This window comes from Anabaena sp. AL09, assembly GCF_001672255.1.
In the GTDB taxonomy this organism is placed as follows: Bacteria; Cyanobacteriota; Cyanobacteriia; order Cyanobacteriales; family Nostocaceae; genus Dolichospermum; species Dolichospermum lemmermannii.
The window spans coordinates 15,130-58,896 of record NZ_LJOQ01000058.1 but is presented as its reverse complement, the minus strand read 5'-3'; the positions used below and the strand labels follow the sequence as shown (position 1 = coordinate 58,896).

At 38.5% G+C, this 43,767-nt stretch carries 38 protein-coding genes and 1 pseudogene; 20 read left to right on the top strand and 19 right to left on the bottom strand.

Going from position 1 to position 43,767, the window contains the following annotated elements:
- Positions 1-133: 133 nt before the first annotated feature.
- Positions 134-1,036 (bottom strand): alpha/beta hydrolase, encoded by a 903-nt coding sequence (locus AN490_RS11800; protein ID WP_271822824.1) that lies wholly within the window; start codon positions 1,034-1,036, stop codon positions 134-136.
- A 366-nt stretch (positions 1,037-1,402) separates the two neighbouring features.
- Between AN490_RS11800 and AN490_RS11795 the strand changes: the two genes are divergently transcribed.
- The 3 genes and pseudogenes from AN490_RS11795 to AN490_RS11785 all read left to right on the top strand — a co-directional run bounded on the left by AN490_RS11795 (position 1,403) and on the right by AN490_RS11785 (position 3,994).
- Positions 1,403-2,899 (top strand): HlyD family efflux transporter periplasmic adaptor subunit, encoded by a 1,497-nt coding sequence (locus tag AN490_RS11795; RefSeq protein WP_300003401.1) that lies wholly within the window; start codon positions 1,403-1,405, stop codon positions 2,897-2,899.
- 103 nt (positions 2,900-3,002) lie between these two features.
- A pseudogene (locus AN490_RS11790) lies at positions 3,003-3,398 on the top strand (alpha/beta hydrolase); the annotation flags it as partial.
- 125 nt (positions 3,399-3,523) lie between these two features.
- Entirely contained in the window at positions 3,524-3,994 is a 471-nt protein-coding gene (locus AN490_RS11785) for an alpha/beta hydrolase (RefSeq protein WP_366925035.1), read from the top strand.
- An 82-nt stretch (positions 3,995-4,076) separates the two neighbouring features.
- Here AN490_RS11785 and AN490_RS11780 read toward each other — a convergent pair whose 3' ends face one another.
- Positions 4,077-5,450, bottom strand: a complete 1,374-nt coding sequence (locus AN490_RS11780; protein WP_300003447.1) for a carotenoid oxygenase family protein — start codon at positions 5,448-5,450, stop codon at positions 4,077-4,079.
- A 424-nt stretch (positions 5,451-5,874) separates the two neighbouring features.
- Here AN490_RS11780 and era point away from each other — a divergent pair, with 424 nt between their 5' ends.
- Positions 5,875-6,849, top strand: a complete 975-nt coding sequence (era, locus tag AN490_RS11775) for a GTPase Era (protein WP_300003399.1) — start codon at positions 5,875-5,877, stop codon at positions 6,847-6,849.
- Positions 6,850-6,865: 16 nt separating this feature from the next.
- Positions 6,866-7,399, top strand: coding sequence for a dihydrofolate reductase (locus AN490_RS11770; RefSeq protein WP_300003397.1), 534 nt, complete (start codon positions 6,866-6,868; stop codon positions 7,397-7,399).
- A 1-nt stretch (position 7,400) separates the two neighbouring features.
- Here AN490_RS11770 and AN490_RS11765 read toward each other — a convergent pair whose 3' ends face one another.
- The gene (locus AN490_RS11765; protein WP_300003395.1) at positions 7,401-8,201 is read right to left on the bottom strand and encodes a tetratricopeptide repeat protein; all 801 of its coding nucleotides are present in this window, start codon (positions 8,199-8,201) and stop codon (positions 7,401-7,403) included.
- Between the two features lie 160 nt (positions 8,202-8,361).
- Here AN490_RS11765 and AN490_RS11760 point away from each other — a divergent pair, with 160 nt between their 5' ends.
- Positions 8,362-8,661 (top strand): 30S ribosomal protein PSRP-3, encoded by a 300-nt coding sequence (locus AN490_RS11760; protein ID WP_015079494.1) that lies wholly within the window; start codon positions 8,362-8,364, stop codon positions 8,659-8,661.
- 52 nt (positions 8,662-8,713) lie between these two features.
- Here AN490_RS11760 and AN490_RS11755 read toward each other — a convergent pair whose 3' ends face one another.
- Together AN490_RS11755 and AN490_RS11745 are read right to left on the bottom strand one after the other, a co-directional pair.
- Positions 8,714-10,456 (bottom strand): WD40 repeat domain-containing serine/threonine-protein kinase, encoded by a 1,743-nt coding sequence (locus AN490_RS11755; RefSeq protein ID WP_300003391.1) that lies wholly within the window; start codon positions 10,454-10,456, stop codon positions 8,714-8,716.
- A gap of 480 nt (positions 10,457-10,936) precedes the next feature.
- Positions 10,937-13,588 carry a DUF3536 domain-containing protein gene (locus AN490_RS11745; protein WP_300003387.1) on the bottom strand — a complete coding sequence of 884 codons (2,652 nt, stop codon included), beginning with the start codon at positions 13,586-13,588 and terminating at the stop codon, positions 10,937-10,939.
- A 349-nt stretch (positions 13,589-13,937) separates the two neighbouring features.
- On the opposite strand from AN490_RS11745, the gene cax reads away from it, so the two are divergent.
- Together cax and AN490_RS11735 are read left to right on the top strand one after the other, a co-directional pair.
- A complete protein-coding gene (gene cax / locus AN490_RS11740; RefSeq protein WP_015079498.1) occupies positions 13,938-15,035 on the top strand; it encodes a calcium/proton exchanger in 1,098 nt (365 codons plus the stop codon).
- Positions 15,036-15,372: 337 nt separating this feature from the next.
- Positions 15,373-15,933: a peptidoglycan-binding domain-containing protein gene (locus AN490_RS11735; RefSeq protein WP_300003385.1), complete on the top strand. Its 561-nt coding sequence runs from the start codon at positions 15,373-15,375 to the stop codon at positions 15,931-15,933.
- Positions 15,934-16,089: 156 nt separating this feature from the next.
- On the opposite strand, the gene map is transcribed toward AN490_RS11735, so the two are convergent.
- The 5 genes from map to AN490_RS11710 all read right to left on the bottom strand — a co-directional run bounded on the left by map (position 16,090) and on the right by AN490_RS11710 (position 21,778).
- Positions 16,090-16,917, bottom strand: coding sequence for a type I methionyl aminopeptidase (gene map / locus AN490_RS11730; protein WP_168654110.1), 828 nt, complete (start codon positions 16,915-16,917; stop codon positions 16,090-16,092).
- Between the two features lie 174 nt (positions 16,918-17,091).
- Positions 17,092-17,541: a cupredoxin domain-containing protein gene (locus AN490_RS11725; protein ID WP_148761654.1), complete on the bottom strand. Its 450-nt coding sequence runs from the start codon at positions 17,539-17,541 to the stop codon at positions 17,092-17,094.
- A gap of 53 nt (positions 17,542-17,594) precedes the next feature.
- Positions 17,595-20,450: a pitrilysin family protein gene (locus AN490_RS11720; RefSeq protein WP_300003382.1), complete on the bottom strand. Its 2,856-nt coding sequence runs from the start codon at positions 20,448-20,450 to the stop codon at positions 17,595-17,597.
- 151 nt (positions 20,451-20,601) lie between these two features.
- On the bottom strand, positions 20,602-21,024 hold the full coding sequence (locus AN490_RS11715) for a VOC family protein (protein ID WP_300003443.1): 423 nt from the start codon (positions 21,022-21,024) through the stop codon (positions 20,602-20,604).
- Positions 21,025-21,262: 238 nt separating this feature from the next.
- Positions 21,263-21,778 (bottom strand): TIGR02652 family protein, encoded by a 516-nt coding sequence (locus tag AN490_RS11710; protein ID WP_168507414.1) that lies wholly within the window; start codon positions 21,776-21,778, stop codon positions 21,263-21,265.
- Positions 21,779-22,017: 239 nt separating this feature from the next.
- Between AN490_RS11710 and AN490_RS11705 the strand changes: the two genes are divergently transcribed.
- The 3 genes from AN490_RS11705 to AN490_RS11695 all read left to right on the top strand — a co-directional run bounded on the left by AN490_RS11705 (position 22,018) and on the right by AN490_RS11695 (position 24,184).
- A complete protein-coding gene (locus tag AN490_RS11705; protein ID WP_300003379.1) occupies positions 22,018-22,521 on the top strand; it encodes a gamma carbonic anhydrase family protein in 504 nt (167 codons plus the stop codon).
- A gap of 197 nt (positions 22,522-22,718) precedes the next feature.
- Positions 22,719-22,844: a photosystem II protein Y gene (locus AN490_RS11700; RefSeq protein WP_300003377.1), complete on the top strand. Its 126-nt coding sequence runs from the start codon at positions 22,719-22,721 to the stop codon at positions 22,842-22,844.
- Positions 22,845-22,930: 86 nt separating this feature from the next.
- Positions 22,931-24,184, top strand: coding sequence for a folylpolyglutamate synthase/dihydrofolate synthase family protein (locus AN490_RS11695; protein ID WP_300003375.1), 1,254 nt, complete (start codon positions 22,931-22,933; stop codon positions 24,182-24,184).
- A gap of 191 nt (positions 24,185-24,375) precedes the next feature.
- Here AN490_RS11695 and AN490_RS11690 read toward each other — a convergent pair whose 3' ends face one another.
- Positions 24,376-25,674 (bottom strand): sugar ABC transporter substrate-binding protein, encoded by a 1,299-nt coding sequence (locus AN490_RS11690; protein WP_300003373.1) that lies wholly within the window; start codon positions 25,672-25,674, stop codon positions 24,376-24,378.
- A 76-nt stretch (positions 25,675-25,750) separates the two neighbouring features.
- Complete coding sequence (locus AN490_RS11685; RefSeq protein ID WP_300003371.1) at positions 25,751-25,873, bottom strand: hypothetical protein; 123 nt, start codon at positions 25,871-25,873, stop codon at positions 25,751-25,753.
- Between the two features lie 41 nt (positions 25,874-25,914).
- Between AN490_RS11685 and AN490_RS11680 the strand changes: the two genes are divergently transcribed.
- From AN490_RS11680 to AN490_RS11665, 4 genes are all read left to right on the top strand, one after another.
- Positions 25,915-27,033 carry a type IV pilus assembly protein PilM gene (locus AN490_RS11680; protein ID WP_300003369.1) on the top strand — a complete coding sequence of 373 codons (1,119 nt, stop codon included), beginning with the start codon at positions 25,915-25,917 and terminating at the stop codon, positions 27,031-27,033.
- Positions 27,026-27,835, top strand: coding sequence for a PilN domain-containing protein (locus AN490_RS11675; RefSeq protein ID WP_300003367.1), 810 nt, complete (start codon positions 27,026-27,028; stop codon positions 27,833-27,835). Before AN490_RS11680 ends, AN490_RS11675 begins: the two co-directional genes overlap by 8 nt.
- Entirely contained in the window at positions 27,832-28,623 is a 792-nt protein-coding gene (locus AN490_RS11670) for a pilus assembly protein PilO (protein ID WP_300003365.1), read from the top strand. Before AN490_RS11675 ends, AN490_RS11670 begins: the two co-directional genes overlap by 4 nt.
- 141 nt (positions 28,624-28,764) lie before the next feature.
- Positions 28,765-31,104: a type IV pilus secretin family protein gene (locus AN490_RS11665; protein ID WP_300003363.1), complete on the top strand. Its 2,340-nt coding sequence runs from the start codon at positions 28,765-28,767 to the stop codon at positions 31,102-31,104.
- Between the two features lie 128 nt (positions 31,105-31,232).
- On the opposite strand, the gene pyrR is transcribed toward AN490_RS11665, so the two are convergent.
- The 3 genes from pyrR to AN490_RS11650 all read right to left on the bottom strand — a co-directional run bounded on the left by pyrR (position 31,233) and on the right by AN490_RS11650 (position 33,423).
- Positions 31,233-31,769 (bottom strand): bifunctional pyr operon transcriptional regulator/uracil phosphoribosyltransferase PyrR, encoded by a 537-nt coding sequence (pyrR, locus tag AN490_RS11660; protein ID WP_148761674.1) that lies wholly within the window; start codon positions 31,767-31,769, stop codon positions 31,233-31,235.
- Between the two features lie 196 nt (positions 31,770-31,965).
- The gene (gene cbiB / locus AN490_RS11655; protein ID WP_300003361.1) at positions 31,966-32,916 is read right to left on the bottom strand and encodes an adenosylcobinamide-phosphate synthase CbiB; all 951 of its coding nucleotides are present in this window, start codon (positions 32,914-32,916) and stop codon (positions 31,966-31,968) included.
- 63 nt (positions 32,917-32,979) lie between these two features.
- On the bottom strand, positions 32,980-33,423 hold the full coding sequence (locus tag AN490_RS11650) for an Rrf2 family transcriptional regulator (RefSeq protein WP_015079517.1): 444 nt from the start codon (positions 33,421-33,423) through the stop codon (positions 32,980-32,982).
- A 309-nt stretch (positions 33,424-33,732) separates the two neighbouring features.
- Between AN490_RS11650 and AN490_RS11645 the strand changes: the two genes are divergently transcribed.
- Positions 33,733-34,143, top strand: a complete 411-nt coding sequence (locus AN490_RS11645; RefSeq protein WP_300003359.1) for an AbrB family transcriptional regulator — start codon at positions 33,733-33,735, stop codon at positions 34,141-34,143.
- An 18-nt stretch (positions 34,144-34,161) separates the two neighbouring features.
- Here AN490_RS11645 and AN490_RS11640 read toward each other — a convergent pair whose 3' ends face one another.
- Together AN490_RS11640 and AN490_RS11635 are read right to left on the bottom strand one after the other, a co-directional pair.
- Positions 34,162-34,389: a hypothetical protein gene (locus tag AN490_RS11640; protein ID WP_300003357.1), complete on the bottom strand. Its 228-nt coding sequence runs from the start codon at positions 34,387-34,389 to the stop codon at positions 34,162-34,164.
- Between the two features lies 1 nt (position 34,390).
- Positions 34,391-36,307, bottom strand: a complete 1,917-nt coding sequence (locus AN490_RS11635; RefSeq protein ID WP_300003355.1) for a chloride channel protein — start codon at positions 36,305-36,307, stop codon at positions 34,391-34,393.
- Between the two features lie 415 nt (positions 36,308-36,722).
- Here AN490_RS11635 and AN490_RS11630 point away from each other — a divergent pair, with 415 nt between their 5' ends.
- Positions 36,723-37,100 carry a hypothetical protein gene (locus AN490_RS11630; protein WP_015079522.1) on the top strand — a complete coding sequence of 126 codons (378 nt, stop codon included), beginning with the start codon at positions 36,723-36,725 and terminating at the stop codon, positions 37,098-37,100.
- Between the two features lie 150 nt (positions 37,101-37,250).
- On the opposite strand, the gene AN490_RS11625 is transcribed toward AN490_RS11630, so the two are convergent.
- Positions 37,251-38,864, bottom strand: coding sequence for a glycosyltransferase family 39 protein (locus AN490_RS11625; RefSeq protein ID WP_300003353.1), 1,614 nt, complete (start codon positions 38,862-38,864; stop codon positions 37,251-37,253).
- Positions 38,865-39,122: 258 nt separating this feature from the next.
- On the opposite strand from AN490_RS11625, the gene AN490_RS11620 reads away from it, so the two are divergent.
- The 3 genes from AN490_RS11620 (at position 39,123) to AN490_RS11610 (ending at position 42,568) form a co-directional block, all read left to right on the top strand.
- Positions 39,123-40,649 carry a hypothetical protein gene (locus tag AN490_RS11620; protein WP_300003351.1) on the top strand — a complete coding sequence of 509 codons (1,527 nt, stop codon included), beginning with the start codon at positions 39,123-39,125 and terminating at the stop codon, positions 40,647-40,649.
- A 331-nt stretch (positions 40,650-40,980) separates the two neighbouring features.
- The gene (locus AN490_RS11615) at positions 40,981-42,354 is read left to right on the top strand and encodes an MFS transporter (protein WP_300003349.1); all 1,374 of its coding nucleotides are present in this window, start codon (positions 40,981-40,983) and stop codon (positions 42,352-42,354) included.
- A 91-nt stretch (positions 42,355-42,445) separates the two neighbouring features.
- Complete coding sequence (locus AN490_RS11610) at positions 42,446-42,568, top strand: hypothetical protein (RefSeq protein ID WP_300003347.1); 123 nt, start codon at positions 42,446-42,448, stop codon at positions 42,566-42,568.
- Between the two features lie 42 nt (positions 42,569-42,610).
- On the opposite strand, the gene accD is transcribed toward AN490_RS11610, so the two are convergent.
- On the bottom strand, positions 42,611-43,564 hold the full coding sequence (gene accD / locus AN490_RS11605; protein ID WP_168653108.1) for an acetyl-CoA carboxylase, carboxyltransferase subunit beta: 954 nt from the start codon (positions 43,562-43,564) through the stop codon (positions 42,611-42,613).
- Positions 43,565-43,767: the final 203 nt, after the last annotated feature.

The window sequence follows — 43,767 nt, the reverse complement described above, 5'->3', positions numbered from 1 at the left end:
ACGGTCGCAGCGAGATTAGATTAGGCTAAACCTTTAATCTAATTCTGTCAGTAGAATCTCAGTGGCTTGGCTCCCTGAGAGTGTCAAAGAGACGTTATTTGGAACATCTCTATTTTAAATTATTTACCGCCTATTATTGATTATTCATTGATTTTAATGGTACTACCACAGCAGGTAAATGTTTATCCATCCAATTAACTAAATCAGTGATTACCTCAACATAATTAATATCGTAGTGTAAATCATGATAGCCTCCAGGGTACTCAATTCTTAACTTGTCTGGATAGGTAACATTTTGATAAAAAGTTGCACTTCCTGCTGGTAAAGCGATTCTATCAGCACCACCATGTAAAATTAACAGAGGTATTTGCCATTTTTCAGCGTGAGTATGAATCCAATCTACTGTAGTAAAAAACTCTGTAGATAACCTAGCAGTAGCAAGAGTATGGCGTAATTTATCTTGAGTATAGGAATTTAAAATTTTCTGATCTCGTGAACCTGCGCTAAAATCCAAACCAATATTCAAGGAAAAACGCGGCCACACCTGGGAGAGTAACTTACCTAAAACTACACGACTCAGCGGTACTCCTACTTGACCAATGCTGGGTGCAAAAGCAATCACACCTGACAACTCAGATTTATTTTGTACATAATGAAGAGTATAATCTAATGCAATCACTCCCCCCATACTATGTCCCAATAGAAAAATTGGGCATCCTGGTTGTTGTTGTTGAATCAAATTGAGGAAACTTTGCAAGTCATTACGAAATTCTGCCCAGGTATTAATATAACCTCTTTGACCAGATGAACGTCCGTGACCACGTAAATCAAAACCATAGATAGCATATTCTTTCGGTAACAAATGCTCAACTATGGTCTTGTAAAGTCCGCTGTGTCCTCCGAGTCCATGGACAATGGCTAAGATTCCTTTGACTTCACCTCCAGGATGCCAGCTTTGGTAATACAAATCAAGTCCACCCACACCTGGAAATTTGCCTTCTTGACGAGATGCAATTGTGTCGCTGTGATCAATCATAAAGTTAATTTTTACTTCCTTCGCCAGTAAGCTACTAGCTCATTAACGTATATTGTAGATAAAATTGCTTCTAACTGTAGGAATAAATACAGATAATTTATCTAAAAATTATTATGTATAGAATAGATCCCCGACTTCTTGAAGAAGTCGGGGATCTGGATAAAGTAGTGACTTACATGACAATATTTGATATTGAAATAGATTAATATTAAACATTTAGTAATTAGTTATTGCTCATATTAATTCTTAATGCAGCTTCACAAAATTACCAGATTAAGCCTTTTTTCCTTGAGAAATTAGTTTTATTAGGCTTACATGAAATTGGGATCACTCAATAAAAAAAACAACTAACAAAACTGACAAATTATGAAATTTTCCCTAGCTGCAAATGCTGTGCAAGCGCGTCAAACGAAAGAGAGATTTGCTAAACCAGAAGAACAATTATCCTATGAATTGGGTAAAGCTGTACAGGAGTTACCACCGCTTTATACAAGATTGTTAGCGGGAACAATTAGTTTTATTATATTGGGGACAATTTCCTGGGCGCATTTTTCAGAAATTGATGAAGTAGCGACAGCAACAGGAGAATTAATTGCTTCTACTCAAGTTAGACCAGTGACAGCTTTGGGTAATGGTTCTATTTTAGCAGTGAAAGTGAAAGAAGGCGATCGCGTGACTAAAGATCAAATTCTCATTCAACGTGATCCCAATTTTCAACAAACTGATGTTAACCGTCTAGCTAAATCTAGTAAATTAATTGAGGATGATTTACAAAGATTACAAGCTGAACGTTCTGGAGGAAAAACTGCGGGAACAATTCTCCAAGATGAACTTTTAAACTCCCGGTTATTAGACTATAAAGCCAAACAAGCAGCAGCAGCAGCAGAAGCCAAACGTCAACAATCAATATTTAATCAAGCCAAAGTTCGGTTGAGTCGCTTACAAGAAAATTTGGCAAATGCTAAAGTCAGTTTTACCAATGTTCAAAAAAACTTAGAGAATGTCAAAAGTCTCCGTTCTATGTTAGATAATAATTTATCTATTGCTCAACAACGAGAAGAAAATCTTCGTACCTTGGTTGAACCAGGGGCTTTAACGAGAGTTGATTATTTAGATGCTAAAGAAAGATTAAATCGTGCTAATGCAGATATTATCAGAAATGCCGATGAAATTACTAAAAATCAAAATAATTTAACAGAAGCGAAAGATAAAATTGCTTCTTTAGAAAAAGACGCGGCTGCTCAATTTCAAGAAATTAATCAAGCAGAACAGGCTTATCAAACAGCGCGTAATCAAAATATCCGGTTAACCTCAGAACGTCAAAGTGAAATTCTCACCCAAATCAACAAACGCAAAGAAGAATTAACTACTGTTGCTGGTCAATTAGAACAAGCTAGACAACAAAAAGACGGAGAAACTATCAAAGCCCCTGTTGCCGGCACAATTTACAAAATTAAAGCTACCAAAGGTCCAGTCCAATCTGGAGAAGAACTACTATCAATTTTACCAGAAGGAGAAGAAATGCTCCTAGAAGTAAAAGTTCTTAACCGTGATATTGGTTTTATTAACCAGGGAATGAAAGCAAAAGTCAAAATCGCCACTTTTCCCTTTCAAGAATTTGGTGTAGTTGAAGGTGAGGTATTACAAATCAGTCCCAATGCCATAATTGATAAAGAATTAGGTTTGGTTTTTCCGACAAGGATTAAGTTAAGTAAACATTCTTTAAATGTGCGCGGACAACAGGTAGAATTTAATCCAGGTATGGCTGCTAACGCCGAAATTGTCACCCGGCAAAAATCGGTTTTAACATTCATTATTGAACCAATTACTCGACGGTTTAGCGAGGCATTTTCCGTGAGATAATGGACACAAATCATCTAAGGATGATTAAAGACAGGAGTTTTTGTTTAAATGCAGTTTTCCTGTCTTCCTTCTTTTGTATCTGAGCGCGAAATAGAAATAAGATATGGATAAACAGCAATTTAAAAAACTACTTATTGGTGATTTAACCTGGAAGCGAATGTTAAAATCTCTAATTTTTATTTACGCATTTTTTGCTGTCTATGTTTATTTTCGTGCTGACAGCATGATTTTTGTGCCTCAACCATCTAGTTATCAAGATAATCAAGATATTCTCAAAATAAAAACTGGAGATAATAAAAATATTTCCGCAATTTATTTACGAAATCCTCAAGCTAAATACACTATTCTTTATGCTCATGGTAATGCTGAAGATTTGGGATATATTAAATCACGGTTAGAAAAAATCCGAGATTTGGGTTTTAGTGTCTTTGCTTATGATTATCGGGGTTATGGAACAAGTGAAGGAACTCCTACAGAAAAAGCTGCTTATCAAGACATTAAGGCTCTACCGCTCCCTTTATGATATTTTCGGTAAAATATCCCTGAAACCCCTACACCGATTGGAATCGCTTATTAATTTAGATTAAACCCATGTACACCAATGGTTTTGGATATATTAAAAGGATGTTTGATCATAAGGGGAACGGTAGAACCGACATTAATACTGCTTACAATTATTTAACTCAAACTTTAAAAGTTCCTCCCCAAAAAATTATAGTATTTGGGCGTTCCATTGGTGGTGGTTCAGCCGTAGATTTAGCATCAAAAAAACCTGTAGGTGGGTTAATAGTTGAAAGTAGCTTTACTTCTATTTTTCGGGTAGTTGTTCCTGTGCCACTTTTACCTTTTGACAAATTTACTAATCTCGACAAAATCAAAAAAGTCAAATGTCCAGTTTTGATAATTCATGGTAAAACTGACGAAATTATTCCTTTTAGTCATGGAGAAAAATTATTTACTGCTGTATCATCTCCCAAACTTTCTTTTTGGGTAGAAAAAGCCAGTCATAATGATTTATCTTTTGTTGCGGGAGAAAAGTATTGGGAAATATTAAAAAAGTTTGCTGATTTAGTTGAGAAAAATCCTACCAAGTAGGTTGGGTTCAGCGACAGCGCAACCCAACAAAAGAATTGATAATGACAATGTTGGGTAACATACGTCAACCCAACCTACTCAATTAGGAAATCCAAATACCGTGGAATCCATAGGGTACACGTTGAGGAATCATTACCCGCGCTATAGGTTCGCTGGTGATATCTTGCGCGTTGATAACTACGAGTTCTGATGTTTGGGAATTTTCATCATAAATAAATGTTACCAACCATCCTTCATCTTCAGCAGTAGCATTAGGACATGGTGCAAATACTGCTTCTCCCCCATAACGATTTTTGCCAAATTCATGGGTTTGGGATTTACCATTTTCAAAATCGTATTTGATTAGACCATCAAATAAGGGATTTGGATTATTTGCCATTTTTCCCACATAGCCATATTGGGTTTTTCTTCCTAACAGTTTTTCATTGACACGGGGAAATTCTCCCGGTACATCATCTAGTTGTTCTTCTGTAACTACACCTGTGCTAAGGTTAAAACGCCAAAGGTGTAAAAAAGGAATGTCTCCTTTGGGATCACTGTGTGTATCCTGGGAAATCAGGACATTAGTGGAATTCATGCGACAAGCGATAAGAATCACTTCGTCTCCCGCTTCATAAGCGTTGAGGGTGTGGAAGACGTAGCAGGGAGGACATTCAAACCAGCGAATATTGCTGTTGTCACCATGACGAGGCATTATACCAAACCGACTGGGGCGATCGCTCTCAAACATCATCATCGGTTCTCCCCGCATCATTCGTTCCGCACTAAATGTCAGGGGTAAATCCATGAAAATGGTATAATTTTCCGTAATGGCGAAATCGTGCATCATTACCGCTGTGGGTATTTCTATGGGTACTGTTCGTAATAACTCACCTTGGGCGGAAACTACGCCATATTGTAGATAAGGTGGTCTAAAACCGTAACCAAAAAACATCATTTCCCCCGTAACTGGATCTACCTTGGGATGGGCGGTAAAGGCGGAAACTAGTTTATCATTATAGGTATGTTCCCCAATAGTCGCTAAGTCAGCAGTGTTGATGTGATGAGGCGCACCTCCTTCCCATAATGCTAAAAGCTGTTGATTGTGCCATAGGAGGGCTGTATTAGCGGTATTTTTCCCCGGTCCGTGAGGGTTATCCATTTGCGGTGGTTCTAAAAGTCCACTCCACACAGCTTTACCCGCTTCATGTTCAATATTCCAGCCCCTAGTTCTCACATAGCGATTGTGATAAGTGGCTTTACCGTCGTTGATTTGTACACCATGTAACATTCCATCGCCATCAAACCAGTGATATTGACCAATGGGATTCCATTGCGGATTGGGTCCGTTACGGACAAACATCCCTGATAATTCTGGAGGGATTTCTCCGATAACTTCCAAGTTGTCAGTGCTGACTTCTGTGTTTATCGGGGCAAAATTGCCTGCTAAATAAGGATTTACTGCGGTTGAGGCTATGGTCATAGTCAGTGAGCTAGATCAAGATACTGTACTTAATATAATTATGGTTTGCGATTTGTGCTAGCAATACCTTGTCCAAATTAGAAAAAGCCTTGATCTGTAGGTTGGGTTGAAGCATGAAACCCAACAAATGCGTTGGGTTGCGCTGTCGCTTAACCCAACCTACAAGAAATGGACAAGGTATTGTGCTAGGGAAGACAATTTTTATCATTTCCATAAATATGCGATAATTAATGTAAGTAGGTTAGCATTGAAAAGGCAAGAGGCAAGAGTGAAGAGGGTTTGGGCGATTTTACTTTTCGTTACATATTACTCTTCGAGAAGCCGCTCCGCGTCTACGGTTTTTTTTCGTTCACCTACTTATCTCTAAAAGAAAATTTCCATCAAAGTCAAAATAATCTATTAATCATAACTGTAAACAATGCAAGTAGAATCACAAGTCTCTAATATTGATAATAATATTTTTACTGATTTCGGTGGGGTAATGATTCCTCAAGCACCGGATGGGTTTAAATCAGGTTTTATTGGCATTATCGGCCGGACTAATGTGGGTAAATCCACTTTAATGAATGAATTAGTCGGACAAAAAATAGCCATTACTTCCCCAGTATCCCAAACTACTCGCAATCGGTTAAAGGGGATTGTAACTACAGAAACAGCCCAGTTAATTTTTGTAGATACACCGGGTATTCACAAACCCCATCATCAATTGGGAGAAGTGCTGGTAAAAAATGCGAAAATTGCCATTGAATCGGTAGATGTGATATTATTTGTAGTTGATGGCACTGTTGCTTGTGGTCCAGGCGATCGCTATGTGGCAGAACTACTAATTAATAGTCAAACACCTGTAATTCTGGGGATTAATAAAATTGATGAACAACCAGAAGATTATCAAAAAATAGATGATAGTTATATTCAATTAGCTAATAGCTATCAATGGCAAAGTGTGAAATTTTCTGCTAAAACCGGCGCAGAATTATTACAACTCCAAGATCTATTAATTAGTCATCTCCAACCAGGACCATTTTATTATCCACCCGATTTAGTTACAGACCAACCAGAACGGTTTATCATGGGTGAATTAATTCGAGAACAAATATTATTATTAACCCGTCAAGAAGTTCCCCACTCCGTAGCCATAGGCATTGATTTAGTCGAAGAAAGCCCAAAAATTACCCGTGTTCTCGCCACCATCCATGTTGAGAGAGATTCTCAAAAAGGCATTCTTATTGGTAAAGGTGGAACAATGCTCAAATCTATTGGTAGTGAAGCTAGACAACAAATTCAAAAGCTAATTGCCGGGAAAGTTTATCTAGAATTATTTGTCAAAGTTCAACCTAAATGGCGACATTCACGAGTGCGGTTAGCAGAACTGGGTTATCGGGTAGAAGAATAATAAATAGGGGTAAATTATGCCTTTGATTAGTCTCATTGCTGCCATTTCTGAAAATCGAATTTTATCAGACTCGACAAAAGAACATATTCATGCGGGTATTCCTTGGAATATTCCCAGTGATGAACTTTATTATCGGGAAACTATCCGACGACATCCTGTCATTATCGGGCGCAAAAGTTATGCCACTTTTAATAAACCAATTCGTAATTGTACAACTATCATTCTTACCAGAGACACCAATTTTCAAGCATTCGGTTGTATAGTTTTGCATTCATTAGCAGAAGCAATTGCATGGGCGAAAATGAGTGAAACAGAAGAGATATTTATCTCTGGTGGTGGACAGATTTATACTGAAGCAATCAAATTGGCCGATAAACTTTATTTAACTATTGTTGAAGGTAATTTTGTGGGAGACATATACTTTCCTGAATTTGCCGATTTTGGAAAAGTCACCAAAGAGAAGAAAATGCAGGAAAATGGCTTTCAGTTTAATTTTGTAGAAATTGAAAAGTGCGTTAATCAGGTAACGTCACCTTCAATAATTGGCTAATTTATTGTAATTTCAAAAATCTATCTAAAGCTGCTATCATACTCGGTGGCCAGCGGCGGATATTTGTTACCCAATTAATATCTTTATAACGGGTATCTAGTCCATAGGCTGCTACCCAATTACTTTCCGCTTCTCCTTGATTTCCTGTCACCCAATAAGCGGCTGTTAAAGCGGCACGCATATCAGCAAATCGAGGATATTTACGGACTATATTCCGCATTTCGCGGATAGCTTTTTCCCTTTGACTGGTTTCATATAAAGCCAGGGCATAATTAGCTCTAGCAAAGGCAAAATTGGGGGTAATTTCTGTGGCTTTTTGGAAATCTAAAATCGCTTCTTGCCATTTCCCTAAACCTGTTTTAGCATTACCACGATTATTATAGGCCATCGCATCTTCGGGATCTAATTCTAATACACGATTATAATCAGCGATCGCTTCATCCCATCTTCCCAAACCTTCTAATGCTGTTCCCCGATTCAAATAAGGGTCTGTCACATTGGGAGCAAGTTTTATAGCTTGGTTATAGTCTGTTAATGCGGCTTGTAACTTATTTTGACTGACACGAGAATTACCGCGATTACTCCATGCGCCCGCATTGGTAGGAAATTTTTCAATAATTTCTGTCCAATAAGCCTCCGCTTTCACAAAATCACCCTGATTTGTGGCTGCAAAAGCCTTAGTCGCTAATTCATCCCCTGCTTGCAACTCCTCGGCGGTAATGGGTTGAGATTCTGCCATAACTGGTGTATTCCAGCCAAAAACCAGCAACAGACTCAGGAAAATACTAATTAGTTTAATCATCTAACTCTGACGTGATAGGCAACAAAATTAATCATATAGCAACAGCTAACAAAGAAGATTCCCAAATTTCTTCATTCATTGGTCAATTAGTCAAAGATTGAGTTAAAATAAGAGGTCGCAAACTAAGTAAGTAAAACCCGGATATTCCCCGGAGGTGTAATTGACCAAGTTCATTTTAAAAATTCTCTGGTTAGACGAAAACGTCGCCCTAGCAGTTGATCAGGTTGTTGGTAAAGGATCTAGCCCCTTAACCAAATACTTTTTTTGGCCCAGAAATGATGCCTGGGAAGAGCTAAAAAAAGAGTTAGAATCCAAACACTGGATTACAGATGTTGATCGGGTGGAGTTACTCAACAAAGCCACAGAAGTGATTAACTACTGGCAAGAAGAAGGCAGAAAACGCCCAATGGCAGAAGCACAGTTGAAATTTCCAGAGGTTGCCTTCACAGGTAGCGCCTGATGATTTTAAGTTGGTAATTGGTAGTTGGTAATTGGTGATTGGTCATGGGTAATTAAGTAAAATTATCACCTATCACCAGTCCCCTTTGCCACAATTTGATTGTCTTGTCCTTACTACCACTGGCAATCAATTTTGCATCATGACTCATAGCAACGCTAGATACTGAGTCTGTATGACCTACAAGACTAGCAATTTCTTTTTTTGTGCTGATTTGCCAAATTTTTACCGTTTTATCCCAACTGCCACTAATCAGCGTTTCTCCGTCAGCACTAAAAGCTACAGCCACCACTGACCAAGAATGACCTGAAAGTGTGCTAATTAATTCACCAGTGCCAACATCCCATAATTTAATTGTATTATCACCGCTACCCGTTGCCAAAATTTGACCATTGGGACTAAAAGCAACTGTTAAAACTGCCCAAGTATGACCGGAAAGAGTTGTTAATAAGTTAAATTTTCCGTCTTCTAATTGCCAGATGCGAACTGTGCGATCATAACTAGCACTTGCTAAAAGTCGTCCTTGGGGACTAAAAGCTACAGCATTTATTTGTAATTTATGCCCAGTTAAAGTATTCAGTCCTAAACCTGTATTCACATCCCAAATTTTAATAGTTTTATCCCAACTTCCACTAGCTAAAATTTGCCCTTGGGGATGAAATGTGAGGGATTTAACAGCGTGTGAGTGTCCAGTCAGAAGATGAATTTTTGCTAATGTCTGCACATCCCACAAATTGATAGTTTGATCATCACTAGCTGTGGCTAAAATTGTATCATTGTGATTAAAAATAACTGATGTTATAGCTTGAGTATGTCCGGTCAAGTTAGCTATTAATTTTTGATTAGTTAAATCCCATAATTTAATACTTTTATTATCTTCCCCACTGGCTAATATTTTACCATCATGACTTAATGCCACAGTATTAATAGAACTATTGATTTGATTTTCAAGAGGATAGGAAAGTTGCCATAAAGGATGATTAACTGGGGATAATAAAGGCAAATAATGATCTTTAATTCCCAAAATATAAATAAGTTGATCTGCTGATTGCCAGCGTTCTTGTAAATTATATTTTATAAGTTTATCAAGGGTTTGTCCTAGATGTTCGCTAATTTGATTGGTGAGATAATCTCGCCATATCCAGCTATTATTAGTAATATCAAATAATTCAAAAGGTGGTATTTGAGTTAGTAGATAAATACAAGTTATACCTAAACTATAAAGATCACTGACAAAAACAGCTTTACCTTGTATTTGTTCTGGGGAAATATATTCTGGACTACCAACTAAATCATCTTTAGATTCATTGATATTGACAAATTTCATTGCAGCAAAATCAACGAAAACTAGATTATCTAATAAATCTTGACTTTGATTTACAGTCCGCAAAATAATATTTTTTGGTTGAATATTCCGGTGAATAATTTGATGATCATGAATAAACTTGAGAACTGGTAATAAACTTTTTAAAACTTGCCAAATCTGAGTTTCATTAAAAGCACCTTGCTTTGCTAATAAACTAGCTAAATTATCACCTTCAATAAATTCTTGAATTAAATAGTAATATTCATTTTCTTTAAAATGTGTGATTAGGGAAGGAATTTGCGGATGTTTACCTAATTCCGTTAATTTCTCTACCTGACATTGAAAATTTTCCAGTGTTTGATCTGGAGATAAAAATTGGTGAATAACACAAGGAATTGGCGGAAATTGACTTTCATCTACAGCGAGAAAGGTTTGACAAAATTCCCTTTTACTAATCTGCTTGATTAAATGATAATCTTCTTTAATTAACACAATTTATTTTCTAGATTCCTTTTCCTGTTTCTGGATGATAAAAATAATTCCCATTGTAATACTCCTTAGGTTAAGGAAATGTAGGTTGGGTTGAGTGATAGCAAAACCCAACCTACGACATAACTATTTTTTAACCTTAACCCAATCAAAACCATATTTTGATTTTTAAGCTATAATAGACATTGGGTTTACCACTTCTATGCCTAAAAAAATCAATTTTCAGTCCCGCAAATTTCCTAAAGCTGTAACTTTTTCTTTGTATCTCTTCGGTGTTATGGCTGTTCTGATAGTGTCTTTTCCCTGGCTTTATGAAATCAAAACAAAAGCCGGAATTAATATCTCAAAAAAGTACAATACTGGACTTTTTTTAGAAAAACATACTCATGGACTCTTTAAATGTCAGTGGCTGTATCCCTACTATTGTAAACCTTCCCAAGATTAAACTGTTAGATCATGGTGGGCATTGCCCACTGTATAAATTTAAGCCAATTTATCCAAATAAGGACTGACATCAACCGCTAATTTCTGTCCTAATTTCAGTAATTGACGACATTGAATAGTTTCGGCTTCATTATCAATACTGGTAATTCGTGGCAATATTTGACTGTGTAAACAACTCCAGTAAAGTTCTTGGGAATGGTTTAAATTAATGCCAAGATGTAATTTATGACCAACATCAATCAATCGTTCTAACCGTTGAATATCTGCATCTATTTTACTATTGACATCATACAATAATTGCCATAATAACCGAACTATCAATTGTTCTAAAATTTGACTACCATCGGGAATGTTTAATTGACAACGGAGATGTTTGGCTTCAGTAGCGATCGCTTCTAATTCTACAATATGATTCCAGCTTAATTGTAGTTCGCTGATATCTTGTTCTAGAGATTTCAAAGCTGTCAAACAACGATAACCCAAAGCAATTTCCGCTGCTACCTGCAATTCCCGTGGTACTTCCAACTCATCTCGATGAAAGGCCATAATTACACCGTAATTATCTCTATAGGCTTGAGTATATAATTGGTCTAATCGTGCCAGTGTTTCCTGACTCAACAACCGCATAATCCGGTGACGTTCTTCCGCAAATAAAGTTTGCAAACTAAAGGCTTCATCACCAAATAGTTGAGTCATCACCAAAATAACATGAGCGATACTAGCCTGTTGCAAGGCTGCAAACAGCTTTTCTCTGATTTGACTATAGTTACGTCGTCCTTCAAACTTTTGAATACAGCAATGAAAATCCCAACCACCCAAATGCAAAACCGCAAATACTAAATTTTCATTTTCCCAAGTAATATTTGACACTAGCTGCAAATGCCCCACCGCCATAGTTAATGGTCCCAGGCTCTGCTTATGATAATCTAGCTCATGGGCATCATAGCAGTAAACACGCTGATGATGATTATGGGGGTGTTTATCTGTCTCTTGTCCAGGGGCAGTATTTTGGTGATGATTAAATAGGGAAGTAATGGCGTAATGGGCAGCAACTTGTTTAAAGCCAATTTGGGCAGTTAGCACCAACTGACGATATATCTCAGCCCCATGTTTAAACTCTTCCACATTGCTAGGGGCTAAACCTAAACGTTTAAGAAACTCCTTTTCTAATTGTATACCTGCCACATCTCCGGCTAATTCTAAAGCACGGGAGGCATAACGCAAAATTTGTGTTCCCTCTGGACGGGAAATTTCCTCAAAAAACCAGCCGCAACTGGTAAACATCAGTAAAGAGTGACGCTGCATTTCTAACAAGCGTAAAGCTTCTACCTGTTCAGCTGCTTGGAGTTTGCGAGTTTGATGGCGGGATAAAAATCGGTTAATATTAGCGGGAGTGCGATCGCCCATGACATGAACATATTCGTCCCGCGCTTGCCAAGGATCACGAAATAATGCACTGCCATATTCTTCATAAACATCAATTAACTGATCCCGCAGCCAATTTAAAGCATTTCTTAACGGCCGTCGCCATTTTTGATGCCACACGCCCCCTTCACCACCACAACCACAATCATCTTGCCATCTATCCACACCATGGGCGCAACTCCAAGCCGTCACAGACTTGATTTTTACTTCCCAAGAGGGAGGATTTAAACTCAAATAATGGGCAAAATTGGTGACAGTCCAACCATGACGGGGAAACTCACCAATAAAGGCATAAGCTAAAGTCTTCTCTGTGCCTTTTTTGTGATGTCCAAAGGTTTCCCCATCTGTAGCTACAGAAATTAATTGGGACTGACGATGGTCCCCGCGAATAGCTGCCCCAATGCGTCCCGCAAAATGATGGGAATTGTAGACAACATCACTAAAACCCATATCCCGCGAAATCGGACCATCATAGAAAAAGATATCAATATAGGCAGTTGATTTTTTATCAGACTCATCGCTACCTAAATAACAACGGTAAGGACGAGTAGGATCAATCTGATTACCACCCACCTCATGCCATTGACTATCAGAATCATCATCTGTGGGGAAAGGACGACAACGCTGGGCTTGAGAAGGGGCTAAAATAATAAACTTAATCCCTTCTGCTACCAATGCTTCTAAGGTGGCATAATCTACGGCTGTTTCTGCCAACCACATTCCTTCAGGATCACGGCCAAAGCGAGAACGGAAATCTTCCTTACCCCAGCGAATTTGTGTATGTTTATCCCGTTCCTTGGCTAGAGGCAGGATAATGTGATTATAGACTTGAGCGATCGCATTCCCATGACCATTTAGGCGATCGCAGCTTTTAGCATCAGCCTCCAAAATCCGCTGATAAACGGACCCATCGTAGCGTTCTAACCACGACATCAGCGTTGGCCCAATATTAAAGCTCATGTATTCATAATTATTCACAATCTTCACAATTTCGCCTCGGTCATTTAAGACTCTAGCAAAGGCATTAGGACGATAGCACTCCCAATGAATGCGCTCATTCCAGTCATGAAAAGGACTAGCACTGGGTTGACGTTCAATCGCATCAAGATAAGGATTTTCTCTAGGAGGTTGATAAAAATGACCATGAACCGTGACATAAACACCCTGAGCAGTTTTCAGGGGATCATGTTCAGGACTGGATTTAGCCTCTTGATCTAATGGTAATATTGAGCCAGAACTACTGGGTATTTCCGCTGCCAAAGTCATATATTTTTATCCAAATAAATGTGTAATTTTGCAGAATATTCTTACTATATCTACCTTTCTACAATTGTTCTCTCACAAAATCAGTTATAAATAACACCTGTGAAACAAAACTAAATTTTAATAGTAGTCAGAAATCAGGAATCAGGAGTCAGAAAGAAGAACAAGGAGGAACAAGGAAGAAAAATAATCTCCAACCCCAATTACCAATTACCAATTACCAATTACCAATTACCAATTACCAATTACCAATTACCAATTACCAATTACCATCCTTAACAGATATGATAGGTGTTCAAATGCACATAATGTTTTAGTCCCTGTGCAGATATCCCCTCAACTAAAGGTAAAAATGTCAATCAAGAACATTATTTTCAGCGTGCTGCTGTTGTTTATACCCATATCTCTAACAGCCCACTTTTTAGGATGGGGAGACTTGATAGTTTTCATCACCGCTGCATTAGCTATACTCCCCCTAGCAGCTTGGATGGGTACAGCTACGGAAGAAATAGCTGTAGTTGTTGGACCAGGAATAGGCGGATTTTTAAACGCGACTTTTGGCAATGCCACAGAATTGATTATTGCCTTAGTTGCCCTGAATGCGGGCTTAATTGATGTCGTCAAAGCCAGTATAACTGGATCAATTATCAGTAATTTACTCTTAGTCATGGGTTTATCCATGTTATTAGGCGGAATTCGTTACAAAGAACAAACATTTGAATCAGTCATAGCTCGTGTAAATGCTTCTTCTATGAATTTGGCGGTAATTGCCATTTTGTTACCAACAGCAATGAACTATACCTCCATAGGGATTAGTGAAAAAACCGTACAGAATCTTTCCCTAGCTGTAGCTGTCGTCTTAATTCTAGTTTACGGCTTAACACTGCTATTTTCCATGAAGACTCATGCTTATTTGTATGATGTTGGTGTGGCAGATATCGAAGAGGAAGCAGAAGCAGTTGTCCATAAAAAACCAAATGTTTGGTTATGGAGTGGTGTCCTTTTAGTTTGCACCCTGTTAGTTGCCTTTGAGTCAGAACTACTAGTTGGTTCATTGGAAGTCGCTACATCTCAACTAGGTTTAAGCGCCCTATTTACCGGGGTAATTTTAGTTCCTATTATCGGTAATGCTGCTGAACACGCTACCGCAGTTACCGTAGCCATGAAGAACAAAATGGATTTGGCTATGTCTGTCGCTGTGGGTTCAAGTATGCAAATTGCCCTATTTGTGGCCCCGGTTTTAGTAATTGCCGGTTGGGTAATTGGCCAACCCATGGATTTAGATTTTAACCCCTTTGAATTAGTCGCTGTTGCTGTATCAGTTTTAATTGCTAATAGCATTAGTTCTGATGGTAAATCTAATTGGTTAGAAGGGACATTACTCCTAGCTGCTTATACTGTCTTGGGTTTTGCCTTCTACTTCCATCCAGTTGCCAACAGTATCGGTTAAAATATCTTACCTGATCAAAAGTCTAAAATTCCCGATCTCATTAAATTGGGAATTTTTCTCTTCTACCAAGTCCTAAATATTTTTTCAAAAATAACTCCCTTAAGATAGATGAATAAAATCAATAATTCTTATAGTGTCAAATCAGATCATTCTTTTGATATCAAGCTATAAATTTATGATACATCAATTTCCCTAAATATTTTTTACTATTTGATCATAGTAATTACATATATAGGACTAATATTTGATTTTTCAAAAAACTCAGTGCCAGTTTATATCCGTTCTTCTCTGCTTTTGCCATTTCCCATTTTATAAATAAATACAATTATACAAGACAATGAATGAAATCGGACTGCTGATGATGGGTGTATTTAATCAGAAATCACTAACTATACCCCATTTTCCATTAAACCAAACCTTGTTTTACCTAGAAAATGGTGTACAGCTAACAAATCATCAATCAAATAAGTTAGTTTCTTCTGCTCAAATTACACCACCAGAATTTATCCACATAAATGAAACTTCCCCAACTAATCTCTCAATTCTCTCATTCCGACGACACCAAATATTTAAGCAAATCACACAAAAACAGATATCCAGCAGTTCTTTTGAATTAGCTGATGCTGGGAATATCCCTATGACCAATAAAAAAGGTGTTCAATTATCAACAGTATATCACACAACCCAGAATAAACCTATGCCCGTAATTGGTTTTGGTAATTCAGGCATATCTGTGAAAGTTTTACAAAAATTGTTAATGTCTAATGGTTATGGACTACCTATTGATGGAGTTTTTGGACCAGTTACCGAAACTGCTGTCAAAGCCTTTCAAAATCGTCGAAGTCTATCAACAGATGGTGTGGTTGGTCAAAAAACTTGGTGGGAACTAACAATTTAATTTGTCATTTGTCATTTGTCATTTGTCATTTGTCGTTTTTCATTTTTCATTTTTCATTTTTCATTTTTCATTTTTCATTTTTCATTTTTCATTTTTCATTTTTCATTTTTCATTTTTCATTTTTCATATAAATCATCTAAATCAAAAGAATCATAGTTAAAGATGATTTCTATCAGTCAAAATTTCATAACCACTATCTGTCACTAATACAGTATGCTCAAACTGAGCAGATAAAGCATTATCAACTGTTACCGCAGTCCATCTATCAGCTAAAATTCTGGTATTTTTAGAACCAGCATTTAAAATTGGTTCAATTGCTAAAGTCATTCCTGAACGCAATTTCACATTCGGTATTTCACGAGTTCGATAGTTAAAAACCGCTGGTTCTTCGTGTAAATTTCTACCCACACCATGACCAGTAAATTGTTCCACCACTGTAAAACCATTGGCTTTTACATGATCTTCAATTGCACCGGCGATTTCCTCCAAATGTACACCAGCTTTTACTTGTTCAATCCCTTTATATAGAGATTCCTCGGCTATTTTAATCAGTCTTGCGGCTTCACTCGTCACACTACCCACAGCGATAGTAATGCAGGAATCACCATGAAAACCTTGATAATAAGCACCTGTATCAACTTTTAATACATCTCCTGTGTGAATTACCTTTTTATGGCTAGGAATTCCATGGACAACTTCATGATTAATACTAGAGCAGATGGAAGCGGGAAACCCATGATATCCTTTAAAGCTAGGAGTTGCATCCATTTCGCGGATGCGTTTTTCCGCATAAGCATCTAAATCGGCCGTGGTCATTCCTGGCTGAACTAGGTCAGAAATTTCCTTGAGAACAGTTGCCACAATCTTCGCTGATTGTCGCATAATTTCGATTTCACGGGTTGATTTAATTTCAATCCCTCCGCGTTGTCGTTTTTCGGGTTTTGGCTGGGCTGGTTGAGAAAGTAAGTTAGCGAAAATATTCATCATGAAGTTTAGGAATTAGGGGCGCTTTTACCGGTTAGCTGTGAAGTTGTTGAGATTTATTGGCAAAAAATATCTATATTTAAGTTAACTTATTTTGTGCTTCTAGAGAAACACAGATATTCATCCTGTAAATCTACAAATCCTGTAAATCCTGATTCTGACAGTGAAAAATGATCACCTAATTACAATCTCTCCCCTCATTCCAGCTTCTGCGTGTCCAGCTATAGTACATCCTAAAGCATATTTACCTGGTTTCATGGGGACAAATACCCATTCTGCTTCTGCACCAGGTTTAAGTTCTAATTCGTGAATATTCCCTTTAATTTCTACATTGCCGGCTTCGACTTTTTGAGTCCAAATTGCATCAGCAAAGTCTTTAGCGGTAAAATAATGTTTTTGTGAGCTAGGATTATTTAACTTGAGATTGTAGCGTTTACCAGAGGTAAATTCTAAATGATTTGGCTCAAATTTTAATTCATTAGCAACATTACCCAAGCTAACTGTAATCTCTATTGGTGGTTGTTTGAGGAGATTACTAGATAGATTCTCTGCTGTTGCTGGAGACGTACCCATTATTACTAGACTCATTAGCAGAGAGAATAAACAAATCAAAAAGTTACTCATGGCTCAATGGATAATTGTCAATCACACCTGTTCCCATTATCCATGAACCACATTCATTTAATCTTTTTATGTGCCAGAATTTGTGGCCCTGCGGTGACAATAACAATTTTATCAGGGTGAAGTAATTCACGAGCGGTTTGATTGACTTGATTGAGATTGACTTGTTCTATTTTGCTGATAAATGAGCGCAATTCTATCTGATTCAAGCCGTAAACTTCATTCATCACCATTCTCTGGCTTAACTGTTCGGGATTGGCCAAAGAAATATTATAATTGCTGATTAAATTGCGTTTAGCTGTTTCTACTTCCTGTGCTGTCACACCTTGTTGATGAACTTGCTTCAGGAGGTTGCGGGTACTGGAAATTGCTTTGCGTGCGTCTTCTGGACTGGTTTGCATTTCAATGAGAAATGTACCAACATTCTTACCTGTGATGAAATTGCTATAAATTCCGTAGGTTAGGCCTTGGCGATCGCGCACTTCTGCCCCTAGTCTACTCGATAATGTATCACCGCCGAGAATTTGATTCAAGATCATCGCCGCATAAAATCGTTTATCTTGACGGTTAATGCCGGTGTAACCCATGTAAGTTATCGCTTGGGGTTTACCAGGGACAACAGGATTAACATTAATTACATTTTTTGGCATCCCCACATTGGGATATTTTACCGTTGGTGGTTTGCCGTTTACTTGCCAATTTCCTAATTTTGCTTGAATGAGCGATCGCACTTTGGTAACATCAAAATCGCCAACAATTGCTAAAACTGTGGTATCAGGACGATAATGTTGGGCTTTAAAAGCCATTACATCTTGACGTTGAATTTGTTCAATACTTTTCGCAGTTGGGAAGGTATGTAATGGGTGTTTTTTCGGATAAATAGACTGCACAAAGATACGATTTGCAACCTTATCAGGATCATCTAAATCTGAATCTAGGGAAGTTAAAGCTTGTTGGCGTGAAAGTGCAAACTCTTTTTCTGGGAATGTACTATCTCTAATTACATCCGTCAATGTCCCCAGCAAAACTGGTAAATCCACCGCTAAACTACTACCTTTAATCCGTACACCTTCACGAGAAGCTTCAAAGTCCAAATTTGCGCCTTTTGCATCTAATCCTTGGGTAATAGTTCGCATATCTTTGGTTTTCGTGCCATTCATCAGATTTGCTGCCACTAAAGACGCTAATCCTCCTTGATTATCTGCCTCAAATTCTGTTCCCGCTTTGATATATCCGCTCAAAGTCACTGTTGGTGTAGTTTTGTCTGGTAACAGTAACACGCGTAACCCATTAGCAATCTGTAACTGTTGGGGGATTTGTCTTTCTTGGGTTTTGGGTAATATATCTAGAGGTGGTAAATACTTCTTGACTTCCGCTGGAACTACAGCCACATCAACAGCAAAATTCTCTTCTGTTTGCGTTGAGTAAGATGAACTTTGGTTGTTGAGCGAAGTCGAAACACGGGTAGTTTCTGCTTGCTGAGTAGGTTCAAAAAATCCGACTTTTCGGGCTGCTGGTTGTAGATATTTATTGATGACATTCATCACATCAGCAACTTGGACTTTCCGAATATTTACTAAGTGGTCTTCTGTATATTGATAATTATCCGTCGTGATTTGATCATTACCCAATTGCATGGCTTGATTGGTAATATCACGGTTATTTAAAATAACTGAAGCTGTTAATTGAGTTTTTGCTCTTTCTATCTGTTCTTCTGTCACAGCGACTTTGGCAAGTTTTCCTAACGCCTTTATTACCGCTGCATCAATTTTATTTAAGTCCTGATTTCCTGAACCTGTCACTAATATTTCATACCAACCACCTCCACGTAAACTAGCAACATTTCCCGAAACATTATTAGCTAAACCCGATTCTACTAATTCCTGATACAAGTAAGCATTTTTACCCGCAGTCAAGATATAATCCATAACTTCCAAAGCGGGAATATCTGGTTGATTGATTTGGGGAAGTGGGTAAATTAGTTGGAGTAATGGATTTCCCCCCGGTTCTTGTAATTTAATTGCAGGTGTAGGAGTAGCGGCAGGTAATGGAGTTATGAGATGATGGGGTGAATATTGGCGTTTGGGGATTTTCCCAAACACAGTTTGCACAGTTTTCAAAGTTGGTGCGGTGTCAAAATCTCCCGCAATTACCAAAACAGCATTGTCAGGACTATAGAATTTTTGATAATATTCTCGCACTTGCTCAACTGTGAATTTCTCCACATCAGCCTTAGTTCCCCCAATAGGTAATCTATAGGGATGATCTGGAAAAACAGACACCATCACAGCGCGATTTAAACGATATTCGGGGCTATTTTCATAACCTTGTAATTCAGAAATAACTACTCGCTTCTCACTAGCTAACTGTTGAGGATCAATCAGCGAGTTGTTCATTCTATCTGCTTCTAGCGTCAACAGAGCCGTCAGTTTATCCCGTTCCGCAGTATTGTAATATGCGGTTTGGTCATAACTGGTAAAAGCATTAGAATCACTGCCCAAAGCACTAAATAACCGCCCAAATTGGATAGGACGATTGCTAGTACCTTTAAACATGATATGTTCTAATTGATGGGCAATACCATTTACCCCAGATGCTTCCTGACCTGATCCAAATTTGTACCATACCTGCACTGTCACCACAGGAGCATTATGAACCTCCTTAGTGATCACAGTTAAACCATTATCAAGGACTGTTTTCTGAACATTTGCTGTAATAGCGAGATTTGGTGTTTCTTTAGCGACTAGTGTTTTCTGAGATTTTTCTGGGTTGGAGTTGTGGGAAGAGGTGGAAAAATCCGCCCTTTCTCCGCTAAAAGCAGCATCTTGATTTAACACAAAAGCGGCTATGATCCAGATACTCAAGATGACCAAAGAAAAGCGATGTCGTTGTGCGATAGAGAAAAAAGACATATCTTTGGCGAATAGATATATGTAATTTAAGTTACATATATTAGGTGACTAAAAAATTGGGCAAATGTTTCTGTACCTCATGGAAACTAGAAATGTACCTGAAAAGGAAAAATATTGTATCACCCCAAGGGCATAAATACTAATTTACAGCCTATTTATGCAAAAACCGTATAAATTCCAGAGGTAACCCGTCAAAATCAGCGATAAATGCGACTTCTAAGATGTTATCGCCAATTTGCTGCTGTGTAGGTTCTAAAAGAATTTTCAGAGGTGGTAAATTTTCTATTGTCGCTAACCGTGTTTTTAAACTTTCCAACCAAGTTGGTAAATCTGGTGTGATCTGAGTCACATCAAAAGCAAGATGATAATAGCCGACATAATGTTCATCATTAAAAGCATCTGGGGCTGGTTTGGGTTGAGGAATTTGGATGAGTTCAATTCTCCCACCCAAACCTTCCATCCAGCAAGCTAGAGTATAACCGGTGGTGAAGCGATCGCTCACCGTAAACCCTAGCTGCTCATAAAAAGCGATCGCTAGATGGATATTTGCCGTTCTAATGGAAGCATGGTGCATAATTTTGTCAGTTGTCAGTTGTCGGTTGTCAGTTGTCAGTTGTCGGTTGTCGGTTGCTAGTTCTTTATTACCACGAACCACAAACCACGAACCACAAACCACGAACCACTGACTAATGACCACGAACCACTGTACGGGCGAAGCATTTGGAGAACTATTTTTGGCAATGACCGATAATTTATCTTCCAAATGCTTCGCCCCTACTGACCACTGACCACTGACCACTGACCACTGACTATTACTCAAACAACCGGAAATATGGGTAACGCACTGGTACACCAGGTTCTTTATCCAAATCAAAGTTAATCACTTCCCAGCAAGGTTCTGTGGCTGAATCAGGGCTAAACTCTACAGGTAAACCATATAACCGCGCCCCCGTAGCAACTTCCCCTTGTCCAGAACGCCAAGGTGTACTCCGTTCCAAATAGCCACTCATTAACTCCTGATAACGGTTAGCGACAATTATCCTCGTAGCCCGATAACCTTGAGTATAAAGCTTGTCTAAAGCTTCGTGAATTTCAAACCGAATCCCATCAGGATGAGTATGTTGACGATACCATTCACCATCCCATCTGCGCCAATGACGACCAGACTGTAAATGGACTAACTCCCCAGTTTTGGGTTCAGCTTCAAATGCGCCATGACGGGGACATAGATAAGTATCCGTCAATGTTAAAGCCGAAATAGTTTGGCGACAGTGAGGACACTGTATTTCCGGGCCAAATATCGGGTACTGAAAGCCTGGATTTATCATGAAGTGCGTATAAACATAGTATTGTTTTTTTGCCAGCACCAGTAGGTTTAAGATTACACTCCTGCTCCACTACTTTAGATAACTTGCTCACTGCTACATAAAAATGAAGATAGTGCCTGAGAACAAGTTTCACAACCGTCTGACGATAGAAGTCTAACGCTGTGATATTCTGGTTTGGCAACCAGCCCTAAAGGTTGGAGTTTCTCCAGTGTTCCTGGGTACCATATCCATATTCTATCGTGTCTATCTCTTGTGACTGGAAATCTGCTGAATTTTCTCAAGCTGCTTTTGTGGCAGCCAACGCTGTAATCATTGGTTCTGTAAGCATAGCAGCCAGAGCCAGCGTTTGGTATGGATCTGTGGTTAGAGGTGATGTAGAAAGAATTGAAATTGGCGAATGTACAAATATCCAAGACGGCGCAATTCTCCATGGTGATCCAGGCGTACCCACAATCTTAGAAGATCATGTCACTGTCGGCCATCGCGCTGTGGTACATTCTGCCTACATTGAAAGTGGTAGTTTAATTGGTATTGGTGCTATTATCCTAAATGGTGTAAGAGTCGGTACAGGCAGCATTATCGGCGCAGGTGCAGTAGTCACCAAAAATGTCCCTCCCGGTTCTCTAGTCATGGGTGTTCCCGGTAAAGTAGTCCGTCAACTCTCAGCCACCGAAATCACCGAACTCATAGAACACGCTGAAAAATACTACCAATTAGCCCTGCTTCATGCTGCTAATGGGTAATTGGTAATGGGTAATTGGTAATTGGTAATTTTACCTCTCTTCCCTGTTCCCTGTTCCCTGTTCCCTGTTCCCTGTTCCCTGACTTTTAATCAAACTTTACATATAAGCTTGAAAAAATTCCCCACTTCAGATCACAATAAAAGTTGAGAACTGTTGACAAAACTTAAGATTTTTTAATTTACAGAGGGCTTCTAGATATGGACATTGATAATCGTGTATTAATTGTTTTAGCACCAATAGCGATCGCTGCTGGTTGGGCTGTTTTCAATATTGGTGCTGCTGCCCTTAGACAAATACAAAACTTTTTGAGCAGAGAAGCATAATTTTAGGTAATGGGTAATGGGTGATTGGTAATGGGGGAATAGAGAACAGGGAAGTTATTTATCCAAATTACCAATCACTAATCACCATGAACGTAGATTCTTTACTCCGACCTTTTCAGCATTTTGGTGTGAATTTGGGATTGTCTCGAATTGTCGATTTATTGGCAAAGTTGGGAAATCCCCATCACCAATTACCAATTATTCATGTCGCTGGGACTAACGGAAAAGGTTCTGTTTGTGCTTACCTGTCTGCGGTACTTACTGAGGCTGGTTATACAACCGGACGCTACACCTCTCCCCACTTGATTGATTGGACAGAAAGAATCTGTGTTAACGAACAACCAATTGATAGTAATGAACTGTGTGAATTAATACTACAAGTTCAAGCGGCTATTAACCCAGAGGAAGAATCACCTACCCAATTTGAAGTAATTACCGCTGCGGCTTGGTTATATTTTGCCCAGAAACAAGTTGATATTGCCATCATTGAAGTAGGATTAGGAGGGCGTTTAGATGCCACCAATGTCTGTAATAATCCTTTGATAACAGTTATTACTTCTATTAGTCGAGAACATTGGCAACAACTTGGACCCACTTTAGCCCATATTGCCAAAGAAAAAGCGGGAATTATCAAACCAGGATGTCCTGTGGTTATGGGTTCATTACCAGCCGATGCCGAGAAAGTCGTGCAATCGCGTATTCTAGAATTACAATGCCCAATTTTTACCCCGTCACCATCTCGACAAATTAATCAAAATTGGGCAGAATATCAAAAAATAGAAAGTTCTGAATTTATAAAATATCCATTACCATTACAGGGACAAATTCAATTACATAATTCAGCTTTAGCTTTAGCTGCTTTGGAAATATTGCAAAAACAAAATTGGCAAATTTCTGAACAAGCTATTATTCAAGGAATGGCTAAAACCAAGTGGACAGGGAGAATGCAATGGATAACTTGGAAAAGTCATAAACTCCTTATTGACGGCGCACACAACCCAGCTTCAGCCACAGTTTTGCGTGATTATGTAGATAGCCTTAACACCAAAAATATAACTTGGGTAATGGGAATGTTAACCACTAAAGATCATGGTGAGATTTTTCATGAACTTCTTAAACCAGGAGATAAATTATATTTAGTTCCCGTACCAGATAGTAATTCAGCAGATTTAGAAGAATTAGCTAAGTTAGCAACATCAATTTGTCCAGATTTGAATTTTTGTCACACCTATTCAGATGTGTTGTCAGCCTTAGACGCTGCTTTTATTGCTACAGATAATCAAGTTGTATTATGTGGTTCTTTGTATTTAATTGGTTATTTTTTGGCAAATGGAATTTAAAAAAAAGAAAGTAAGCGATGTTTTTGTCAGAATCAGGATGTCCAGGATTTGAGGATGTACCAGATTGTAATTTATGAATTTTTTGATTGATATTTTCTATCATTAAAAAATCCCTATTTCCAATAGTCTCATCAACAATAACATCCTGTAAATCCTTTAATCCTGGTTATCCTGATTCTGACAATTACCAATTACCGATTATCCCACTGCTGGGCAGCATCTTCCACAGCTTTATCTACAGTTTTTTGTCCTAACATTGCCGCTTGTAAATTTTCGTAAATTGATTTTTGCAAAACTTTAAAATCTTTGAGTTTGGGGGTTAATACCTCAGCCTGTTTTAATTGTGTCGCACTAATTACCCGCCCCTTTTCCGCTGTCGTAGCATTAGCGGGAACTTCCTTAAAGTAAGTATCCGACAAAGCCTTAATTGTCGAAGGTAGGACGTTAGCAGCTTTAGCAAAGGCTAATTGGTTTTCGTCATTCGTAACAAATAAAGCAAATTTAACAGCCTCATCAGGATATTTACTATCACGAGGAATTACGATATTCATGACAGCAACATTTTTCTTACCTGTATCACCCGTAATTTGCGGGGCAATTGCGGAAGCTTGGGCAACCTTGGGGGCATTATTAGCAATGGTTTTCAGAAACTCAGGCCCAGAAGCTAAAAAAGCCGTTTCTCCAGATTGGTATAAATCTATGGCATGACGATGCCCTTGGGTTAAAGATTCTTTTGGTAACAAACCTTTTTTATACAAATCTACCCAATATTGAAAAGCAGCTTTTCCTTTATCCGTATTAAAACCAGCTTTACCTTCAGCATTAACTAGGGTGACACCCATTTGTACCAAGGATTCCAACACCTCACCAGAGTCTTGGGGAACAAAGGTAGCGAAGAAAGCATACTTACCAGTTTTATCTTTAATTTGTTGCGCTGCTTGCCCTAATTCTGCATAAGTGGCAGAAGGTTTCGTAATACCCGCTTGTTTTAGTAAATCGGTGTTATAAATAGTTAGTCGCGTGGTGAGATACCAAGGAATGCCAAAACTCTTACCATTGAGGCTACTTGCTTGCCAAATATTTGGCAAATAGGTGGAACGGACTTGACTGGGAATTTTGGCATCCAAATCTAACCAAGCATTTTTACCCGCAAGTTGGGAAGCAAAGTCGGGATTAAGGTTAACAACATCTGGTGGGGTTTTTGCGGAGACTGCTGTTAAAATCTTATTCTCCATTGCCGACCAAGGCACATCTACCCATTTAACTTTTATACTTGGGTTTTGTGATTCAAAAGTCGTAATTAGACTTTGAAAGTAGTTGGTAAATTGCGGTTGGAGTTGCATTGTCCAAAACTCAATCGTGACAACTCCAGTTTTAGCAGGTTTGGGATTATTGCCAACATTACCTATGCCGCAGCTAACCAGCCAACTAGTAAATAAGCCTAGTAATGCCCAACAAACCAGTTGTTTAAATTTTTGCAATCGAATCATCGTAGTAGGTGATAGTATTTTTAGAATTAATCTGGGTAAGAAAAAGGATAGTGAATTGTGGAGACTATAGGATATATCAATTTTGGTAATGGGTAATAGGTAATGGATAATAGGACAACTGTACGGGCGAAGCATTTGGAGAACTATTTTTGGCAATGACCGATAATTTATCTTCCAAATGCTTCGCCCCTACTAACAACTAACCTTAATATTCTTCTTTGTAATCTAGCGGGTAAAACTATGGTTAAAGCCTTCACTAGTTTCTTTGGTAAATCCAGTAAAGGTATTGGTATTGAACTAGCGCCGGAACGGGTAAACGTAGTCCAACTACGTAAAAACCGTCAAAACTTAAAAATCGAATCTTTGACAACAGTACCAGTACCAGAAGGTATATTTATTGATGGTCAAATTGCTGATTCTGTGGGAATGTCCGAAATTATTCAGCAAGCGATCGCTGAAAGCAAAACTAAAGCTACCCGTGTTGCTACTTGTATCCCAGGACGAGACTCCATTATCCGGTTGATTCCTGTCCCATCTGAATTAGATGACCAGGAGTTGCGGGACATAATACTCAACCATGAAGCATCTTTATATTTACCCTATCCCAGAGAAGAAGCTGATGTTGATTATCAAAAACTTGGGGACTTTATAGACGAAGACGGCATTGAGAAAGTGCAGGTTTTGTTAGTTGCGACTCGTAAAGATGTCACGCAAACCTATTTAAATACCTTTGAACAGGCAGGATTAACAGTTGATATCTTAGAAATTAACAGCTTTGCCCTGATTCGCACTATTCGTGATCAATTGCGGCTATTTGGACCAGAAGAAGCAGCGATATTAGTTGATATTGAGTTTGATAGTACAGAAATAGCCATTATTATCAATGGTGTCCCACAATTTTCTCGAACAGTACCGATTGGCACTTATCAACTCCAAACTGCATTGTCAAGGGCTATGAACTTACCAGCATCACGGGATATGGATATGTTGGAGAGTATGACTATTCCCACAACTTCACCAGATTCAGCCCATAGTGGGGTGACAGGTAGTAATCCGGGGATGGCTTCTATGTTGAGAGTTCTCGGAGAATTAGCTGATGAATTGCGTCGTTCCATTGATTTTTACCTCAATCAACGTGAAAATCTGGAAGTCGTGCAGATTCTTTTAGCCGGGCCTGGGGGAGGATTACGACAAATTGATGAGTTTTTCACTCAAAGATTGAGTTTACCAACTACCCAAATAGATCCAATTACTTCTTTGTCTTTGGAGGTAGATGCTGAAAAATATCCTTTAATTAAACGTCCTGGGTTGGGTATTATCCTGGGTTTAGGAATGCGAGGGTTGCAACAAAATGTATAGTCTAGATATTAACTTCCTTAAAGATCGGCCCGAATATCAAAGTCAAAGTGCAACGAAGGTTCAAAGACCATCTATTCAACTAGGGAATTTAATCCCAGTTTACATAGGAGTAGGAGTAGGTTTAGTATTGCCCGGTTTAGTGTTTATTGGTTTGTCAATCCTGGAAGGGAAAACTACTGAAGTAACCCGGGAAGTGGCAAAACTAGAGGAGGAAGGTAAGAGTTTAGATGGCACAATAGCCAGTCTTAATAAAATTAAGGCGGAAACAGTCGGCATTAATAGCCAAACCAAAGCTTTAGTAACGGTGTTTGATCAAATACGTCCTTGGTCAGCAATGTTACAGGATTTGCGCGATCGCATTCCTAGTAAAGTGCAAATCGAAACTATTAAGCAAATTGCCGCTCCTCTTCCTAGTAAAGAAGTTGTAGCTGCCACCCCCAGTAAAACCAATACTAATACCAATACCGCTGGATTCTTAGAAATTTCTGGTTTTGCTATTTCCTATGCCTTAGTCAACGATTTTGCCTTAAGTTTAGGACAATCTAAATTTTTAAATCCAGAAGAAACCAAAATCATCACAGCAGAATCAGTAGATGCACCACCCGTTACAGGTTTTCTTCCCCCAAAAGGTGGTAAATCTAATCAAAAAATTAAACCTATTCAAGTAGTTAAATACACCATTAAAACAGGTTTAAGTAGTGTGCCAGCTTCTGATTTAATTCAAGAATTAGAGAAAAAAGGTACAGTCGGACTAGTAGATAGACTTCGTAATATCAAAAAAGTAGGAGTCATTGCCCAATGACATTTAGTGATGATTTAAATTTTGCCAATCAAGATACAGATACTCAAGATTCTGGTCCTGTTCTTTTTGGTGTCACCTTAACACCAACTATTATTGGTCGTGTAGTCGGCTTTTTAGGTGTAGCAAGTGCAAGTTATATGCTATTTAACATAGCAATGCCCGCTTGGGATAACTATCAAGAACTACAAACTAAACTTGAGCAACTACAAACAGAAGTTCAACAAAAGAAAACCCAAGCCCAACAAATCGGTAAAATAGAAGCAGATTTGGCTGAAGCTAAACAACAACAACAACAAGTTTTAGCTTTATTTGCAGATGAAAAAAGTTTAGATACCCTATTACTAGATACCAGTCGCTTAATAGATTCTAGCAATGGAAAAGCTTTTGGTAATGCCATTAGAGCCAAGATGAAAAGATTTGTTCCAGCTTCGGAAAAACCTGTTGTGGTAGATGATGGCAGTTTTGGGGTAGAAGTTAACAACAAACTTAAACGCAGTATTGTCAATGTAGAAATTGAGGGGAATTTTGAACAAACCCAATCAATTATGCGAAACATTGAACGATTACAACCTTTATTGTTAGTCAAAAACTATGACTCCAAATTGTCTCCACCAGAAATGTCAGACGATAAAGATAACCCTGTGCAAATTGGTATCGGTAAACTGACAACAACTTTTGCATTAGAGGCTTTAATGCCACTTACTCCTGAAGAAGCGGCAGATTTAGCCGCTGAAGCAGCAGCTAAAGCACCACCAGTACCACCACCAGCTAAAGCACCGAAAAAATAATCAAATTTGAGGCAACAGGCAACAGGCAACAGGCAACAGGCAACAGGCAACAGGCAACAGGCAAAATGAAATATTCTCCCTATTCCCTATTCCCTGTTATACGTTACGATTTAGACTTTTATTTTATGTGAGGAATGAACTGTGAAACAGCTTCATAATAGTGTTTTCGGATCAAGTGCGGCAGCTTTTGTACTCTTAGCAGCCCAACCAGTGTTAGCAAAGATCACACAAATTACTGATGTTAAACTCAGTCCCATTGCAGGGGGAATTAGTGTAGTTTTAAAAACTGCGGCGGGAGATCGTCCCCAAGTATTTACCACTAAAAAGGACAAATCCTTAGTTGCGGATGTAATTAATGCCCAACTCCGTTTACCCAAGGGTAATAACTTCCTGCAAAAAAACCCCGCACCAGGAATTGCATCTATTGAAGTTAAACAATTAGACGCTAATAGCATTCGGGTAACAGTTACAGGTATTGATGATGCACCCAGCAATCAGCCCGTCATGCGAAAGGATAATAATATTACCCTGGGCTTTACCGCTACCACAAATTCAACAGCATCAACCGCCACTAAGCCTACAGAAAAGGTAGCAGTAACACCAGCTACCACATCTGAATATAAACCAGATGAACCAGCTAAACAGCCGGATGTTCTAGTTCCTAACCCCCAAGTTACAATTGACGGGAAAATTACCCAAACCCCAAATCCTGGTCAAGCTTATAAGCAAAGTCCTGTCTTTTTACCTAAGGCTGTCGCCCCACCTGTAGGAGATATTACTCAATCTAATATTGATACATCTCCTGTGGTGATTGATTTAGGTACAAAAGAACGAGTTCGTCGGTTGGTGTTGCGTGATGCACCTGTAAGAGAGGTTTTATCTTTATTAACTCGTGCTGCTGGGCTGAATTTGGCTTATATAGGTGGGGAAGCAGAAAAACCGCAAGATGCTGAAAATGTAACTAAAACATCTCAGAAGATTTCCTTAGATATAGAAAATGAACCTGTACAAGATGTTTTTAATTACGTCCTGCGTTTGAGTGGTTTGGAAGCTAACCGCAGTGGACGGACAATTTTTGTTGGGACTCAATTACCTAATTCTAGTCGTGATCTTGTGATGCGTAATCTCCGACTAAATCAGGTAACGGTGGGTGTGGCGTTAAATTTCTTAGTAGCTTTGGGTGCGGAAAGTGCTGTCAGTCGAGAACGACTAGTTACTAGTGTTAATGCTGTACCTGTGGGTGGTGCTGCTACCACCGCAGTTACTCAAACTCAAACGACGACAGAAACAAAAATTGAGACTCAACGGATTACATATACAGATTCAAAACCTATACTCAGAGGGTTACAAGCTTCAGGAGACGAGCGGACAAATTCTGTTACATTAATTGGTAGTCCTAAGATGGTTGAGATGGCAGTATCTCAATTAAGACAGCTTGATATCCGTCGTCGTCAAGTGGTGGTGAATGTCAAAATCATTGATGTCAACCTGACAGGTACTCAAGATTACAATACCAGTTTTTCTTTTGGGGTTGGTAATACCTTTTTTGTTAATGATGGTGGTGCAGCAGCGTTTAATTTTGGTAATGTTAATCCTCCTACTAAAGATACAGTTACAGGTAATGTTTTAAGTCCAGCTATAATCAAAGCTCCCGTTCCAGGTCAGGCTTCAGTGTTTCTTGATCCGCAACCAAATGCTCCTTTTGGCTCTGTTACATCTCCTAACGGATCACGCCCTGATTTTGGTACAAACGCTAATCCTTTACAACCTGGTATTTCAAGCATTGAAGCCGGTAAAATAACATATGCGCCACCTGGATTATTTCAATATCCTAAACGGCTTCTTACGAGTTTACAAGCTGAAGTTACCAGTGGTAACGCTAAGATTCTAACAGATCCTACCTTAATTGTTCAAGAAGGACAAAATGCAGTAGTTAACTTAACTACAGAGGTATATGCTGGATTAAAAACTTCATCACAAAGTACAGGAACTACATCATCAACCACATCATCCTCTGTCAGCGAACCTATCATCAAGAAAGCAGGTCTATCCCTGAATGTGAAGGTAGAAAGAATTGATGATAACGGTTTTGTATCTTTGTCCGTTGCCCCTACTGTATCTGCTCCGGGTGGTACAGCACAAGCCGGCGGTGGTAATGGTACAATAACTCTTTTATCCGAAAGAAGCCTGGCATCCGGTGTATTGCGTCTGCGGGATGGTCAAACGCTTATTCTTTCCGGTATTATTCAAGACACAGATCGAACAAGTGTTTCTAAATTACCTATTTTGGGTGATATTCCCCTGCTGGGTGCGCTGTTTAGGAAAACAAACAAACAGAACGAACGTAGAGAGGTAATTATTTTACTGACACCGCAAATAATGGATGATTCCCAGGGTTCTGGCTATGGTTATAATTATACACCCAGTCCCACAGCGCGGGAAATGTTGGAACGTCGGGGGGTGAAGCTGCAACCGCGTTAGTTAGTTTTTGGTGATTGTTTGTCAAAATACCCGATTTATGGGAGAAGTAAATAATGTAGAGACGTTCCATGGAACGTCTCTACAACTAGAAAATATACTTTTGAGTTTAAAGTCCAAAAAAGGAAATTTCAATTACTAATTAACTCCACACCATCTCGTCCATCACTATCCTGTAAATAAACTTTAACAATTTCCTCCTTCGCTGTGGGTAACTTTTTACCGACAAAATCTGGATGGATTGGTAACTCTCTATGACCTCTATCTACTAATATAGCTAAACGAATTACCTCTGGTCTACCATATTCATTCACGGCATTTAAAGCAGCCCGAATAGTTCTCCCTTTAAAAATGACATCATCTACAAGTACCACCGTTTTTCCGGTTAAATCAAAGGGAATATCGGTTTTTTCTGGAGTTCTTAACCCGATTTTATCAAGATCATCACGATAAAATGTAATATCCAAAGAGCCTACAGAAACATTAACATCTTCCAGAATTTCTATTTGACGGGCTAATGAATAAGCTAAAGGAACTCCTCTAGTATGAATACCCAGAAGTAACAATTGAGATAAATCTCGCGTTCTTTCCACAATCTGAGAAGCCATACGAGTTAATGTCCGACGCAGTTCTTCTGATGAGAGAATTTCAACTACTTTGGTAGACATAAGATAGGTAATTGGTGATTGGTGATTGGTGATTGGTAATTGGTGATTGGTAATTGGTAATTGGTAATTGGTAGTTTCTCGTTTTCTCGTTCCCATACTCTGTATGGGAATGAATGCTAGAAGGCTCTGCCTTCAATCACACTGGAGGCAGAGCCTCTTTGATAGCATTCCCAGTCAGAGACTGGGAACGAGATAACTAACGAATTAAAAATATTGCTAGTCCTAACCATAGTAAAAACGCATATCGGGTTAATTGTAAAGCTTGATCAATGGAATCTGGGGTAATGGGATAAATAGCATCTCCTAAAAGTGGTTTCTCTTTAGCTACTCCACGATACCAATTTATTCCTCCCACTTGCACACCTAAAACCGCAGCATAAGCGCATTCACTCCAACCAGAATTGGGACTGGGATCTTTAATTGCGTCGCGGCGACAAATTCGCCAAACATTTAAGGGTTTTAAGGATAGTAATGATAAAGTGATCACTGTTAACCGACAGGGCAACCAAGTAAAACCATCTTCCCACCGCGCACTAAACCAACCAAGATAAGTATAAGGTAGTTCTTTATAACCGACCATTGAATCTAAAGTGCTACTAGCTTTATATGCTAAAGCCAAAGGGACAGCACCGATAACAGGGATAAATGCACCAACAATAGTATAAAAAAGAGGAGCCATTACGCCATCAGTGGCATTTTCTGTAACGGTTTCTAACACTGCTCTGAGAATTTCCGCTGGGGAAAGATTGGCTGTGTCTCTCCCGACGTAATTACTTAAAACCTGTCGCGCTGATTGTAATTCTCCATTTTTTAAAGGTTGGAGAACTTCCATAGCTGCATTTCGTAAACTTTTGAAAGCAAAACAACTAGCTAGAAGAATACTTTCTACAGCAATTCCTAACAATGGATGTACCCACTTGGCACTTTGAACTATTATCCAACCTACCAAGCCACTACCAGTAATTACAATCACACCTAGGAAAATTCCCGCAAGCCTCTGAGAAAGAGGATTTTGGCAATATTGCAGAGCTAATTTACTCAAGTGGGAAATTACCCATCCCATGACTCGCACTGGATGAGGCCAACCCCAAGGATCTCCGATTAAGTAATCTAACAATGCAGCCAAAACCAAAACAGTAGATGTCATTTTTTATTGATTGTTGATTATTTATTCTTCTTTCTTGCTTTTTCCTTTCTTCTGACTCGGTGACTAAACCACAAAATTGGCTTCTTCTCCTTGAGATGCTTGCCAACTGCGAGCATCATAATAAAGGTCTGCCAGGGTAATATTGTACAAGGCTTCTTTGAGCTTTTGGTTGAGTCTGTTCCAGAGACTGGATGTCACCCAATCTGCTGTTTGAGCGGGTGTGGGATTATTCAGAGGTAAGTTAGTGATATTTTCACCAACAGCCTCTAAAATTTGGCCAATAGATATTTGTGCCGGTTTTTTTGCTAATTTATATCCACCGACGCTACCACGAATTGAAGTTACTAATCCGGCACGACGCATTTCTATGAGCAGCTTTTCTAGATAGGGAGCAGGAATATCTTGACGTTTAGCGATCGCTCTCACAGATTCAGGTCCATACTTGGGCTGTAAACTCAAATCTAGCAATGCTTTCACGCTGTAATGTCCTCTCGTAGTTAGTTTCATATAGCAGTTATGATTAATTTGATTTCCCCAATCCTTCAGCCTCATCCCTCTTACCTCTTAATCTGCCTATCTTTAATAATTTAAAGAATCAAAACCAGATTCCTTTCTATAGTAGCTATCAGCATCATTGTAATTATATTTCATATAATTTTTTAAGAATATTGATAATAATGCAACAATTTTCTCTATGAGTGTAATATACTTGGCTAGGCTGATCCAAAAACTCAAGAATTCTGTTCCTATTAGTTCAATGTCAGCTAAAATAAAATCCACTTGACAACAAACAACATTCATTTTCGACCTAAGTTGATGCCTAAACAGAAAAAAATTGAACTCCTAGTCGGTGACGAACTGCTCAAAAAAGTTAAAGAGCTAGAAGCCATCAGCAAAGACGAAAAAGCTAAACAGTGTGGCTACTATACTGTTACCAAAAATGGTATAGAGCGCGTCAATATGATGAAATTCTTGAATGCCCTAATTGATGCTGAGGGTATTCAGTTGGATAGTTCACCCAGTGCGAATGGACGTGGTGGACGCAGTGCCAGCTATAGAATTGGTGTGCAGTCAAACGGCAACTTATTAATCGGTGCAGCTTACACGAAACAGATGAATCTTCAACCTGGTGATGAGTTTGTCATCACTTTAGGGAAAAAGCACATTCGACTCCGACAAGTAGATTCGGAATCTATAAAAGATGTGGAAGTAGAAGCTACAGCTTAATGAATATTCATTAGTCAGTTATGGCTTGTCAGTTGTCAGTGGTTTTGTTTTACCCCTGACTGCTGCATAACTAATAACTGACCAATTACCAAAATTTAGAGAACAGGGAATAGGGAACAGGAAACAGGCAATAAGAAGATATTTGCCACTGACAACTGACAACTGACAACTGACAACTGACAACTGACAACTGACAACTGACAACTGACAACTGACAACTAACAACTGACAACTGACAACTGACAAATCACCAATTCCCAATTTCCTCTATATATTCAGTGGTTGTAATCACTGGTAGATATTGATGTAGTACCTTAGTGATTGCCGTTAAATTACAAGTTAATTCAATTTGTTCTCTTTCTAATAAACCCAGAATACAATCAGGATTGTCTTTAGCTACCACTGGTAATTGATGTAACCCACGTAATGCCATGCGGTCTAAGGCTTCAGATAAAGGTTCATCTTCCCAAGCATAGAGAATATCCGTAGTACAAATATCTATAAGTTTTTGACTAGATAAATATTCCTGAATTTCAGTAGATGAATTAGGAAGATTTTGCCATAGAGCCAGAGTCCGTTTAATATCTTCTAAGGACAGAATTCCCACCAACTTGCCAGCATCATCATCAATTATCAACGCACTGCGAATTCGTTCCCGTGTCATTACTACCGCAGCTTCTAATACTCCCAGAGTGGCTGATAATTTTTTGGGGTAAGCGTGCATAGCATCTGCGACTAACATTTGCTGCCAAAGTTCTACTTTTTCATCTTTCAATTCTGGCAAACCAATCTGTTGCAGATTAGCATTAGCATCTAAAGTTGGTTTAATTCGTTCTACTAACCAAACACTTAAACCCACCGCTGCCATTAAAGGTAAAACAATCCGATAATCGCGGGTTAATTCAAATAACATTAAAATTGCTGTCAATGGCGCTCTGACACTACCTGCCAAAACCGCTGCCATACCTACCATTGCATAAGCTGGAGGAGCAGCCATATAGTCTCCAATTCCTGGTGCTACCAAAGCCAAAAATTTAGCATAAGCAGACCCAAAGGACGCACCTAAAAACATCGCTGGTGCAAATAATCCACCGACAAAACCACTCCCTGAACTTACCGCTGTCATCAGCAATTTTAACACCAGTAATATTAGTAATAGGTTCAGCGAAAAATCCTCATCCTGGAGCATAGCTTCTACGGTTTCATAGCCAATCCCCAAAATTTGCGGGTAGCGCCAACCGACTATACCAATGATTACACCACCGAGAATAGGCTGAATTGATTGAGGAATTTTACCTAGTAATTTCAACCCTGGTAAATTACCAGCAAAGGCGGATTTGGCTAACCGAATTGATTCAGTATAGGTGAGAGAAATTAAACTTGCACCTAAACCTAAACCCAGATAAAGAGGTAATTCTAGGTAACTGCGAACTTGATAAGCAGGTAAAGCAAAAGCCGGTTGTGAACCTAAACCAATTTGAGCAATTAAGGCGGCGACAACAGCGGCAAGTAACACCACACTTACCGCAGAAGTAGCAAAATATGTAGTTCCCATGACTACTTCTAAGGCAAAAAATACGCCAGCAATGGGGGCATTAAAACCAGCAGCTAAACCAGCCGCCGCCCCAGCACCTAAGAGTAACCGCTGACGTTCTTGAGAAACTTGTAATATATCAGACAATAAAACTCCGAAATTAGTCCCAATTTCTACACTTGGACCTTCGGGACCCAAGGATGCACCACTGCCGATAGAAACAGCCGCAGCGATCATTTTTGTGACCGGTCGGAGGGGTTTCTTGGCTTCTTTGCCTTGAGAAACAGCTATGAGAGAAGAAAGTCCTGGACCAAAATCCTGAGTGCGCCAACGCATGAGGCCGACAATGATACCACCCAAAGTGGGAACAGCAGCTAAAGTCCAAGCACCCCAGATCCCAATTTGTCCCATGAGATTTTCCAGCATGAAGTTGTTAATTAGCTGGATTAAATAGTGAAAGGTGACTATCCCCATACCTGTACTACCGCCAATTAGCACGGCTAAAAAAAGCACTACTGTTTCTGAGGAGGGCTGAAAACGATTAATTAACTGAGTGAACCGCATGGAAGGTGGGGAAAAAGTACCGGATTCCGTGACCTTCGTCTGCGAAGTCGGAGGCAAGAGAGTCATTGATAACCGAGGTAAATGTCAGAAAAAACGATTTTTTATCTGTTATTTCTTATTGTGGTTTATTATGGGAAAAACTGCCTGCTCAATAATTAATTAGCAAAAATCACAAAATATTTAGAAAAAAATAATTCCGTCCTGCGGTGCTAGCAACTTGAGTTAGTATATAAGGGAGTATGTCCTTAGGTCAATTTCATTCTTAAAGTCTACATAGTAGGGAGCAGGGAATAGGCAACAGAGTTGAAAGTCTTTTGGTGTTTCAGTTTTAGGTAAATTTTGGATCTCATGCAATTGCATATCGCTATCATAGTATTTTGCCAATAACTATCAGTGACTATGGCATAACCACTAGATTTTCAGTAAAATTCAATACAGATATTGTTATAAATAGAATCAAGGGAATAGGCGGACGAGGTAGATGAGTACAAATACTTTTCATGATCATTATGTTACTTGCCCAATTTGCCAAAGAAATAACAGAACCACGCCAATAAAATCCTATATTGGTTTGTTTTCCTGTCCTTATTGCCAAGAAAAGTTAGTTGTTTGTCAAAGCGGACATTATGTCCGTGACCCATTTATTTGGAAACAAATGATGATCTCTTCAGCTTTACGTCGTCAAAGCCGACCTTTGGCGCGGATAATCAGAGATTTTATCTTCATTAAGCGTCCTTTTTTGTCTTTGGTTGTGGGAAGTGCGATTTTTTTCGGGATTGTGACTATGACTCAAGATAATATGAGTCATGATGGCCAAGAAATTCCCCAAATTGAAAGAATGAACAAGGGTGAAAAATAGATTTCTTGTGGAACTTTAAAAAATACTTTCGCCAAATTGAAAAAAGCCTGAATTCCCAGGTTGGGTTGTATTACAGGAAAGACAACATCAGCGTTGGATTTTGCTTCGCTCAACCCAACCTCCGAAACAATAAAAATGGCGAAGGTATTGTTAAAATGAGTTATTTTCTTTGGTAATTAATTGCCAATCTTCTACTTGATCTATGACTTTGATAGAGTTGAATTGGAGGTTTTCTAAGGTAGATATATTGAGGAGAAAATAAGGTTGGCTATCATACTGCCAGTAATATTGTAACTCACCAATAGAAGCAGGAATAATAGTGCGATCGCTATAAAAATCCAAAGAAGCACGATGGTAGGGAAAAGATGTATAGATTTCCTTAATTGCTGGATTTATTTTAGTGATCATTGCTGCTACTGGTTTAACAGGATAAGCTGTATTTAATTCCCAAACCCAGTAATGAGATTTCATTAATAACAATAGAGAAATATAACTTCCCCAAATTAAAATTTTCAGAAATTGTCTATCACCTCGCTCGGCTAAAATTGCCGCTAAAGTCATGGTTAAAGCCACTGCTGCAAAAATTATCTGTAATTCTACTTTGTCTAAAGTTCTCCAACTAAAATAAATACTGCCCGCAGAAGCCACCACAGCCAATATTGCTAAACTCGTTACCCAAGCGCGGGGATAGCCAGAAACTACAGGCACATTTTCTATTTCTGCTAATTGAAACCCCAAAGCTAAAGCTAAACTTGGATAAATAGGAACTATATACCAGGGAAGTTTAAAGCTAATGAGGGAAATAATTAATAGATAAACACCACACCAAACAATAATCAATTTTGCCCAACTTAAATTATTATTCTCCCAGGTAATGCGGATAGTTTGGGGGAGAAATATCAACCAAGGCCATGTCCACTTGGCGATTTCTAAAAGATAATACCAAGGTGCTTGAAAACTGCCATTAGTAATAGTTTGGATATGGTTTAAAGATGTATTCACATCAATATTGAAGGGATAGCCATAGTGCCATACTTGAAATCCGTACCAACAGCATACAGGTAGACAACCGATGAAAATACCTGTCCAGAAATAATAACTTGTGAGTAGTCTAGGTGTATCCCAATAAAGAAAGACTAAAACAACTGCACCTAAATAAACACCCATCACGCCTTGGGTTAGACAAATTAACCCGAAACTAATGCCTACACCTAAGCAGTAACGCAAATCCCGGCGCGATCGCAAGACAAACCACATCATCAAAATCAAAAAACTGGCAACTGCCCCATCTAACACGGCTAACCTGCCATAACGCACCACTGGCAGCATTGTTAGATAAATTAAGGAACTATAAATAGCTGCCCAACGGTGTCGAAATATCTCTCTCCCCATGCAATACAACAAAGGTACAGAAGTTGCCATCAAAATTGCACTAGGTAGACGAGTTGTCCATTCATTAACACCACCCAGAGCATAAGCCCCAGCAATTAACCAGTGCATCAGCGGTGGTGTGTTGTGATATGGTTCACCGCCCAAAGTGGGGTAAAGCCAGCGCATTGAATCTGCTGGAGCTTGCCAAATTTCCCGCGCTACCCTGGCTACAGTTGCCTCATCCCCATCTTGTAAGGGCAAACCGCCAAGATTGATGCTAAATAAGATCACCGCTGCCAATAACAAGAGGATTAACCATAGCCAATCAATCTTTTTTTCAACCACACGGTGCTGTTTTTCTAGATGAGTCCAAATAAAGCTTCCTTCTTGCATATTCTATGCGAATCTTATAATTGTTAGGTTTAATCACATGGAGATCAAAGCGAATCTCCTATGTTGCCATCCGGGAACAATCTATTTTTAAAAGCAATGGCTAGATCCCAAATTAGCTCAGTTTCTCAGGAACAGAGATAATTTTTTGGCGAAGATTTTCTGATTAATTTTTTTCAGGAAGTTTACAGGCATCTTTCCGATTAAATGATATAAATACTACCATTAGCATTTGCTCAATTACCCTGAAGGAAAATGTCAATGAACCTACCTTTTATTTTAGATGTGGCACTGGGTTTAATTTTTATTTACTTAATTTTAAGTTTACTGGCTTCAGAAATTCAAGAACTATTGACAACTGTACTGCAATGGCGGGCTGAACACTTGAGAAGATCAATTGAAATTCTTTTAGCTGGTGATGCTCAAAACTCAGAAAAACCGGAAGTAATTCAACTAGTTAATAAAATTTATGGCAATCCTTTAATTCAAAGTATTAATCAAGAGGCTAAAGGTTTATTAGCAACTTTACCTCGGCAAGCAACTTGGGCAATTGGCTCATTCTTTAGTCTATTCAGAAAGTCTACTTCTAGATTTAGAAAAGAAACTGTTTTTGGTGATCAAAAACGCAGTGCGCCTTCCTATATTGGTGGTGAAAATTTTGCTAATACTTTTATGGATACATTGCAACTACCAATTTTGGTCAGAAAATTGACTGAAATCAGACTAGATCAATTCAAAAATGAACGTTTAGATGATGTCAGACAAATTTTAATTCAGTTGCAAATTTACATTAATAATCAAGAATTATCTAGTGAATTTGCTACTGATATAGCCACAGATTATAAACAGTTAGAATTAGAGTATAACCGCATTACTGATGAGTTCAATAAAGATAAATATGATATCTACATGGCGATAAATAGGATGAGAGATAGCCTAGATAAATATATAGGAAGTTTTGCAGCAAGTATAGCCAATCATGAAGATATTTTAGATAAACCTTTGCGGGAACTAAAATTCGTCAGACAAGATATTTTTGAAGATGCAGAAAAAGCCATAGTGCTAGGAGGATTAAAACCTAATATCAATGAAATTGTCAAATCTATTAAAAAAGGTAGTGATATTCATGGTGAAGTTATAGCAGCTATTCAAGATAAAGATAGTGAAACCTATAAAAAAGTTCAAGAACTAATTGATATTCTGCCAGATTCTGTTGTTGATAGTATTGAAACTATGGCAAAACGCGCCCAAATGAGAGCTAAAAGCACGGAAGAAGGGATTATTCTTTTACGGAAAGAAATTGAAAATAGTTTTGATAGTTCTATGGAAAGAGCCGGTGGTGTTTACAAACGTAATGCTAAGGGAGTAGCAATTATCATTGGCATAACTTTAGCTATTACAGCCAATGCCGATACTTTTCATATCATTAATCGCTTATCTAAGGATTCTTTATTACGAGAAATAATTATTAACAAGGCTGTACAAGTAGTACCACAAGGATCTAATGCTTCAGATATGAGTAAAGTAGATCCTAACGAGATTTTAAAAGAAGTTGAATTACCAATTGGTTGGACAAGTGCTAACGTACAACAGCAAATTAACGGCACAAAATATAGAATTAATGGGTTACCTATTTTCAGTGTTTTGAGTATGATTGCTGGTTGGCTTGTGAGTGGTATTGCTATTGCTATGGGTGCGCCTTTTTGGTTTGATTTACTGGGTAAAGTCATGAATGTGCGGAATGCAGGTAAAAAAGGCAAACAAGCTCCTAGAAATCAAGATGAATAATTCAGATCCCCGACTTCTTAGAGAAATCGGGGATCTGGTGTTATCGTTTCGTTTTCCCAAATCTTCATAAATTTTATCTACTTCCCAACCCCAGTCATTTTGGTTGGGAACAGTATCTAGTAATGGATCAGTATAAATATAAACAATTATTTTCATGGGGAGAAATAAGGGAGAATTGGATCTTTTCCTCAATTATTAATTGCAAAAGCTTGATTAATCTCCCAATTATGAAATACTGATGACATTTTTTCAGGTGTTTTATAGACTGTGAGTCTGCAAACTGATATTGAAAAATATAAGAACAAAAGATAGCTCTGTAATTTATGATAATATGAATTCCCTTCCGGTTGACATAGTTGAATCACTGGATATTCAAACTCCCAATCTTGACTCTTTACTAACTAAACAGTTTCCTCAGCAATTTGCTAAAAAAGATATTCGTACCAGTTTACAAGCTTCTACCATAGATGCCGTTTTTGCATCTATTTTTGGTCTGAGTACCGGGGGAATTTTAGTCAGTAATTTGTTAGTCGAGTTGGGTGCTACTCCAGTGATCTTTGGAATGCTATCCTCAATTCCCATGCTGGTAAATTTTATTCAACCTGTGGGTGCTTACATTTCTGAACAAACTACCAGTAGATTTCAATATTCTCTATTAACCTTTGGAACTTCTCGGTTATTGTGGTTAATTCTGGTAATTGGCATTTTTGCTAACAATTCCAGTTTACTAGATTCTCAACAATTGGTAGTATTAACACTGTCAATTGTTCTTTTTAGTCATCTTCTCGGAGGATTAGGAAGTGCATCTTGGCTAAGTTGGTTAGCAATTATTGTTCCCCGCAGGTTACGAGGGAGATATTTTGGTATTCGGAATAGTGCTTGTAATCTGACGAATTTAATATGTGTACCTTTAGCGGGATTAGTAATATCAAATTGGCATGGTGGAACTATCCAAGGTTATGGATTAGTTCTATCTTTAGGAACTATTTGTGGAATTATTAGTTTGTGTTGTCAATATTTTCAAGCAGACGTAAATCCGCAATTACAAAATCAGCATAGTTTGAATTTTTGTGAAAATCCTCCTCAAGATATTTGCAAAGAAGAAATTAATTGGACTACTATTATCGGGCAGAACTCTAAATTTTTACTATTTCTGCTTTATTTCAGTATCTGGATGTTGGCTGTGCATTTGAGCGCACCTTTTTTCAACTTCTATTTATTAGATACTTTAGATTTAGATGTGACTTTAGTAACTATTTATAGCAGTCTTCAGACCGGGGCAAATCTGTTAGTGTTGATTATATGGGGGAAATTAGCCGATAGAATCGGTAATCGTCCTATTCTTATCTGTGTGGGTATTTTAGTCGCAATTACGCCATTATTATGGTTAGGAATTGGTCATCATCAACTTGATTTTTGGTTATGGTTGCCGCTTTTACATATTTTCACTGGCATCACTTGGGCAGGAGTTGATTTATGTAGCACTAATATGTATTTAGGAATTGCCCCCGTGAGAAATAAATCTATCTATTTTGCCATTGTTGCGGCTGTCGGGGGCGTGAGTGGAGCTTTAGGGACAACTATCGGCGGTTTTATTGCCCAAAATCAGGAATTTGGCGGTTTATTAGGCTTATTTGCGCTATCTAGCGTATGCAGACTACTAGGGCTAATTCCCCTAATTTTTGTCCAAGAACCGGGTAAGTAGAAGGAGTCAGTTGTCCGTTGTTAGTTGTCAGTTGTTAGTAGGGGCGAAGCATTTGGAAGATAAATTATCGGTCATTGCCAAAAATAGTTAGTTGTTAGTAGGGGCGAAGCATTTGGAAGATAAATTATCAGTCATTGCCAAAAATAGTTCTCCAAATGCTTCGCCCGTACAGTTGTTAGTTGTTAGTTGTCAGTTGTCCGTTGTCAGTTGTTGAAGGAAGAAGGAAGAAGGAAATTTCTTCCCTCATTTCCGTTTTTTATTCAACAGTAGCGGAACTTAATTTCATTGTTTCCCACAAAACCATACTTGGTGTCGTTGTGGGGAGAGGTTGATGTAGCGCAATTAATTGTGTCAAAGTAGTTTTTAATTGGGTACGGGAGACGATATCATCAACAAATCCGTGTTTAAGTAAGTCCTCAGCGGTTTGAAAATCTTCAGGAAGTTTTTCTCTGAGAGTTTGTTCAATTACCCGTCTTCCCGCAAAACCAATAGTTGCTTTGGGTTCAGCGATGATAATATCACCCAACATGGCGAAACTAGCGGTAACACCTCCGGTAGTTGGGTTGGTTAAAACAGGAATATATAATAGTTTAGAATCTCGGTGACGTTGGAGGGCGGCGGAAATTTTCGCCATTTGCATTAAAGACAGCATTCCTTCCTGCATTCTCGCACCACCTGATGTGCAAATAATGACGACAGGATAACGCCGTTGGGTGGCTTGTTCAATCATGCGGGTGAGTTTTTCCCCGACAACAGAACCCATGCTTCCACCCATAAACCGGAAATCCATGACTCCTAAAGCTATGGGTAAGCTGTTAATTTGTCCTAACCCAGTTTTGACAGCATCTACAAGTCCTAGTTTTTCTTGTGTTTCTCGTAAGCGATCGCTATATAGTTTACGATCACGGAATTGTAAGGGATCAGTGGGGCGTAAATGCTCATCCAATGGATTCCAGGTATTAGCATCAATTAATTGGCGAATTCGTTCATCACTATCAACGCGATTATGATGACCACAATCAACGCAAACCATTTGATTAGCTTTTAAATCTTTTGTATAGCTAAGAACACCACATTTAGGGCATTTATGCCATAAACCATCAGCAATTTCCCGTTCTTGGCGTTCTGAATTGGGACTTCCTGATTTACGCCGATTTGCGAACCAATCAAATAGAGACTTTAAACCGCGTGATTCTTCGTTGTTTGCCATTTTTATCTTATGTAATTAGGTGTGAGGACAAAATCAGAACTATGATTTAGATGATTAAATGTCTTAACTATGATTTGTGTGACTGTTTTGATTTGGATGATTAGTTAATCATAAAAATCACAAAAATCATAAAAATCATAAAAATCATAGTTTAGACATATTTAAATCTCAATGGGGTAATCACAGCTACAGTCAGGTGCGAT

Excerpts from the sequence above, each read along its gene's own strand:
- AN490_RS11800 (WP_271822824.1), bottom strand. The coding sequence starts at position 1,036 with ATGATTGATCACAGCGACACAATTGCATCTCGTCAAGAAGGCAAATTT.
- AN490_RS11795 (WP_300003401.1), top strand. The coding sequence starts at position 1,403 with ATGAAATTTTCCCTAGCTGCAAATGCTGTGCAAGCGCGTCAAACGAAA.
- AN490_RS11785 (WP_366925035.1), top strand. The coding sequence starts at position 3,524 with ATGTTTGATCATAAGGGGAACGGTAGAACCGACATTAATACTGCTTAC.
- era (WP_300003399.1), top strand. The coding sequence starts at position 5,875 with ATGCAAGTAGAATCACAAGTCTCTAATATTGATAATAATATTTTTACT.
- AN490_RS11770 (WP_300003397.1), top strand. The coding sequence starts at position 6,866 with ATGCCTTTGATTAGTCTCATTGCTGCCATTTCTGAAAATCGAATTTTA.
- AN490_RS11765 (WP_300003395.1), bottom strand. The coding sequence starts at position 8,201 with ATGATTAAACTAATTAGTATTTTCCTGAGTCTGTTGCTGGTTTTTGGC.
- AN490_RS11745 (WP_300003387.1), bottom strand. The coding sequence starts at position 13,588 with ATGACTTTGGCAGCGGAAATACCCAGTAGTTCTGGCTCAATATTACCA.
- cax (WP_015079498.1), top strand. The coding sequence starts at position 13,938 with ATGTCAATCAAGAACATTATTTTCAGCGTGCTGCTGTTGTTTATACCC.
- AN490_RS11735 (WP_300003385.1), top strand. The coding sequence starts at position 15,373 with ATGAATGAAATCGGACTGCTGATGATGGGTGTATTTAATCAGAAATCA.
- map (WP_168654110.1), bottom strand. The coding sequence starts at position 16,917 with ATGAATATTTTCGCTAACTTACTTTCTCAACCAGCCCAGCCAAAACCC.
- AN490_RS11725 (WP_148761654.1), bottom strand. The coding sequence starts at position 17,541 with ATGAGTAACTTTTTGATTTGTTTATTCTCTCTGCTAATGAGTCTAGTA.
- AN490_RS11720 (WP_300003382.1), bottom strand. The coding sequence starts at position 20,450 with ATGTCTTTTTTCTCTATCGCACAACGACATCGCTTTTCTTTGGTCATC.
- AN490_RS11715 (WP_300003443.1), bottom strand. The coding sequence starts at position 21,024 with ATGCACCATGCTTCCATTAGAACGGCAAATATCCATCTAGCGATCGCT.
- AN490_RS11710 (WP_168507414.1), bottom strand. The coding sequence starts at position 21,778 with ATGATAAATCCAGGCTTTCAGTACCCGATATTTGGCCCGGAAATACAG.
- AN490_RS11700 (WP_300003377.1), top strand. The coding sequence starts at position 22,719 with ATGGACATTGATAATCGTGTATTAATTGTTTTAGCACCAATAGCGATC.
- AN490_RS11695 (WP_300003375.1), top strand. The coding sequence starts at position 22,931 with ATGAACGTAGATTCTTTACTCCGACCTTTTCAGCATTTTGGTGTGAAT.
- AN490_RS11690 (WP_300003373.1), bottom strand. The coding sequence starts at position 25,674 with ATGATTCGATTGCAAAAATTTAAACAACTGGTTTGTTGGGCATTACTA.
- AN490_RS11680 (WP_300003369.1), top strand. The coding sequence starts at position 25,915 with ATGGTTAAAGCCTTCACTAGTTTCTTTGGTAAATCCAGTAAAGGTATT.
- AN490_RS11675 (WP_300003367.1), top strand. The coding sequence starts at position 27,026 with ATGTATAGTCTAGATATTAACTTCCTTAAAGATCGGCCCGAATATCAA.
- AN490_RS11670 (WP_300003365.1), top strand. The coding sequence starts at position 27,832 with ATGACATTTAGTGATGATTTAAATTTTGCCAATCAAGATACAGATACT.
- pyrR (WP_148761674.1), bottom strand. The coding sequence starts at position 31,769 with ATGTCTACCAAAGTAGTTGAAATTCTCTCATCAGAAGAACTGCGTCGG.
- cbiB (WP_300003361.1), bottom strand. The coding sequence starts at position 32,916 with ATGACATCTACTGTTTTGGTTTTGGCTGCATTGTTAGATTACTTAATC.
- AN490_RS11650 (WP_015079517.1), bottom strand. The coding sequence starts at position 33,423 with ATGAAACTAACTACGAGAGGACATTACAGCGTGAAAGCATTGCTAGAT.
- AN490_RS11645 (WP_300003359.1), top strand. The coding sequence starts at position 33,733 with ATGCCTAAACAGAAAAAAATTGAACTCCTAGTCGGTGACGAACTGCTC.
- AN490_RS11635 (WP_300003355.1), bottom strand. The coding sequence starts at position 36,307 with ATGACTCTCTTGCCTCCGACTTCGCAGACGAAGGTCACGGAATCCGGT.
- AN490_RS11630 (WP_015079522.1), top strand. The coding sequence starts at position 36,723 with ATGAGTACAAATACTTTTCATGATCATTATGTTACTTGCCCAATTTGC.
- AN490_RS11625 (WP_300003353.1), bottom strand. The coding sequence starts at position 38,864 with ATGCAAGAAGGAAGCTTTATTTGGACTCATCTAGAAAAACAGCACCGT.
- AN490_RS11620 (WP_300003351.1), top strand. The coding sequence starts at position 39,123 with ATGAACCTACCTTTTATTTTAGATGTGGCACTGGGTTTAATTTTTATT.
- AN490_RS11615 (WP_300003349.1), top strand. The coding sequence starts at position 40,981 with ATGAATTCCCTTCCGGTTGACATAGTTGAATCACTGGATATTCAAACT.
- accD (WP_168653108.1), bottom strand. The coding sequence starts at position 43,564 with ATGGCAAACAACGAAGAATCACGCGGTTTAAAGTCTCTATTTGATTGG.